The sequence below is a fragment of the Micromonospora halophytica genome (assembly GCF_900090245.1).
Lineage (GTDB): Bacteria > Actinomycetota > Actinomycetes > Mycobacteriales > Micromonosporaceae > Micromonospora > Micromonospora halophytica.
Window position 1 is genome coordinate 1 of sequence record NZ_FMDN01000011.1, and the last position, 57099, is coordinate 57099.

At 73.7% G+C, this 57099-nt stretch carries 48 protein-coding genes (1 of these 48 only partly in view); 34 read left to right on the forward strand and 14 right to left on the reverse strand.

The window, feature by feature from the left end:
• Positions 1 to 323, forward strand: a 323-nt coding sequence (locus GA0070560_RS16195) for a transposase (protein ID WP_139131454.1), incomplete at its 5' end; no start/stop codon positions are given.
• Between the two features lie 22 nt (positions 324 to 345).
• Positions 346 to 750, forward strand: a complete 405-nt coding sequence (locus GA0070560_RS16200; protein WP_091297729.1) for a nuclear transport factor 2 family protein — start codon at positions 346 to 348, stop codon at positions 748 to 750.
• On the opposite strand, the gene GA0070560_RS16205 is transcribed toward GA0070560_RS16200, so the two are convergent.
• Entirely contained in the window at positions 696 to 1244 is a 549-nt protein-coding gene (locus GA0070560_RS16205) for a DUF6232 family protein (protein WP_091297731.1), read from the reverse strand. The two genes, GA0070560_RS16200 and GA0070560_RS16205, sit on opposite strands and share 55 nt — an antisense overlap.
• A gap of 99 nt (positions 1245 to 1343) precedes the next feature.
• Here GA0070560_RS16205 and GA0070560_RS16210 point away from each other — a divergent pair, with 99 nt between their 5' ends.
• The 4 genes from GA0070560_RS16210 (at position 1344) to GA0070560_RS16225 (ending at position 5809) form a co-directional block, all read left to right on the forward strand.
• A complete protein-coding gene (locus tag GA0070560_RS16210; RefSeq protein ID WP_088977771.1) occupies positions 1344 to 2117 on the forward strand; it encodes an enoyl-CoA hydratase-related protein in 774 nt (257 codons plus the stop codon).
• Between the two features lie 118 nt (positions 2118 to 2235).
• Positions 2236 to 3858, forward strand: a complete 1623-nt coding sequence (locus GA0070560_RS16215) for an acetolactate synthase (protein WP_091297733.1) — start codon at positions 2236 to 2238, stop codon at positions 3856 to 3858.
• A gap of 167 nt (positions 3859 to 4025) precedes the next feature.
• Complete coding sequence (locus GA0070560_RS16220; protein WP_091297736.1) at positions 4026 to 4997, forward strand: ATP-binding cassette domain-containing protein; 972 nt, start codon at positions 4026 to 4028, stop codon at positions 4995 to 4997.
• Positions 4994 to 5809, forward strand: a complete 816-nt coding sequence (locus GA0070560_RS16225) for an ABC transporter permease (RefSeq protein ID WP_091297738.1) — start codon at positions 4994 to 4996, stop codon at positions 5807 to 5809. The genes GA0070560_RS16220 and GA0070560_RS16225 overlap by 4 nt, the downstream gene beginning before the upstream one ends.
• A gap of 45 nt (positions 5810 to 5854) precedes the next feature.
• Here GA0070560_RS16225 and GA0070560_RS16230 read toward each other — a convergent pair whose 3' ends face one another.
• The 3 genes from GA0070560_RS16230 to GA0070560_RS16240 are packed head-to-tail and all read right to left on the reverse strand — an operon-like array spanning position 5855 to position 6988.
• Entirely contained in the window at positions 5855 to 6265 is a 411-nt protein-coding gene (locus GA0070560_RS16230) for a PLD nuclease N-terminal domain-containing protein (RefSeq protein ID WP_091297740.1), read from the reverse strand.
• Positions 6266 to 6293: 28 nt separating this feature from the next.
• Positions 6294 to 6596, reverse strand: a complete 303-nt coding sequence (locus tag GA0070560_RS16235; protein WP_091297742.1) for a DUF202 domain-containing protein — start codon at positions 6594 to 6596, stop codon at positions 6294 to 6296.
• Positions 6593 to 6988, reverse strand: coding sequence for a YidH family protein (locus GA0070560_RS16240; RefSeq protein ID WP_425412658.1), 396 nt, complete (start codon positions 6986 to 6988; stop codon positions 6593 to 6595). The genes GA0070560_RS16235 and GA0070560_RS16240 overlap by 4 nt, the downstream gene beginning before the upstream one ends.
• Positions 6989 to 7023: 35 nt before the next feature.
• Here GA0070560_RS16240 and GA0070560_RS16245 point away from each other — a divergent pair, with 35 nt between their 5' ends.
• Together GA0070560_RS16245 and GA0070560_RS16250 are read left to right on the forward strand one after the other, a co-directional pair.
• Positions 7024 to 7821: a GNAT family N-acetyltransferase gene (locus GA0070560_RS16245; RefSeq protein WP_091297743.1), complete on the forward strand. Its 798-nt coding sequence runs from the start codon at positions 7024 to 7026 to the stop codon at positions 7819 to 7821.
• 2 nt (positions 7822 to 7823) lie between these two features.
• Complete coding sequence (locus GA0070560_RS16250; protein ID WP_091297744.1) at positions 7824 to 8231, forward strand: hypothetical protein; 408 nt, start codon at positions 7824 to 7826, stop codon at positions 8229 to 8231.
• A gap of 144 nt (positions 8232 to 8375) precedes the next feature.
• Here GA0070560_RS16250 and GA0070560_RS16255 read toward each other — a convergent pair whose 3' ends face one another.
• Positions 8376 to 8579: a hypothetical protein gene (locus GA0070560_RS16255; RefSeq protein ID WP_091297745.1), complete on the reverse strand. Its 204-nt coding sequence runs from the start codon at positions 8577 to 8579 to the stop codon at positions 8376 to 8378.
• Positions 8580 to 8798: 219 nt separating this feature from the next.
• On the opposite strand from GA0070560_RS16255, the gene GA0070560_RS16260 reads away from it, so the two are divergent.
• The 3 genes from GA0070560_RS16260 to GA0070560_RS16270 all read left to right on the forward strand — a co-directional run bounded on the left by GA0070560_RS16260 (position 8799) and on the right by GA0070560_RS16270 (position 13420).
• On the forward strand, positions 8799 to 9578 hold the full coding sequence (locus GA0070560_RS16260) for an electron transfer flavoprotein subunit beta/FixA family protein (RefSeq protein WP_091297749.1): 780 nt from the start codon (positions 8799 to 8801) through the stop codon (positions 9576 to 9578).
• A gap of 11 nt (positions 9579 to 9589) precedes the next feature.
• Positions 9590 to 10549, forward strand: coding sequence for an electron transfer flavoprotein subunit alpha/FixB family protein (locus tag GA0070560_RS16265; protein WP_091297752.1), 960 nt, complete (start codon positions 9590 to 9592; stop codon positions 10547 to 10549).
• A 162-nt stretch (positions 10550 to 10711) separates the two neighbouring features.
• The gene (locus GA0070560_RS16270; RefSeq protein WP_091297755.1) at positions 10712 to 13420 is read left to right on the forward strand and encodes an HAD-IC family P-type ATPase; all 2709 of its coding nucleotides are present in this window, start codon (positions 10712 to 10714) and stop codon (positions 13418 to 13420) included.
• 65 nt (positions 13421 to 13485) lie between these two features.
• Here the strand turns inward: GA0070560_RS16270 and GA0070560_RS16275 are convergent, their stop codons facing one another.
• Together GA0070560_RS16275 and GA0070560_RS16280 are read right to left on the reverse strand one after the other, a co-directional pair.
• A complete protein-coding gene (locus tag GA0070560_RS16275; protein ID WP_091297759.1) occupies positions 13486 to 14271 on the reverse strand; it encodes an anti-sigma factor in 786 nt (261 codons plus the stop codon).
• Entirely contained in the window at positions 14225 to 14830 is a 606-nt protein-coding gene (locus GA0070560_RS16280) for an RNA polymerase sigma factor (protein ID WP_091297762.1), read from the reverse strand. The genes GA0070560_RS16275 and GA0070560_RS16280 overlap by 47 nt, the downstream gene beginning before the upstream one ends.
• A gap of 241 nt (positions 14831 to 15071) precedes the next feature.
• On the opposite strand from GA0070560_RS16280, the gene GA0070560_RS16285 reads away from it, so the two are divergent.
• The 7 genes from GA0070560_RS16285 (at position 15072) to GA0070560_RS16315 (ending at position 21686) form a co-directional block, all read left to right on the forward strand.
• On the forward strand, positions 15072 to 15902 hold the full coding sequence (locus tag GA0070560_RS16285) for a DUF4397 domain-containing protein (RefSeq protein ID WP_091297765.1): 831 nt from the start codon (positions 15072 to 15074) through the stop codon (positions 15900 to 15902).
• Positions 15899 to 16555, forward strand: a complete 657-nt coding sequence (locus GA0070560_RS16290) for a class F sortase (protein WP_091297767.1) — start codon at positions 15899 to 15901, stop codon at positions 16553 to 16555. Before GA0070560_RS16285 ends, GA0070560_RS16290 begins: the two co-directional genes overlap by 4 nt.
• Before the next feature lie 68 nt (positions 16556 to 16623).
• Positions 16624 to 17799 carry a cysteine desulfurase family protein gene (locus tag GA0070560_RS16295; RefSeq protein WP_091297770.1) on the forward strand — a complete coding sequence of 392 codons (1176 nt, stop codon included), beginning with the start codon at positions 16624 to 16626 and terminating at the stop codon, positions 17797 to 17799.
• An 80-nt stretch (positions 17800 to 17879) separates the two neighbouring features.
• Positions 17880 to 18953, forward strand: a complete 1074-nt coding sequence (gene mnmA / locus GA0070560_RS16300; RefSeq protein ID WP_211565877.1) for a tRNA 2-thiouridine(34) synthase MnmA — start codon at positions 17880 to 17882, stop codon at positions 18951 to 18953.
• A gap of 284 nt (positions 18954 to 19237) precedes the next feature.
• Positions 19238 to 20242 carry a methionine synthase gene (locus tag GA0070560_RS16305; RefSeq protein WP_091297777.1) on the forward strand — a complete coding sequence of 335 codons (1005 nt, stop codon included), beginning with the start codon at positions 19238 to 19240 and terminating at the stop codon, positions 20240 to 20242.
• A gap of 36 nt (positions 20243 to 20278) precedes the next feature.
• Complete coding sequence (locus GA0070560_RS16310; protein WP_170839438.1) at positions 20279 to 20647, forward strand: VOC family protein; 369 nt, start codon at positions 20279 to 20281, stop codon at positions 20645 to 20647.
• A 25-nt stretch (positions 20648 to 20672) separates the two neighbouring features.
• Positions 20673 to 21686, forward strand: coding sequence for an ADP-ribosylglycohydrolase family protein (locus GA0070560_RS16315; RefSeq protein WP_091297783.1), 1014 nt, complete (start codon positions 20673 to 20675; stop codon positions 21684 to 21686).
• 111 nt (positions 21687 to 21797) lie between these two features.
• Here GA0070560_RS16315 and GA0070560_RS16320 read toward each other — a convergent pair whose 3' ends face one another.
• On the reverse strand, positions 21798 to 22313 hold the full coding sequence (locus GA0070560_RS16320) for a type II toxin-antitoxin system PemK/MazF family toxin (protein WP_091297786.1): 516 nt from the start codon (positions 22311 to 22313) through the stop codon (positions 21798 to 21800).
• A gap of 182 nt (positions 22314 to 22495) precedes the next feature.
• Here GA0070560_RS16320 and ligA point away from each other — a divergent pair, with 182 nt between their 5' ends.
• The 6 genes from ligA (at position 22496) to GA0070560_RS16350 (ending at position 33176) form a co-directional block, all read left to right on the forward strand.
• Entirely contained in the window at positions 22496 to 24631 is a 2136-nt protein-coding gene (gene ligA / locus GA0070560_RS16325) for an NAD-dependent DNA ligase LigA (protein ID WP_091297789.1), read from the forward strand.
• Between the two features lie 158 nt (positions 24632 to 24789).
• On the forward strand, positions 24790 to 27144 hold the full coding sequence (locus tag GA0070560_RS16330; RefSeq protein ID WP_091297793.1) for a putative bifunctional diguanylate cyclase/phosphodiesterase: 2355 nt from the start codon (positions 24790 to 24792) through the stop codon (positions 27142 to 27144).
• A 186-nt stretch (positions 27145 to 27330) separates the two neighbouring features.
• Complete coding sequence (gatC, locus tag GA0070560_RS16335) at positions 27331 to 27636, forward strand: Asp-tRNA(Asn)/Glu-tRNA(Gln) amidotransferase subunit GatC (protein WP_088977795.1); 306 nt, start codon at positions 27331 to 27333, stop codon at positions 27634 to 27636.
• A 76-nt stretch (positions 27637 to 27712) separates the two neighbouring features.
• Positions 27713 to 29188: an Asp-tRNA(Asn)/Glu-tRNA(Gln) amidotransferase subunit GatA gene (gene gatA / locus GA0070560_RS16340; RefSeq protein WP_091297797.1), complete on the forward strand. Its 1476-nt coding sequence runs from the start codon at positions 27713 to 27715 to the stop codon at positions 29186 to 29188.
• 13 nt (positions 29189 to 29201) lie between these two features.
• Complete coding sequence (gatB, locus tag GA0070560_RS16345) at positions 29202 to 30701, forward strand: Asp-tRNA(Asn)/Glu-tRNA(Gln) amidotransferase subunit GatB (protein ID WP_091297800.1); 1500 nt, start codon at positions 29202 to 29204, stop codon at positions 30699 to 30701.
• A 117-nt stretch (positions 30702 to 30818) separates the two neighbouring features.
• On the forward strand, positions 30819 to 33176 hold the full coding sequence (locus GA0070560_RS16350) for a transketolase-like TK C-terminal-containing protein (protein ID WP_091297804.1): 2358 nt from the start codon (positions 30819 to 30821) through the stop codon (positions 33174 to 33176).
• Between the two features lie 445 nt (positions 33177 to 33621).
• Here the strand turns inward: GA0070560_RS16350 and GA0070560_RS16355 are convergent, their stop codons facing one another.
• The 3 genes from GA0070560_RS16355 to GA0070560_RS16365 all read right to left on the reverse strand — a co-directional run bounded on the left by GA0070560_RS16355 (position 33622) and on the right by GA0070560_RS16365 (position 38424).
• Positions 33622 to 35259, reverse strand: coding sequence for a metallophosphoesterase family protein (locus GA0070560_RS16355; protein ID WP_091297807.1), 1638 nt, complete (start codon positions 35257 to 35259; stop codon positions 33622 to 33624).
• A 102-nt stretch (positions 35260 to 35361) separates the two neighbouring features.
• Complete coding sequence (locus GA0070560_RS16360; protein WP_091297810.1) at positions 35362 to 36537, reverse strand: PQQ-dependent sugar dehydrogenase; 1176 nt, start codon at positions 36535 to 36537, stop codon at positions 35362 to 35364.
• Between the two features lie 69 nt (positions 36538 to 36606).
• Complete coding sequence (locus GA0070560_RS16365; protein WP_091297814.1) at positions 36607 to 38424, reverse strand: SpoIIE family protein phosphatase; 1818 nt, start codon at positions 38422 to 38424, stop codon at positions 36607 to 36609.
• Positions 38425 to 38571: 147 nt separating this feature from the next.
• On the opposite strand from GA0070560_RS16365, the gene GA0070560_RS16370 reads away from it, so the two are divergent.
• On the forward strand, positions 38572 to 39498 hold the full coding sequence (locus tag GA0070560_RS16370; protein ID WP_091297818.1) for a 2-hydroxyacid dehydrogenase: 927 nt from the start codon (positions 38572 to 38574) through the stop codon (positions 39496 to 39498).
• A gap of 9 nt (positions 39499 to 39507) precedes the next feature.
• On the opposite strand, the gene GA0070560_RS16375 is transcribed toward GA0070560_RS16370, so the two are convergent.
• Positions 39508 to 39882, reverse strand: coding sequence for a PH domain-containing protein (locus GA0070560_RS16375; protein ID WP_091297822.1), 375 nt, complete (start codon positions 39880 to 39882; stop codon positions 39508 to 39510).
• A 205-nt stretch (positions 39883 to 40087) separates the two neighbouring features.
• On the opposite strand from GA0070560_RS16375, the gene GA0070560_RS16380 reads away from it, so the two are divergent.
• Positions 40088 to 42673, forward strand: a complete 2586-nt coding sequence (locus tag GA0070560_RS16380; protein WP_245675550.1) for a putative bifunctional diguanylate cyclase/phosphodiesterase — start codon at positions 40088 to 40090, stop codon at positions 42671 to 42673.
• Between the two features lie 32 nt (positions 42674 to 42705).
• Here the strand turns inward: GA0070560_RS16380 and GA0070560_RS16385 are convergent, their stop codons facing one another.
• A complete protein-coding gene (locus tag GA0070560_RS16385; RefSeq protein ID WP_091297828.1) occupies positions 42706 to 43725 on the reverse strand; it encodes a LacI family DNA-binding transcriptional regulator in 1020 nt (339 codons plus the stop codon).
• Positions 43726 to 44105: 380 nt separating this feature from the next.
• Here GA0070560_RS16385 and GA0070560_RS16390 point away from each other — a divergent pair, with 380 nt between their 5' ends.
• The 6 genes from GA0070560_RS16390 (at position 44106) to GA0070560_RS16415 (ending at position 52144) form a co-directional block, all read left to right on the forward strand.
• Positions 44106 to 45383, forward strand: coding sequence for an ABC transporter substrate-binding protein (locus tag GA0070560_RS16390; RefSeq protein WP_091297832.1), 1278 nt, complete (start codon positions 44106 to 44108; stop codon positions 45381 to 45383).
• 119 nt (positions 45384 to 45502) lie between these two features.
• The gene (locus tag GA0070560_RS16395) at positions 45503 to 46516 is read left to right on the forward strand and encodes a carbohydrate ABC transporter permease (RefSeq protein ID WP_091297836.1); all 1014 of its coding nucleotides are present in this window, start codon (positions 45503 to 45505) and stop codon (positions 46514 to 46516) included.
• A gap of 53 nt (positions 46517 to 46569) precedes the next feature.
• Positions 46570 to 47412: a carbohydrate ABC transporter permease gene (locus GA0070560_RS16400; protein WP_170839441.1), complete on the forward strand. Its 843-nt coding sequence runs from the start codon at positions 46570 to 46572 to the stop codon at positions 47410 to 47412.
• Entirely contained in the window at positions 47409 to 49874 is a 2466-nt protein-coding gene (locus GA0070560_RS16405) for a glycoside hydrolase family 2 protein (protein ID WP_091297844.1), read from the forward strand. Before GA0070560_RS16400 ends, GA0070560_RS16405 begins: the two co-directional genes overlap by 4 nt.
• Positions 49875 to 50144: 270 nt before the next feature.
• A complete protein-coding gene (locus GA0070560_RS16410; RefSeq protein WP_091298225.1) occupies positions 50145 to 50483 on the forward strand; it encodes an ArsR/SmtB family transcription factor in 339 nt (112 codons plus the stop codon).
• Positions 50480 to 52144 carry a SulP family inorganic anion transporter gene (locus tag GA0070560_RS16415; protein ID WP_091297848.1) on the forward strand — a complete coding sequence of 555 codons (1665 nt, stop codon included), beginning with the start codon at positions 50480 to 50482 and terminating at the stop codon, positions 52142 to 52144. Before GA0070560_RS16410 ends, GA0070560_RS16415 begins: the two co-directional genes overlap by 4 nt.
• Before the next feature lie 73 nt (positions 52145 to 52217).
• On the opposite strand, the gene ilvD is transcribed toward GA0070560_RS16415, so the two are convergent.
• Positions 52218 to 54065: a dihydroxy-acid dehydratase gene (gene ilvD / locus GA0070560_RS16420; protein ID WP_091298228.1), complete on the reverse strand. Its 1848-nt coding sequence runs from the start codon at positions 54063 to 54065 to the stop codon at positions 52218 to 52220.
• A 128-nt stretch (positions 54066 to 54193) separates the two neighbouring features.
• Between ilvD and GA0070560_RS16425 the strand changes: the two genes are divergently transcribed.
• Both GA0070560_RS16425 and GA0070560_RS16430 read left to right on the forward strand, forming a co-directional pair.
• On the forward strand, positions 54194 to 56575 hold the full coding sequence (locus tag GA0070560_RS16425) for a putative bifunctional diguanylate cyclase/phosphodiesterase (RefSeq protein ID WP_425412661.1): 2382 nt from the start codon (positions 54194 to 54196) through the stop codon (positions 56573 to 56575).
• A 237-nt stretch (positions 56576 to 56812) separates the two neighbouring features.
• Positions 56813 to 57099, forward strand: the 5' portion of a protein-coding gene (locus tag GA0070560_RS16430) for an acetolactate synthase large subunit (RefSeq protein WP_091297855.1). It continues 1630 nt past the right edge of the window; 287 of the gene's 1917 nt are visible here — the first part of the coding sequence; the start codon lies at positions 56813 to 56815; the stop codon falls past the right edge of the window.

Genomic DNA, 57099 nt, shown 5'->3' on the forward strand with positions numbered 1-57099 from the left:
GGCCCCGCACCCGACCCGATCGGGTCCTGGCTGACAAGGCGTACAGCTCGAAGGCCAACCGTGACCACGTGCGTCGGCGCGGTATCAAGGCCACCATCCCGATCAAGGCCGACCAGGCCGCCAACCGGCGCAAGAAGGGGTCGAAGGGCGGCCGACCACCCACGTTCGACCCCGTCGCCTACAAGCAGCGTCACGCCGTGGAATGCGGCATCAACCGGCTCAAACGCAACCGCGCCCTGGCGACCCGCTACGACAAACTCGCTGTCCGCTATGAAGCCACCGTGCACATCTCCATGATCAACGAGTGGCTACCCCGCTTATGAAACGCGGCCTAGCATCGGCGGCATGGACGGCGAGCGGGAGCGCAACGTCGAGACGGTCCGGCGGTACCTGCGGACCTTCGTCACCAAGGACCTGGCCGAGTTGGCCGAGGTGGTCGCTGAGGACGTCGAGATCTACGGCTCGGGTACGGCGGTCCGGGGCCGGCAGTTCGTCGAGCGGGCGGTCTCCTCGCCCGGGCTGACCGTGCTCGACCAGGAGATCGTCGAACTCTTCGCGGCCGGTGACCGGGTGGTGGTGTCGTTCGCGCAGACCTATCGGTACGACGCCAACGGCGCGACCACGGTGCAGAGCGGCTGCAAGATGTACCGGCTGGCCGGTGGCCGGATCGTCCAGTTCTGGGGCGAGCAGGACACCTACGGCCTGCTGCGCGGGCTGGGGCTGCTGCCCGACGAGCCGATCCCCTTCTGAGGGGACGGCGGCCGGGACGCCGAGGCGGGCGCCGGCACCGGGCGGCGGTTCTCCACGGCCCGCTGCACCGCCCGGTAGATCTGCCCGAAGCGCAGCGCGTCCCCGGTGCGCAGCAGCAGGACGGGCCGTCCGCGCCAGCGGGCCCACATCTCCCACTCTCGGCTGCCCCGCGCGTACGACCGGTCGAGGAACTCGAAGAGGAAGTCGGCGAGCGGGCCGACGGCGAGCCCGACCAGCACCGAGGCGCCCACGATGGCGAGGGTGACGGTGGGGCTGCGGTGCAACCAGACGGCGAGCCCGATGCCGAGCGTGGCGGCGACCAGCGGCCCGGCCAGCGCCACGCCGAGCGCGCCGCGACCGGCGAGCACCCGCCAGTAGCGGCCGCCCCGGCGGTGCCACACCATGCCGATCTCGGCCAGCGGCACGCTGCGCCCGTCGACCCGGATGACGGTGGAGGTGACCTGCACCGACCTGTCGTCGTAGTACGTGATCATCTCTGGACTCCCGGCGGCGGGGTGGACACCTCGACTATGTACCCCAACGAGCCCGCCCGTAAGGTTGGCACGCGACTTCGACGAGGAAGTGAGGGCAGCGTGAGCGAGTTCGTGCGGCTGGAGACCAGGGACGGCATCGGCACCATCCGGCTGGAGCGGCCACCGATGAACGCCCTCAACACCCAGGTGCAGGAGGAGTTGCGCGCCGCCGCGGCGGCGGCCACGGCCGACCCGGGCGTCCGCGCCGTGATCGTGTACGGCGGCGAGAAGGTCTTCGCGGCCGGCGCGGACATCAAGGAGATGGCCGACATGTCCTATGTGGACATGGCGGAGCGGGCCGCCGACCTGTCCAGCGCGCTCGGCGCGATCGCCCGTATCCCCAAGCCGGTCGTGGCGGCGATCACCGGGTACGCCCTCGGCGGCGGCTGCGAGCTGGCCCTCGCCTGCGACTGGCGGATCGTGGCCGAGGACGCCAAGCTCGGCCAGCCGGAGATCAAGCTGGGCATCATCCCCGGTGCCGGCGGCACCCAGCGGCTGGCCCGTCTGGTCGGCCCGGCCCGCGCCAAGGATCTGATCATGTCGGGGCGGATGGTCGACGCGCAGGAGGCGCTGCGGATCGGCCTGGCCGACCGGGTGGTCCCGGCGGCCGAGGTCTACGCCGCCGCGGTCGAGCTGGTGACGCCGTTCCTGACCGGCCCGGTGCAGGCGCTGCGCGCGGCCAAGCTGGCGGTCGACGGCGGCCTGGACATGGACCTCAACTCCGGCCTGGCCTGGGAGAGTCAGCTCTTCGCGGCGCTCTTCGCCACCGACGACCGGCGCGAGGGCATGGCCGCGTTCGTGGCGAAGCGCAAGCCGGACTTCACCGGCCGCTGACCTCGGCGGGGCCGGTGACCTCCGGGGTCACCGGCCATCCGGTCGAGCCGAGAAGTGTTCACATCCCGCGTACCGGCCAGTAGCGTGTGACTCCGCATCTGTGACGAGGGGAGCGGCGATGACGGAACGGGTCGAGGGTCACGGCGGAGAGCTGGCGCTGGCGGCGCTGCGCGCGCACGGCGTACGGGAGATGTTCACCCTCTCCGGCGGGCACGTCTTCCCGCTCTACGACGCCGCCCACCGCAACGACTTCCCGATCTACGACGTCCGGCACGAGCAGTCGGCGGTCTTCGCCGCCGAGGCGGTCGCCAAGCTCCAGCGTCGACCCGGCCTCGCCGTACTCACCGCCGGGCCCGGCGTGACCAACGGGATCTCCGGCCTGACCAGCGCGTACTTCAACGCCTCTCCGGTGCTGGTCATGGGGGGCAGGGCGCCGCAGTTCCGCTGGGGCTCGGGCAGCCTGCAGGAGATGGACCACCTGCCGCTGGTCGCCCCGGTGACCAAGCACGCGGAGACGGTGTTCAGCGCCGACGACATCCCGCGCGCGGTCACCGCCGCCCTGACCGCCGCGCTGACCCCGCACCGTGGCCCGGTCTTCCTCGACTTCCCGCTGGAGGCGGTCTTCTCCGTCGGCGACGCCGACCTGCCGCCGGTCGCCCCGGTCGCCCCGCTCGAGCCCGACCCGGACGAGGTAGCCCGGGCCGCCGCCCTGATCGCCGGGGCGAGCCGCCCGGTCGTCATCGCCGGCTCGGACGTGTACGCCGGCGCCGCCGTCGACGCGCTGCGCGCCGCCGCCGAGTCCCTGCAGGTGCCGGTCTTCACCAATGGCATGGGCCGCGGCGCGCTGCCGCCCGAGCACCCGCTCGCCTTCGCCAAGGCCCGTCGGGTCGCCCTGCGGGGCGCTGACGTGGTCGTGGTGGTGGGCACCCCGCTGGACTTCCGGCTCAGCTTCGGCGACTTCGGCGACGCCAAGGTCGTGCACGTCGTAGACGCCCCCGGCCAGCGCGCCGGGCACGTCCAGCCGGCCGTCAGCCCCGCCGGTGACCTGCGGCTGATCCTGACCGCCTTCGCCGAGTACGGCGGCGACCGGGCCGACCACGCCGACTGGGTCGCCGAGCTGCGTACCGCCGAGGACGCCGCGAAGGTCCGCGACGCGGCCGAGATGGCCGCAGAGACCGACCCGATCCGGCCGGCCCGGGTCTACGGCGAACTGCGCCGGGTGCTGGCCGCCGACGCGATCACCATCGGCGACGGCGGTGACTTCGTCTCGTACGCCGGGAAGTACCTGGAGCCGGCGCAGCCCGGCACCTGGCTGGACCCGGGCCCGTACGGCTGCCTCGGCACCGGCATGGGCTACGCGATGGGGGCCCGCGTCACCCACCCGGACCGGCAGATCTGCGTGCTGATGGGCGACGGTGCGGCCGGCTTCTCGCTGATGGACGTGGAGTCCCTGGTCCGGCAGAAGCTGCCGGTCGTCATCGTGGTCGGCAACAACGGCATCTGGGGCCTGGAGAAGCACCCGATGCGGGCCATGTACGGCTACGACGTCGCCGCCGACCTCCAGCCGGAGCTGCGCTACGACAAGGTGGTCGAGGCGCTCGGGGGCGCCGGCGAGACGGTGGCGAAGGCCGCCGACCTCGGCCCGGCCCTGGCCCGCGCCTTCGACGCCGGGGTGCCGTACCTGGTCAACGTGCTGACCGACCCGACGGACGCGTACCCCCGCTCGTCGAACCTGGCCTGAGTCGCACGGCCGTGCCGCCGTCGTCGGGGTGACCGGCGACGGCCTTCGGCCCGTGGCATAAATCAGCGGAATCCTGGCGTCGGCCGTCGTAACGTCAGCCGAGTGCCCACGGAGTGTCACACCCGTCGGGCACGGTGAGACCGACCAGCGACGACAGGAGTCTCCGCATGACGTACGCGATCCGTGCCGAAGGGCTGGTGCGCCGGTTCGGCGACACCACCGCCCTGGCCGGGGTCGACCTGGCGGTCCCCACCGGGACGGTCTTCGGCCTGCTCGGGCCGAACGGCGCCGGCAAGACCACCACGGTACGGGTGCTCGCCACCCTGCTCACCGCCGACGAGGGGCACGCCACCGTCGGCGGGTACGACGTGCGCCGCGACCCGCACCGGGTGCGCCAGCTCATCGGCCTCACCGGTCAGTACGCCTCGGTCGACGAGACCCTCACCGGCACGGAGAACCTGCTGCTCATCGGCCGCCTGCTCGGGCTGGGCCGGGCCGAGGCGCGGGCCCGCGCCGCCGAGCTGCTCACCGACTTCCATCTCGACGACGCGGCCGGCCGGGCGGCCAAGACCTACTCCGGCGGGATGCGCCGCCGCCTCGACCTGGCGGCCAGCCTGGTGGGGCGGCCGCAGGTGCTCTTCCTCGACGAGCCGACCACCGGCCTCGACCCGCGCAGCCGCAACGAGCTGTGGGACATCGTGCGCAACCTGGTCGCCGACGGGGTGACCGTGCTGCTCACCACCCAGTACCTGGAGGAGGCCGACCAGCTCGCCGGCGAGATCGCGGTGGTCGACCACGGCCGGGTGATCGCCCAGGGCACCCCGGAGGAGCTGAAGGCGAAGACCGGCGGGCAGGTGCTCGCCGTCCGGCCGGTCGACCCGGCCGACGTGTCGACCGTGGTGGCCGTCGCCGGGGAGGTCGCCGGCACCGTCCCCGAGGTCGCCCAGAGCACCGTCACCGTGCCGGTGAACGACCCGGGGGCGCTGCCTGCCGTGGTCCGCCGGCTCGACGACGCCGGTGTCGCCGTGGCCGAGTTGGCGCTGCGCGGCTCCAGCCTGGACGAGGTCTTCCTCTCCCTCACCGGCCACCGGGCCGAGGAGGACACCCCCGTCAACGCGCTCGAGAGGACCCCGGCATGACCGCCGCGACCGCCACCGCGACCGCCCCGCTCGCCCCGGCCCGCCGGCTCGGCGTCGTCGCCGGCCTGCGACACACCCTGACCCTGGCCTGGCGCAGCCTGGTGCAGATCAAGCACAACCCGATGGAGCTGCTCGACCTGAGCATCCAGCCGGTGATGTTCGTCCTGCTCTTCACGTACGTCTTCGGCACCGCGATCTCCGGCTCGCCGGGGGAGTACCTCACCTTCGCGCTGCCCGGGATCATCGTGCAGAACGCCTTCTTCGCCACGATGACCACCGGCTTCGGGCTCAACAACGACCTGACCAAGGGCGTCTTCGACCGGCTGCGGGCCCTGCCGATCGCCCGTTGGGCGCCGCTGGCCGGGCGGATCCTCGCCGACACGGTCAAGCAGGCCTGGTCGGTGTCGCTGCTGGTCTCCGTCGGCGCGATCCTCGGCTTCCGGCTGGGCAACGGGCTGGCGGGGCTGCTCGGCGCGTTCGCGCTGCTGCTGGCCTTCTCCCTGGCCGCGGCCTGGATCTCGGTGCTGGTCGGGGTGCTGGTGGACGAGCCGGACAAGGTGCAGATCTTCGGCTTCATGGTGATCTTCCCGCTCACCTTCACCAGCAATGTCTTCGTGCCGACCGACCGGATGCCGGGCTGGCTGCAGAACTGGGTGGAGATCAACCCGGTCACCATCCTGGCCGACGCGCTGCGTGGCCTGCTGGTCGGCGGCCCGGTCGCCGGGCCCGCCCTCCAGTCGGTGCTCTGGGCGGTCGGGATCGCGGCGGTGTTCGCCCCGCTGGCGGTGCGGGCGCTGCGGCGACGGGTGTGAACCGGACGGCTGGGGTGGTGCGCCGGTCACCCCAGCCTCCGCGTCCTAGGTCTCGGGGCGGTCGTCCTCGTGGGGTTGCTCGTCCTCGCGGCGGCGCAGGTCGCCCTCGCGGCGGCGCAGGTCCTCCTCCCAGCGGCGGAACAGGTCCGCGTCCTCGCGGCGGGACTGTTCGGCGATGGACTTGAGGAACTCCGGGTCGTCGTCCGGCGCGACGGGACGCTTGACCCGCCCGCCCCCGCCCCGGGCCGAGGCCGGACCGGCGGGGGCCGCGGGTGCCGGGCGGCCGGCGAGGAACCAGGCGATCGACCCGATCAGCGGGAAGACCAGGATGATCAGCACCCAGGCGAAGCGGGGCAGCGCCCGGATCCGCTCCTCCTCGGCGGAGAGGCAGCTGATCAGCGCGATGACCGCGAGGACGATCTGGATCAGGAAGAGCAGGATGGACAGCCGGGCCATGCCCCCATGATGGCGCACCCGGGCCCGATCACCACATCGCGCGCAGTACCAGCGGCACGGAGAGCAGCGCCAGCCCGGCGGTGGCCAGGGCGACCAGCGGCAGGGCCCGCGGGCCGACCGGGGTCGGCCCGCTGCCGGTGGCCCGGTCCCAGCAGGCGGCGAGCGCGCCCGCCCAGAGCAGCACCACCGCCGCCGCGAGCAGCGCGCTGGCGACGTCGCCGGTCAGGGCGAGCCGGACCGCCAGCACGGTCACCACGGTGAGCGCCAGGGCGGTCCGCCGCCAGGCCAGCCGGGTGCGCTCCGGCTGCAGCCCCGGGTCCCGGGTCGTCACCCGCCGAGCCCCTTCACCAGCACCGCCGCCACCAGCAGCAGCGCCCCGAGCCCCACGAGCAGGGCGAGCACGGCCGGGAAGCGGGACACCGGCAGCTCCTCGCCGAGCCGGATGGCCCGCTCGGTACGCGCCCAGTGGTCCACCGCCCGGACCGCGACGGTGCCGCCGAGCAGCAGCAACGCCACGGCGATCGCCTCGCGCAGGTGCCGCAGCGGTAGCGGTGGCAGGAACTGGGCGGCGGCCAATCCGCCCGCGATCAGCGCCAGCCCGGTCCGCAGCCAGGCCAGGAAGGTCCGTTCGTTGGCCAGGGAGAAGCGGTAGTCGGGGGTGGTGCCCACACTCCTGAGTTCCGACGGGTCGAACCACCGCCTGATCGCCTGCCACACGGGCATGATTATCCGCTTTGTTCCCGGCATAGCCTGGACGGATGACGGATCTTGACGCGCGGACCCTGCGCGACGCCTACGACGCCCAGCTCCGTCCGGACATCCCGGACCCGCTGCCCGCCGGAGTGACCGTGGAGTCCGACGGCCCGTTGGTGCGGGTCCTCGGCCTCGACCAGCGGGGCTTCCTCACCTACCGGACCCTGGACGGCCTGGCCGGCGCGGACCTGGACGCGCTGATCGCCCGGCAGGTGGAGTTCTTCCGTGGGCGCGGCGAGGCGGTGGAGTGGAAGCTCGTCGCCCACGACGAGCCGGCCGACCTGGCCGAGCGACTGCGTGTCGCCGGGTTCGTGCCGGAGGACCAGGAGACCGTCGTGGTGGGTCCGGTGGTGGCGCTGGCCGGCGCCGTCCCGGTCCTCCCCGACGGAGTACGCCTGCGGGAGGTCACCTCCCGCGCGGACCTGGAGCGGATCGCCGCGATGGAGGAGGAGGTCTGGGGTTCCGGCCGCAGTCACCTGGTCACCGGCCTGGAGAAGGAGATCGCGGCCGACCCGCAGTCGATCGCGGTCGTGGTGGCCGAGGCGGGGGAGACGGTGGTCAGCGCCGGCTGGATCCGTTACCCGGCCGGCACCGGCTTCGGCACCCTCTGGGGCGGCTCGACCCTGCCCGCCTGGCGACGCCGGGGGATCTACCGGGCGCTGGTGGCGTACCGGGCGCGGCTGGCCGAGCAGCGTGGCCGGACGCTGCTGCAGGTGGACTGCTCGCCGGACAGTAGGCCGATCCTGGAGCGGCTCGGACTCGTCGCGGTCACCACGACCACGCCGTACGTCTACACTCCGTGAGGATGGAGCAGCGGTTGACGGACGAGGAGCGGTTGACCCTCAAGACGGGCGCCTTCGGCGCGGTCTTTCTGGTGTCGAACGCCGAGCCGGGCATGTTCGCCATGATCAAGGAGAGTGTCGCGGCCTCCGGGGCGTTGAACGACGCCAGCGGGGTGGTGAAGGAGGCGCTGACCAGCGGTCCGCTGCCTCAGTTGCCCCGCGACTCGGCGCTGGAGGTCGAGTCGGTGGTGCTCCCCGCGCTCGCGCGGGCGGTCGACATCCTGCGGGCGAAGTCCCCGGGTGACCTGGCGGTGTACCGGCAGGTGGTGTTGGCCGCCGCCGATCGGGTGGCCGAGGCGCACCGGGGGGTCGTGCCGGCCGAGGCGGCCGTCATCGAGCGGATCAGGGGGGCGCTGGCGGAGCCGGCCTGAGTCCGTCGTGGGCGCCCGCAGGGGCCGGGCCCGACGCGCGTCCCGGGGGCGTGCCCGGGCCCCCTCGCCGGTCCGTGCCGTGGTGATCGTCGCCGCGCCGAGCGTCCACGCGACGGCCTCGGGGCCTGCCCTGCACTCCGGCGGTCAGGTGTCGGTCGGCAGCGGCCCGGTCGGCTCCTCGCACGGCCCGGTCCAGACGGCGTGGACGGTGTCGCGGACGCAGTGGTCGCGCAGCCGGCCGCAGGCGCAGCGGTGCGGCTCGGCCGTTTCCGTCCGCCCGCAGCGGGCCGGGACGGCACCGGTGGTGCCGGCCGCCCCGACGGGCAGCGGGTTGGTCTGTCCCGACATGTTCGGACACCCCCCTTATGAGAATTTAACCAGGCGCGCGAGGCTCGGTGAGCTGTGTCACTCTGAGTGCCCGGGGAGCCGATGCTACTGGCAGGTAACATTGCGTCGTGGGCAACTGCACAGCAGTCCGTTGTTGACCGACCGTTAAGTCACGCGGGAGGCTGCGCCCGAGACCGGGCGAGTGATCGCTACACCAAACAGGAGGGTCGTCGAAACGCGATGAACATCGTCGTACTCGTCAAGCAGGTGCCCGATTCGGGCGCGGACCGCAACCTGCGTACTGACGACAACACCGTCGACCGCGGTTCGGCGAACAACGTCATCAACGAGATGGACGAGTACGCCATCGAAGAGGCCTTGAAGATCAAGGAGGCGCACGGCGGCGAGGTCACCATCCTGACCATGGGTCCGGACCGGGCGACCGAGTCGATCCGCAAGGCGCTCTCCATGGGCCCGGACAAGGCCGTGCACGTGGTGGACGACGCCCTGCACGGGTCCTGCGCCGTGGCCACCTCGAAGGTGCTCGCCGCCGCCCTCGGTCAGCTCAACGCGGACCTGGTGATCTGCGGCGCGGAGTCGACCGACGGTCGGGTCCAGGTCATGCCACACATGATCGCCGAGCGGCTGGGCGTGGCCGCGCTGACCGGCGCGCGCAAGCTCACCGTCGACGGTGCCACGCTGACCGTCGAGCGGCAGACCGAGGAGGGCTACGAGGTGGTCACCGCCTCGACCCCGGCCGTGGTCTCCGTCTGGGACACCATCAACGAGCCGCGCTACCCGTCCTTCAAGGGCATCATGGCCGCCAAGAAGAAGCCGGTGCAGACGCTCTCCCTGGGTGACCTCGGCGTCGCCCCGAGCGAGGTGGGCTTCAACGGCGCGACCAGCGCCGTGCTGGAGCACACCAAGCGCCCGCCGCGCTCCGGCGGCGCGAAGATCACCGACGAGGGCGAGGGCGGCGTCAAGCTGGTCGAGTTCCTCGCCACCGAGAAGTTCGTGTGAGAGGTCTGGACATGTCTGAGGTTCTCGTCGTCGTCGAAGCCACCCGGGAATTCGGCGTCAAGAAGGTCACCCTGGAGATGCTCACCCTCGCCCGCGAGCTGGGCACCCCGAGCGCGGTGGTGCTCGGTGGCGCCGGCGCGGCCGAGGCGCTGAGCGCCAAGCTGAGCGAGTACGGCGCGCAGAAGATCTACGCCGCCGAGAGCGAGGAGATCGACGGCTACCTGGTGGCCCCGAAGGCCACCGTGCTGGCCGAGCTGGTCACCCGGGTGCAGCCGGCGGCCGTGCTGCTGGCGTCCGCGCAGGAGGGCAAGGAGATCGCCGCCCGCCTGGCCGTCAAGCTGGACAACGGCATCCTGACCGACGTGGTCGGCCTGGCCGCCGACGGCACCGCGACCCAGGTCGCCTTCGCCGGTTCCACCATCGTCAAGTCCAAGGTCACCAAGGGCCTGCCGCTGGTCACCGTGCGGCCGAACTCGGTCAACCCGACCCCGGCCCCGGCCACCCCGGCCGTGGAGCAGCTCACCGTGTCGGTCACCGACACCGACAAGCTGGCCAAGGTCGTCGACCGGGTCGCCGAGCAGAAGGGCTCCCGCCCCGAGCTCACCGAGGCCGGCGTGGTCGTCTCCGGTGGTCGCGGTGTCGGCAACGCCGACAACTTCAAGCTGGTCGAGGAGCTGGCCGACCTGCTCGGCGGCGCCGTCGGCGCGTCCCGGGCGGCCGTCGACTCCGGCTACTACCCGCACCAGTTCCAGGTGGGTCAGACCGGCAAGACCGTCTCCCCGCAGCTCTACGTCGCGCTGGGCATCTCCGGCGCGATCCAGCACCGGGCCGGCATGCAGACCTCGAAGACGATCGTCGCCGTGAACAAGGACGGCGAGGCCCCGATCTTCGAACTGGCCGACTTCGGCGTGGTGGGCGACCTGTTCAAGGTCGTACCGCAGGCCGCGGAGGAGATCCGCAAGCGCAAGTGAGCTGAGCACCAGTCGCGGCGAGGGCCGGGAACCGTCAGTCGGTTCCCGGCCCTCGACCGTTGTCGGCGATCACCGCCGGAACGGCCCACGACGGCCCCGGAAACTGCGACGATGACCGGGTCCCCCGTGCACCCCTGCCCGAACCGTGACGAGGAGTGCGCCATGCCGGCCAGGACGCCCGGAGGCGGTCACCACGCGTTGGCCGTGCACGAGGTCGTGCTGCTGCTGGAGACCGACACCGACCGGGGGCTGAGCGACGACGAGTCCGCCGCCCGCCTGGCCCGGTACGGTCCGAACGTGCTGCCCGCGACCGCCCGCGGCGGCACGCTGCGCCGGCTGCTCCGACAGTTCCAGAACCCGCTGGTGTACGTGCTGCTCGTCGCCGGTGTGGTGACCCTCCTGCTCGCCGAGTACGTCGACTCCGCGGTGATCTTCGGGGTGGTGGTGGTCAACGCCGTCATCGGCTTCCTGCAGGAGTCGAAGGCCGAGTCGGCGCTGGACGCGTTGCGGGCGATGGTGCGTACCGAGGCGCGGGTGGTCCGCGGCGGACGACACCTGCGGGTGCCCTCGGAGCAGGTCGTCCCCGGCGACCTGGTGCTGGTCGAGGCGGGCGAGAAGGTCCCCGCCGACCTGCGGCTGGCCCGCGCCGACGAACTGCGCGCCGACGAGTCGGCACTGACCGGCGAGTCCCTGCCGGTACGCAAGGACGAGGTCGCCGTGCCCGACGAGACGCCGGTGGCCGACCGCCGCAACGTGCTCTACTCCGGCACCCTGCTCACCGGCGGGTCCGGCGCCGGCATCGTGGTGGCGACCGGGGCGGAGACCGAACTGGGCCGGATCCATCGCCTGGTCGGCGCCGCGCAGGTCCTCGACACCCCGCTGACGTCGAAGCTGGCCCGGTTCAGCCGGATCCTCACCCTGGCGATCCTGGTGCTCGCGGGAGTCACCTTCGCCGTTGGTCTGGCCCGTGGGGAGGCGGCGGGAGAGACCTTCACCGCCGCGGTGGCGTTGGCGGTGGGGGCCATCCCCGAGGGCCTGCCGGCCGCGGTGACCATCACGCTGGCGATCGGGGTGGCGCGGATGGCCCGCCGCCGGGCGGTGATCCGGCGGCTGCCGGCCGTCGAGACCCTCGGCAGCACGACGGTGATCTGCACCGACAAGACCGGCACCCTCACCGAGAACCAGATGACCGTGCAGGCCCTCTGGACCGTCGGCGGTCGGTACGAGGTCAGCGGCGGCGGTTACACCCCCCTCGGGGAGATCCGCGACCCGGAGGGTGGCCCGGCCCCCACCGGGGAGGGTGCGCTGCGCTGGTCGCTGCTGGCCGGCGTCGCCTGCAACGACGCGCGTCTCGACGAGCGTGCGGGACGGTGGACGGTGCTCGGCGACCCCACCGAGGGAGCGATGCTCGTGGTGGGCGCCAAGGTGGGGCTGCGGGCCGAGGAGATCGCCGCCGAACTGCCCCGGGTGGCGGCGATCCCGTTCACCTCCGAACGGCAGTTCATGGCGACCCTGCACGACCAGCGTGACGGCGCCCGGGTGGTGCTGGTCAAGGGTGCGGTGGAGCGGATCGTCCAGTGGTCCACGGCGGCGATCGGCCCCGACGGCGCGACCGTCGCGCTGGACCGCTCCGCCGTGCTGGCCGCAGCCGGGGAGCTGGCCGGCGAGGGCCTGCGGGTGCTCGCCACCGCTCTGTGCCGGGTCGACGGCGACGGCGGGCTGGTGGAGGAGGAGCTGCCCGGCCAGCTGATCTTCACCGGGTTGCAGGCGATGCTCGACCCGCCCCGCGAGGCCGCGGCCGCCGCGGTCGCCTCGTGCCGACGGGCCGGGATCGCGGTGAAGATGATCACCGGCGACCACCGGGTCACCGCGAGCGCCATCGCCGTACGCCTGGGTCTGCTGGCCGGCGAGCCGGGGCCGGGAGAGGTGCTCAGCGGCGCGGACCTGGCCAGGCTCTCCGACGCGGACCGGCCGGAGGCGGTACGCCGGGCGGCGGTGTTCGCCCGGGTGTCCCCCGAGCAGAAACTGCGGCTGGTGGAGGCGTTGCAGGCCGAGGGCCAGGTGGTGGCGATGACCGGCGACGGCGTCAACGACGCCCCCGCGCTGCGTCAGGCGGACATCGGGGTGGCGATGGGGCGCAGCGGCACCGAGGTGGCCAAGGAGGCCGCCGACATCGTGCTCACCGACGACGACTTCGCCACCATCGAGTCGGCCGTGGAGGAGGGCCGCGGCGTCTTCGCCAACCTGACCAAGTTCATCACCTGGACGCTGCCCACGAACACGGGTGAGGGACTGGTCATCCTCGTCGCGATCGTGCTCGGCACGGCGCTGCCGATCCTGCCCAGCCAGATCCTCTGGATCAACATGACCACCGCGGTGGCGCTCGGCCTGACGCTCGCCTTCGAGCCGAAGGAGCCGGGGATCATGGACCGCCCACCGCGCGACCCCGGGCAGCCGCTGCTCACCGCCGCCCTGGTGGTCCGGATCCTGCTGGTCTCCGCCCTGCTCGTCGCAGGCGCCTGGTGGCTGTTCGAGTGGGAACTGGGCAGCGGGGCGGAGCTGGCGGAGGCGCGTACGGCGGCGGTGAACCTCTTCGTCACGGTGCAGGCCTTCTACCTGTTCAGCTGCCGCTCGCTGACCCGCTCACCGTGGCGGCTGGGGCTGTTCGGCAACCGCTGGCTCATCGGTGGCGTGCTGGTCCAGGCCCTCGGCCAGGTGGCGCTGACCTACCTGCCGGTGATGAACACGTTGTTCCGGACGGCACCCATCGACGTCGACGCGTGGTTGCGCATCCTCGGCATCGCCCTGGTGGTCTCCGCAGTGGTGGCGCTGGACAAGCGGTTCGGCTGGTTCGGTCGCCGGCTCGGGTGACGAGCCGGCGACCGCCGGTGCAAGGGAGCTGATCGGCGGGCCGGGGAGCTGAGCCGGCCCGCCGATCAGCCCGTCAGGGTGCCCCTCAGCAGGCTGTCGCCGGAGTGGGCGGGCTTGTTGTCGTACTGCTCGGCGGAGACGTCGACAACCGAGTATGCCTCAAGATCGACGTTCGGTGGCAACGGGAGCAGCGCATCGCCCGACCTGTCGCGCAGCACACCGACCGAGAACATCTCCATGTTCCTCGGGTTGATCAGCCAGACCTCGTAATACCCCGGAACGTCCGGGAGATTCGCCACGTGCAGGTGCAGTCGTCCGTCGACGAACACCCGCGCGTCGCCGTTGGCGTCCTTCGGCGTCTGCCCGTACGCGGTCAGCGGCGCGCTGGCCAGCACGATCTGCTGCGGCGCCGGGTCCGGCTCCCGCCGACCGACGTCGAGCACGGCGAGCGTGCCGACGACGCCGAGCGCGGCGGCGGCCGTGGCGGTCACCACGGTGGTGGCCCAGCGGGGCCAGCGACGGCGGCGACGGGAGTCGTCGGCCGGCGGCGGGGCGGCCGGGCTGTCGGTGGCCGGCTCCGTGGGCGCGGACCGCTGACGGCGTGCCCCGGTCAGCGAGGGCAGCTCCTCGGCGGCGTTGATCTCCGCGTCGATGCCCTGCCAGATGTGCTCGGGCGGGTCCGGCAGGTCACGCAGGGTCTGGGTGGCCGCGCCGAGGCCGGCGACGTGCTGGAGGTTCTCCAGCTCGCCCCGGCAGGTGGCGCAGGCGCCGAGGTGGTCGGTCTCGCCGTGGTCCGCCTCGCTCTCACCGAGTGCCAGAAAGACCAGCCGGTCGTGGTCCAGGTGCTGCACCGTCCACCTCCCATCTGCGCTTCAAGCTCGCCATGCCGCGTCGGATGTGACTCTTGACCGTGCCCAGCGGCACTCCGGTCACCGTCGAGATCTGCTGGTGTGTCAGGTCGTCGTAGAAGGCCAGCTCCAGCATCCTGCGCTGATCGTCCGGGAGGCGGGCCAGCTCGTCGGCGACCACCAGCCGGTCGACCACCGTGTCCGGGTCGGGGCCGGTGGCGACCGGATCGGGCAGCTGCCGGACCGTCTCCACCACCCGGGTCTCCCGGGCCGAGGCGCGCAGCCGGTCGATGACCTTGCGCCGGCCGATGCCGAGCAGCCAGCCGATCAGCGATCCCTTGGCCGGGTCGAAGGTCTCCCGCCCCAGCCAGGCCGCCACGAAGGTGGCCTGGGTGACGTCCTCCGCGTCGCTGCGGTTGGCCAGCGTGCTGGTGGCCAGGTGCAGCACGGCCCGGCCGTACCGGTCGTACGCCTCCCGCAGGGCGGTCTCGTCGCCCGCACGGAACCGTTGCGCCAGATCGTCCCGGGGTGGGGGATCCGGCTCCTGTCGCACCGCCGTCACCGAGCGGCTCGCCTTCCGTGGGGCATGCCCGACTGTAGCTCCCACAGTCCCCGCCCCACTTTCTCGGTCAGGTGTCCTTGCACTCCTGTCACCTGCTCTTCGTCGTCGGGGACGGTTCCGGATGCGATCCGGGCGAGGAAAAAAAGAATCCCGTCCGGCTGCATCCGGCGGTGCGACAGGCGGCGTAACCCGTTCTGCAAGCCCGGCCTGACGAATCAGTACCAATCACCAGGAGGCAGACATGCAGCTCTCGAACTTCCGTCGGGTCGCCGCGGGTGGCGCGGTCGCCGCCCTGACGTTCGCCGGCGTCGGGGCCCTCACCGCCACGCCCGCCTTCGCCGCCTCGTCGAAGGTCTCCGTCGTGCACGGCATCCCGGACACCCCGGTCGACGTGTACGTCAACGGCGAGAAGACGCTGGACAACTTCAAGCCCGGCGACGTGGCCGGCCCGCTGACGCTGGAGGAGGGCGCGTACGACATCGCCCTGACCAAGCCGGGCGAGGCGCTCGACAAGGCGATCCTCACGGTCGACGACGCCGCGGTGCCGGGCGGGGCGAACATCAGCATCGCGGCGCACCTCGACGCGTCCGGCCAGCCGAAGATCACGCCGTTCGCCAACGACGTCGCCAAGGTCGACGCCGGCAAGGCCCGGTTGATCGTCCGGCACACCGCTGCGGCCCCGGCCGTGGACGTACGGGCCGGCGGCACCCCGGTCTTCGAGGACCTGACCAACCCGAACGAGGCGAAGGCCGACGTCGACGCCGGCACCGTCAAGGCCGACGTGGTGCTGGCCGGCACCGACACCGTGGCGATCGGCCCGGCGGACCTGACCCTCGAGGAGGGCACCGCGACGATCGTCTACGCCATCGGCTCCGCCGAGGGCAAGAACCTCGACCTGGTCGCCCAGACCGTGACCGGGCTGCACTCGGCGCCGGGCGGTGTGCCCAGCGGCAGCGGCGGTCAGGCCGGCACCGGCGTGGACACCTGGTGGTACGTGCTGGCCGGCGCCGGCGCGCTGCTCCTGGTCGGCGGCGGGGCGCGGGTGGCGACCGCCCGGGTCGGTCGCCGGTGACGGTGCGACACCGCGGGGCGCTGGCGGCGGTGGCCGCCGGCGTCGCCGCGCTCACCGTCGCCGCGGTGGTGGCCTGCGGGTCGCAGCCCGCCGAGGACGTCGGCGCCGAGGAGGCCGCCGCCCTGGCCGTCCCCACCACCCCGGCCCCGGCGGGCACCTCCTCGGTACCGGTCACCTCCGGTGAACTGCCGGCGGGGGAGGAGACCGTGCCGCCGGTGAAACTCGTCATCCCGGCGATCGACGTCACGGCCACCGTCAACCCGGTCGGCGTCAACCGGCGTACCGACGAGTTCGAGGTCCCGCCGAGCGTCGACCGGATCGGCTGGTACCGGTACGGCCCCGGGCTGGAGGCGACGGCCGGGTCGGTGGTGATCGCCGGACACGTCGACAGTGCCGACCAGGGCAGGGGGGCCTTCTTCCGACTGCGCGAGCTGGACCGCGACGACACCCTCACCGCCACCGGCACGGACGGCAGGCAGCGGGCGTACCGGGTGGTGGCCCGGGAGGAGTACGACAAGTCGAGGATCCCGCTCGAGCGGTACTTCGCGCGCGACGGCAAACCCCGGTTGACCCTGATCACCTGCGGTGGGCCGTTCGACGCGAGGACCCGCTCGTACCGGGACAACATCGTCGTCACGGCGGTGCCCGCCTGAACCGCCGCCGGACCTGACGGTGGTCCGGCGTCCGGCCGGCCGCCTGCCGGTAGTTAGGCTGAGCAGTGATGGCATACCTGGATCACGCGGCGACGACCCCGATGCTCGACGAGGCGTTGGAGGCGTACGTCGCCACCGCCCGCGAGGTCGGCAACGCGTCGTCGCTGCACGCCGCCGGCCGGCGTGCCCGACGTCGGGTCGAGGAGTCGCGCGAGCGGGTCGCCGCCGCGCTCGGCGCCCGCCCGTCCGAGGTCGTCTTCACCGGCGGCGGCACGGAGAGCGACAACCTCGCGGTCAAGGGCGTCTTCTGGGCCCGGCGCGGGGTGGTGCCGGCGCGGGCGCGGGTGGTGTCCAGCGCGGTCGAGCACCACGCGGTGCTCGACGCGGTGGACTGGCTCGCCGCCCACGAGGGCGCTGAGGTGGGCTGGCTGCCGGTCGACGCGGCCGGCCGGCTGGATCCGGAGCGGCTGCGCGCCGAACTGGCCGCGCACGCCGACCGGGTCGCCCTGGTGACCGCCATGTGGGCCAACAACGAGGTGGGTACCGTCCAGCCGGTGGCCGAACTGGCCGCGGTGGCCGCCGGGCACGGAGTGCCGTTCCACACCGACGCGATCCAGGCGGTCGGCCAGGTGCCGGTCGACTTCGCCGCCAGTGGCGTCTCCGCCCTCACCGTCACCGGCCACAAGCTGGGCGGCCCGGCCGGGGTCGGCGCGCTGCTGCTGGCCCGCGACGTCGCGGCCACCCCGCTGCTGCACGGCGGCGGGCAGGAGCGCGACGTCCGCTCCGGCACCCTGGACACCGCCGGCGTCGTCGCCTTCGCGGTCGCCGTCGAGGCGGCGGTCAAGGGTCAGCAGGAGTACGCGGCGCGGGTGTCCGCGCTCCGCGACGACCTGGTCCGGCGGGTCCGCGAGGCGGTGCCCGAGGTCATCTTCAACGGCGACCCGACCGACCGGCTGCCGGGCAACGCGCACTTCTCCTTCCCCGGTTGCGAGGGGGACGCGCTGCTGCTCCTGCTCGACGCCCAGGGCATCGCCTGCTCCACCGGTTCGGCCTGCTCGGCCGGGGTGGCGCAGCCCTCGCACGTGCTCCTCGCGATGGGCGCCGACCACGACCGGGCCCGTTCGTCGCTGCGCTTCACCCTCGGTCACACCAGCACCCCCGCCGACGTGGACGCCCTCATCGCGGCGCTGCCGGCCGCCGTCGAACGCGCCCGCCGCGCCGCCTCGCTGCGCAGCCCACGCTGACCCGTGTCGCAGTCGGGCGGTGGGGGAGCGGATCGCGCGGCGCAGGCGGATAGGCTCGGTGGGGTGAAGGGGGTACGGCGGTGAGGGTTCTGGCGGCCATGTCGGGCGGGGTGGACTCCGCCGTCGCGGCGGCGCGCGCGGTGGCGGCCGGGCACGACGTGACCGGTGTCCACCTGGCGCTGGCCCGCAACCCGCAGACCTACCGCACCGGGGCGCGCGGCTGTTGCACCCTGGAGGACTCCCGGGACGCCCGCCGCGCCGCCGACGTGATCGGCATCCCGTTCTACGTCTGGGACATGGCCGAGCGTTTCCACTCCGACGTGGTGGACGACTTCGTCGCCGAGTACGCGGCCGGCCGTACCCCGAATCCCTGCCTGCGCTGCAACGAGAAGATCAAGTTCGCCGCGGTGCTGGACCGGGCGGTGGCCCTGGGTTTCGACGCCGTGGTCACCGGCCACCACGCCCGACTCGGCCCCGACGGCCTGCTGCGCCGCAGCGTCGACCACGCCAAGGACCAGTCGTACGTGCTGGCGGTGCTGACCCGCGCGCAGCTCGACCGGTCGATCTTCCCGCTCGGCGACGCGACCAAGGCCGAGGTACGCGAGGAGGCCGCCCGGCGCGGGCTGGCCGTGGCGGACAAGCCCGACTCGCACGACATCTGCTTCATCGCCGACGGCGACACCCGCGGCTTCCTCGCCGGGCGGCTGGGTGAGGCTCCCGGCGACGTCGTCGACGCGTCGACCGGCGCGGTCGTCGGCAGCCACACCGGCGCCTACCAGTACACCGTCGGGCAGCGGCGCGGCCTGCACCTGGACCGGCCCGCCCCGGACGGCCGCCCCCGCTACGTGCTCTCCATCACCCCCAGGACCAACACGGTGACCGTCGGCCCCGCCGAGGCGCTGGAGGTCTCGCAGGTGCGGGCCGCCCGCCCGGTCTGGACCGGCGGCGAGCGGCCCACCGCGCCGATCGAGTGCGAGGTGCAGTTGCGCGCGCACGGCGACGTGGTCCCGGCCACCGTGACGCTGGACGGCGACACCCTCCACGCCGAGCTGCGCCGACCGGTACGCGGGGTCGCCGCCGGGCAGGCGATCGTGGCGTACCGGTCGGACCCGGCGGGCGACGTGGTGCTCGGCTCCGCCACCATCACCGGCTGACTCCGGCAGCGTTCGATCCGCGCCCGGCCCGGCCATGCCCGGGGCCGGCCGGGCCGGGGTGGTTGTGTGCCGCGGGCGTCGTGCGGTGCGGCTGCGCCGGTGGTGCCACTGGGTGGTGAAGTGCGCGCGCCGCAGGGGACGCAGTGTGGCGAGCCGGACTGCGGATGGCGTCTCCCGGTAGCGGTGGCCGCGGTCGCCGCCACCCTCGCCCTCGTCTCCAGGACCCCTCGGGGCAGCCGCAGTTCGGCACCAGGGTCAGCGGCGGAACGGGATACCCTTCCGCCGTGACTGAACAGTCCTGGCCATGGCCCCCGGGGGCCGCCACCGGCATCGGCTCGCTACCCGGCACCGACGTCGCCGAGGCGCAGCGGATCGTCCTCGGCGAGCTGCCCGCCCTTCCCCACCTGCCCGAACTGCCGGCGCGCGGTCCCGGCGCCGACCTGATCGGGCGGACCGGTGGGCTGCTGGTGGAGCTGCCGGTCGAGCTGTACGCGGCACGCTGGCGGATCGCGCCGCGCCCCGGGCGGGACCTGCGCCGGGCCCGTGACCTCATGGAACGCGACCTGGACCAGCTCGCCGAGCAGGCCGAGACGTACGCCGGGCCGGTGAAGATCCAGGCCGGCGGGCCGTTCACCCTGGCCGCGGCGCTGGAGCTGCCGATCGGCGGGCGGATGCTGCGCGACCCGGGCGCGGTGCGGGACCTGGCCGGCTCGCTGGCCGACGGGCTGCGGGCGCACGTCGCGGCGGTGAGCCGGCGGCTGCCCCGGGCCTCGGTGCTGCTCCAACTGGACGAGCCGTCCCTGCCGGCGGTGCTCGCCGGCCGGGTGCCCACCGAGAGTGGCTTCGGCACCCACCGGGCGGTGGAGCCCGAGGTCGCCCGGACCCTGCTGCGCCAGGTGATCGACGCGGCCGAGGTGCCGACCGTGGTGCACTGCTGCGCCCCGGACGTGCCGCTGGAGCTGATCCGCTCCGCCGGAGCGGTCGGGGTGGCGCTGGACCTCACCCTGGTCAAGGAGCTGGACCCGCTCGGCGAGGCGATCGACGCCGGGCTGGGGCTGCTGGCCGGCGCCGTGCCCACGCTGCCCCCGCCGGCCGGTCGCGCGCCGACCTCGGCCCAGGTCGCCGACCGGGTACGCACCCTCTGGGATCGCCTCGGCTTCCCCCACCGTCGGCTCGCCGAGCAGGTGGTGGTCACCCCGGCCTGCGGCCTCGCCGGAGCCACCCCGGCGTACGCGCGAGCGGTCCTCGCCGCCTGCCGGGACGCCGGCCGGCGGTTGTCGGAGGACTGAGGCTTTCCGTCGTACCCGCGAGGCAGGATGACGGGCATGATCGGACGTTTGCGCTCGACGGTGATCGACTGCCCGGATCCTCGCGCCCTGGCCGCCTACTACGCCGAACTGCTCGGGCTGCCGCTGGTCGAGGAGCAGTCCGACGGCGACGATTGGGTGGTGCTCGGCGGCCCGCCCGGCCACCAGCCGCGGGTCGCCTTCCAGAAGGCCCTCGACCTGCGACCGCCGGCCTGGCCCGATCCGGAGCGGCCGCAGCAGTTCCACCTCGACGTCACCGTCGACGACATCGACGTCGCGGAACGTGCCGCGCTCGCCCTGGGCGCTCGCCGACTGCCCGGCGAGGGGGAGGGCTTCCGGGTGTACGCCGACCCGGCCGGTCACCCGTTCTGCCTCTGCTGGGACTGACCCGCCGGGGTTGCGGACGACCGGCATGATCACGGGCGTGATCGACTCCTCGCTCCGCCGCGCCTCCGGCTCGCTCTTCGGCCTCGCCTACGGTGACGCCCTCGGCAAGCCGACCGAGTTCCTGACCGTCGCCGAGATCCACCGCCGGTACGGCCCGACCGGCCCGCGCGAGCTGGAAGGCGACCCGGCGCTGGTCACCGACGACACCCAGATGGCCCTGGCGGTGGCGTGGGCGCTGCACGACGCGGGCGCCCACACACCGGAGACGGTCGAGCCGCTGCTGCGGCGGCGCTTCCTCGACTGGGTGGTCAGCCCGGACAACAACCGGGCCCCGGGGACGACCTGCCTGCGCGCCTGCGCCGAGTTGGGCCGAGGGCTGCCCTGGCAGCAGGCCACCGTCGCCGGCTCGAAGGGCTGCGGCGCGAACATGCGGGTCACCCCGGTCGGGCTGCTCGACGTCGACCTGGACACCCTGGCGGGGCTGGCGCAGCTCCAGGCCGGCCTGACCCACGGCCACCCCACCGGGCTGGCGGCCAGCGAGCTGACCGCGTACGCGGTGCGCCTGCTGCGCGACGGTGCGGGCCTGGCGGAGCTGCCCGCACTGCTCACCGCGCGGGCCCGGGAGCAGCGCCGGGTCTACCGGGGTGACTGGCTCGGTGACCTGTGGCAGCGCCCCGGGGTGGACTCCCCGGCGGAGTTCATCGCCCGGGGCTGGGACGAGTGCCTGCACGCGCTGCACCGGCTCGACCTCGCGCTCGGCCGGCCCGACGACGGCGACGATCCCTGCCGGCACACCGGTGAGGGCTGGATCGCCGAGGAGGCGCTGGCCACGGCGCTGCTCTGCGCCCTGCGGCATCCGGACGACCCGGTCGTCGCGATCGCCCGGGGCGCCACCACCGCCGGCGACTCCGACTCGATCGCCGCCCTGGCCGGCGCCTTCGTCGGCGCCGCCCACGGCACGGCCGCCTGGCCGACCGACTGGCTCACCCGCATCGAGTACGCCGACCAGCTCACCGCCCTCGGCGCGGCCTGGGACTGAGCCCGGCCGAGGCCGTGCGGGTGCCGGCCGGTCGGCGCAGCTCGGTGGTGTCGGCGGTGCTCACCCCACCGGGACGGTCGGATCCGGGTGACGGCGGCAGGCCCGGCCCGGTCAGGCCGGGCTCCGCCGGCCGTGCAGTCGCCGCACCTGCCGCCACAGTTCCGGGTCGCAGCTGCCGGCGCGGCGGGAGAAGCCGCCGGCCGGCACGGGCAGGGGCTCGGCGAGGTCGAGCCAGCTGTCGTGGTCGGCGTCCGGGTCCCAGTCGCCGGTGGGGATGCGGACGTGGTCGTCCCGGCCGCTCTTGTCCTGACTGGTGATCTTGAGCACCTCGGCGCCCCGGTCGTCGGCCCGCAGCACCAGGCAGGGGCGGACCTTCGAGCCGCTGCCGTCGGCGTACGGGACGTCGGCCCACCAGATCTCGCCCGGCCGGGGCGTACCGGTGGGGGTGCGCGGTCGGGGCGGCGCGGTCGGTCGGGCCCGGTCGCGGGGTGGGGTTCCCCGCTCCGGCCTGGCCCGGTCGCCGCCACCGTCGGACGGCCGGCCACCCCGGCGTCGCCACTCGTTCCAGGCCCACCCCGCGACCACGGCCAGGACCACCAGCAGCGACCACCACACCCACTCGGGCATCCGTACCCCTGCCTCTCCCCGGGCGGCGCCCCACGCCGCCGACGTGCGGCGATCGTCGCACGGACGGTGGGCACCCGCCCGTCGGGCGCGGCGGGGGAGGCACGGGATTGTCCGACCGGCCCGTTACCGTGCTCCGGTAGCGTGATCACGGGGAGGTTCCAGCGGTGTCCGGAGGCGGCAGGGTGTCGGAAGAAGAGATCTCCCAGCAGGTCAGCGCCGCGCAGGAGGCGGCGGCCGGTGGCGAGCCCACCCCCGAGGTGCGGGAGCGGCACGCCACGCTGAGCCAGGAACTCACCGAGCACCAGTACCGCTACTACGTCCTCGACTCGCCGACCATCTCCGACGCCGAGTTCGACCGGCAGTTGCGCGAGCTGGAGGCGCTGGAGGCGGAGTACCCGGCGCTGCGCACCCCCGACTCGCCGACCCAGCGGGTCGGTGGCACCTTCTCCACCGACTTCACCCCGGTGGCCCACGCCGAGCGGATGCTCTCGCTGGACAACGCCTTCGCCGACGAGGAGCTGGCGGCCTGGGCCGAGCGGGTCGAGCGGGACGCCGGCGGCCCGGTGCCCTACCTCTGTGAGCTCAAGGTCGACGGGCTCGCCATCAACCTGACCTACGAAAAGGGGCGGCTGGTCCGCGCAGCCACCCGGGGCGACGGGCGCACCGGCGAGGACGTCACCGCCAACGTCCGCGCCATCCGGGACGTGCCCGCCCGGCTGACCCCGTCGGCCGAGTTCGGCGCGCTGCCCGAGCTGCTGGAGGTACGCGGCGAGATCTACTTCCCGGTGGCCGGCTTCGCCGACCTCAACGCCGGCCTGGTCGAGCAGGGCAAGGCGCCGTTCGCCAACCCGCGCAACGCCGCCGCCGGCAGCCTGCGTCAGAAGGACCCGCGGATCACCGCGTCCCGGCCGCTGCGCCTGGTGGTGCACGGCATCGGCGCCCGCCAGGGCTTCCGGCCGACGGCGCAGTCCGAGTCGTACGCGGCGCTGAAGGCGTGGGGACTGCCCACCAGTGACCGGTGGCGGGTGGTGCCCGACCTGGCCGGCGTCGCCGAGTACATCGCCCACTACGCCCGGCACCGGCACGACGTCGAGCACGAGATCGACGGCGTGGTGGTCAAGGTCGACCCGGTCTCCATCCAGGGCCGGCTCGGCTCCACCAGCCGGGCGCCCCGCTGGGCGATCGCCTTCAAGTACCCGCCGGAGGAGGTCAACACCACCCTGCTCGACATCGAGGTCGAGGTGGGGCGGACCGGTCGGGTCACGCCGCGCGCCGTGCTCCAGCCGGTGAAGGTGGCCGGCTCCACCGTCGCGTACGCCACCCTGCACAACGCCCGCGAGGTGGAGCGCAAGGGGGTGCTGATCGGCGACACGGTGGTGCTGCGCAAGGCCGGCGACGTGATTCCCGAGGTGCTCGGCCCGGTGGTCGAGCTGCGGCCCGCCGACGCCCGCCCGTTCGTCATGCCGACCACCTGCCCGTCCTGCGGTACGCCGCTCGCCCCGGCCAAGGAGAGCGACGTCGACATCCGCTGCCCCAACACCCGCAGCTGCCCGGCGCAGCTGCGCGAGCGGGTCTTCCACCTGGCCGGCCGGGGCGCCTTCGACATCGAGGTGCTCGGCTACAAGGGCGCGGCGGCGCTGCTCGACGCGCAGGTCATCGCCGACGAGGGCGACCTGTTCCACCTCGACGCCGAGCAGCTCGCCCGCTCGCCGTTCTTCGTCAACAAGGACGGCAGCCTGGGCAGCAACGCCACCAAGCTGCTGGACAACCTCGCCGTGGCGAAGGAGCGCGACCTGTGGCGGGTGCTCGTCGCTCTGTCCATCCGGCACGTCGGCCCGACCGCAGCCCAGGCCCTGGCCCGGCACTTCCGTTCGATCGAGGTGATCGACCAGGCGTCCGAGGAGGAGCTGTCCTCGGTGGACGGGGTCGGCCCGACCATCGCCGCCAGCATCAAGGAGTGGTTCGCCGTCGACTGGCACCGCGAGGTGGTCCGCAAGTGGGCCGAGGCGGGCGTACGGATGGCGGAGGAGGCGGTCGACGAGGGCCCGCGTCCGCTGGAGGGGGTGACGGTGGTGGTGACCGGCACCCTGGCCGGGTTCAGCCGGGACCAGGCCGCCGAGGCGATCCAGAGCCGGGGCGGCAAGGTCAGCGGCTCGGTCTCGAAGAAGACCGCCTTCGTGGTGGTCGGCGACAACCCGGGTTCGAAGGCCGACAAGGCCGCCTCGCTCAAGGTGCCGGTCCTCGACGAGGACGGCTTCCGGGTGCTGCTCGACCGGGGCCCCGACGCGGCCCGGGAGGCGGCCCGGATCGAGGAGTGACCGTCCCGGACAGAATCGGATCTTGAGGTCGTATACCAACTTAATTACGACTACGACCGATTCGTGGCTGTCGCCTGGGGAATTGCGTCGCTCAGGGCGTTTGATGGGGGCACGGTGTGCGACCGGCGCACACCTCGGCCGTACGCCCGGGAGGTGCGATGGAGACCGCCGACCCCCGCAACTCCGTCCCGCCCGGACACCAGGCGTTCGGCGGGCTCGTCGCCGCGGTGACCGCGATGGCGGTGCTGGTCGCCGTTCCGGCACTGGTGGGCCTGCCGGACCGGCTGCCCACCCTGCCGGCCGCGTTCTGGACGATGGCGGTGCTCGCGGTGGCCTGCGACGCGCGTCCGTTCGTCCCGCCCGGCCGGCGGCAGACCTCGGCGATCTTCCCGTCCACCTGCTTCACCTTCGCGATCCTGCTCGGCTGGGGGCTGGGCCCGGCGGTGGCGGTGCAGGCCGTCGCGGTCGCCGTCTCCGGCTGGCGGATGCGGCACGCGCTCTGGCGGACCGCCTTCAACACCGCCCAGTACGCCTGCGCCCTCGGCGCCGCGTACCTGGTGCTCCGGCTCGGGCCGGGTGGGCTGGCCACCGACGGGCGACTGCGCTGGACGGACGTCGCCGTCGTCGGCGTGGCCACGGCCACCTGGTTCGCCGTCAACTACGGCCTGGTCAGCACCGCGCTGCGACTGCGCTTCGGTGGCCGCTGGTGGCCGAGCGTCCGGCAGGCGCTGCCGTTCGAGCTGCTCTCCACCGGGTCGCTGCTGCTGCTCGCCCCCGTGCTGGTCGCCGCCGCGCGGGCCAGCGCCGTGCTGATCCCGCTGGTGCTGGTGCCGCTCTTCGCCGTCTACCGGATGTCCCGGCTCTCCGCCGAGCAGGAGCAGCTCGCCGCGCTCGACCCGCTCACCGGCCTGCCCAACCGCAAGGCGCTGCTGGCCGAGGTGGCCGAGCAGGTGCACCTGCACGCCGAGCGGGTCGCCCGGGGCGGCCCCGACGCCCACCTCGCCCTGCTCCTGATCGACCTGGACCGGTTCAAGAACGTCAACGACGCGCTCGGGCACGCGGTGGGGGACCGCCTGCTGGTGGAGGTCAGCGCCCGGCTGGTCGACGTCGTCGGCGGGCGGGACATGCTGGCCCGTCTCGGCGGGGACGAGTTCGCCATCGTCGCCACCCGGCTGGCCGGCGTCGACGAGGCCCGCGAGCTGGCCGACCGGGTGGTCGCGGCGCTCGCCGAGCCGGTGCCGCTGGACGGGCTGCCGCTGGACGTGGGCGCCTCCATCGGCGTCGCGCTCTTCCCCGAGCACGGCGAGGACTACGCCACCCTGATGCGCCACGCCGACGTGGCGATGTACGACGCGAAACACCGCAACGACACCGTCGCCGTGTACGCCGCCGAGTCCGACCACAACTCCGCCGAGCGGTTGGGCCTGCTGGCCGACCTGCGCCGGGTCCTGGAGGCGGGGCCGCCCGTGGCGCGGACGGTGCGCGGCGGCGACGGGGCCACGCTGCCGTCCCGGCTGGCCACCGATCCGGGCCCGCGGGCCGGGCAGAGCCGGTGGTGGCCGCGCCGCCGCCGGCCGCGCACCGGCCCGGAGCACCCGGACGAGCTGCTCAACCGGATCCTGACCGGGGCGGACCCGACCCGCCCGCGGGTCATCCGCCCAGGGCCCGACGTGCCGCCACCGGCCGAGGCGCCGGCCGGGCCCGCCCCGGCCCGGGACGACGCGGCGGACGACGTCGGCGCCATCACGATGTACTACCAACCGCAGATCGCCATCGCCACCGGCGAGGTGGTCGGCGTGGAGGCGCTGCTGCGGTGGCGGCACCCGCGCCGGGGCATGGTCGACCCGGGTGAGCTGATCCGCCTCGCCGAGCAGAGCGCGGTGATGCGGCTGCTCACCCGGCGGGTGGTCGACGACGTGATCGAGCAGTTGGCGAAGTGGTCGGCGGCCGGGATCACCCTGCGGGCCTCGCTCAACGTCAGCGTCCGGGACCTGCACACCAATGAGATCGCCGACCGGATCGCCGAGCAGCTCACCCGCTTCGGGGTACGCCCCGAACGCCTGCAACTGGAGATCACCGAGGGCGCGCTGATGGCCGACCCCCGGCGGGTGCTCGCCACCATCACCCGGCTGCACCGGCTCGGGGTGGCGATCTCACTGGACGACTTCGGCACCGGCTACTCGTCGTTGCAGCACCTGCGGCGGTTGCCGCTGGCTGAGGTGAAGGTGGACCGGTCGTTCGTGCTGGGGATGGCCGACGACGCCGATGACGCGGCGGTGGTCCGGTCGATGATCGAGCTGGCGGGCGCGCTCGGGCTGCGGGTGGTCGCCGAGGGGGTGGAGGACGAGCGCACCTGGCGGCTGCTGCACACGGCCGGCTGCGACGTGGCCCAGGGCTGGTTCCACGCCCGGCCGATGCCGGCGGAGGAGCTGGCCACCTGGCTGTCCCGGTACCGGCCGGTGCACCCGACGGTGGCCGCCGAGACGGACGGGCCGCGCCGCGCCGGCCGGTGACGCGGCCGGCCGGCGAGGTGACCCGCGCCCGGGTGCCGGCCAGCATCCTGCGGACAGCGGGGGGAGTCGGAGGCGTCGCCGCGTCCGCAGGACAATAGACTCGCTCCGGTCACCGCGCGTCATCTGCACCGCGACCGCGCGGCGGCACACGCAGACGCAGTCAGGACAGCCACGAAGGGGGCACTGATGGCCGCCATCTCCCGCGAGGAGGTCGCGCACCTCGCGCGACTGTCGCGGCTCGCCGTCACCGAGGAGGAGCTGGACACCTTCGCCGGCCAGCTCGACGTCATCCTCCAGTCGGTCGCCCAGGTCGGCGAGGTCGCCGCGGCGGACATCCCGCCGACCTCCCACTCGGTGCCGCTGACCAACGTCCTCCGCGAGGACGTGGTGGTGCCGGGGCTGACCCCGCAGGAGGCGCTGTCGGGTGCGCCCGACGCCGACCAGCAGCGGTTCCGCGTCCCGCGGATCCTGGACGAGGATGTGGCCTCATGAGCGAGCGCAGCGAGCGAATCATCGGGCTCAGTGTGATGGTGCCTCATGACGGCACGGAGCGAAGCGGAGTGCCGGCATGAGCGACCTGACCAGACTGACCGCGACGGAGATCGCCGGCCTGGTGGCGACGGGCGAGACCTCCGCCGTCGAGGTGACCCGGGCCCACCTGGACCGGATCGCCGCCGTCGACGACCGGGTCCACGCGTTCCTGCACGTCGACACCGACGGCGCCCTGGCCGCCGCCCGGGCCGTGGACGAGCGCCGGGCCGCCGGCGAGGAGTTGGGCCCTCTCGCGGGCGTGCCGGTCGCGGTCAAGGACGTGCTCACCACCAAGGGTGTGCCGACCACCGTCGGCTCGAAGATCCTCGAGGGCTGGCGCCCGCCGTACGACGCGACGATCGTGCAGCGGCTGCGCGAGGCCGGCACGGTGATGCTCGGCAAGACCAACATGGACGAGTTCGCGATGGGCTCCTCCACGGAGTACTCCGCGTACGGCCCGACCCGCAACCCGTGGGACACCGACCGCATCCCGGGCGGCTCCGGTGGTGGCAGCGCCGCCGCCCTCGCCGCGTACGAGGCCCCGCTGTCGATCGGCTCGGACACCGGCGGCTCGATCCGCCAGCCGGGCGCGGTCACCGGCACGGTCGGCGCGAAGCCCACCTACGGCGGCACCTCCCGCTACGGCCTGGTGGCCTTCTCCTCCTCGCTGGACACCCCCGGCCCGTGCGCCCGCACGGTGCTCGACGCCGCGTTGCTGCACCAGGTCATCGGCGGGCACGACCCGCGTGACTCGACCTCGATCCCGGCCCCGGTGCCGGACGTGGTGGCCGCCGCGAAGCTCGGCGCGACCGGCGACCTGACCGGCGTGAAGCTCGGCATCGTCTCCGAGTTCACCGGTGAGGGCGCCGAGCCGGGCGTGCTGGCCGCCTTCCGCGAATCGGTCGACACCCTGGCCAAGCTGGGCGCCGAGATCGTCGAGGTGTCCTGCCCGCACTTCAGGTACGCGCTGCCGGCGTACTACCTGATCGCGCCGAGTGAGTGCTCCTCCAACCTGGCCCGGTTCGACGGCGTCCGGTTCGGCCTGCGGGTCGGCGACGACGGCAACCGGTCGCTGGAGGAGGTCATGTCGTTGACCCGCGAGGCCGGTTTCGGCGCCGAGGTCAAGCGGCGCATCATGATCGGCACGTACGCGCTCTCCTCGGGCTACTACGACGCCTACTACGGCCAGGCGCAGAAGGTCCGCACCCTGATCACCCGCGACTTCACCGCGGCGTTCGAGCGGGTGGACGCGCTGATCTCGCCGACCACCCCGTTCGTGGCCTTCCCGCTCGGCGCGCGCACCTCGGACCCCTACCAGATGTACCTGGCCGATCTGTTCACCATCCCGACCAACCTGTACGGCGGTCCGGGCATCTCGGTGCCGTGCGGGCTCTCCGACGGGCTCCCCGTCGGCCTTCAGGTGATGGCCCCGACGATGGCGGACGACCGGATGTACCGGGTCGCCGCCGCGCTGGAGTCCGTGGTCGGCACGTTCACCCCACCGGCGCTGTGAGGCAGGAGCTCAGATGACCACGACACTGCCCGCGTACGACGACGTCGTCGCGCGCTACGAACCGGTGATCGGCCTGGAGACCCACGTCGAGCTGGGCACGAACACCAAGATGTTCTGCGGCTGCCCGACCGACTTCGGCGGCGAGCCGAACACCCGGGTCTGCCCGGTCTGCCTGGGCCTGCCCGGCTCGCTGCCGGTGGCCAACAAGGCGGCCATCGAGGCGACCATCCGGATCGGCCTCGCGCTGAACTGCTCGATCGCCGAGTGGTGCCGGTTCGCCCGGAAGAACTACTTCTACCCGGACATGCCGAAGGACTTCCAGATCAGCCAGTACGACGAGCCGCTCTGCTTCGACGGCTACCTGGACGTCGAGGTCGACGGCGAGCTGGTGCGGATCGGCATCGAGCGGGTGCACCTGGAGGAGGACACCGGCAAGACGCTGCACGTGGGCGGGGCCACCGGCCGCATCCACGGCGCGACCGAGTCGCTGGTCGACTACAACCGGGCCGGCATCCCGCTGGTGGAGATCGTCACCAAGCCGGTCCCCGGCACCGGCGCGCTGGCTCCGGAGGTGGCCCGGGCGTACGTCACCGAGCTGCGCGACGTGCTCCGTTCGCTGGGCGTCTCCGACGTGCGGATGGAGGAGGGGTCGCTGCGCTGCGACGTCAACACCTCCCTGAACCTGCCGGGCGAGGAGTGGGGCACCCGCACCGAGACGAAGAACGTCAACTCGCTGCGGTCGGTCGAGCGGGCGGTCCGCTCGGAGATGCTGCGCCAGGCGGCGGTGCTCGACGCCGGCGGGAAGATCACCCAGGAGACCCGGCACTTCCACGAGGACACCGGCGACACCACCCCGGGCCGGTCCAAGGAGACCGCCACCGACTACCGGTACTTCCCGGAGCCCGACCTGGTGCCGCTGGCGCCGGACGCCGCCTGGGTGGCCGAGCTGAAGGCCGCGCTGCCGGAGCTGCCCCGGCTGCACCGACGCCGGCTCCAGGAGCAGTGGGGCCTGTCGGACCTGGACATGCAGTCGGTGCTCAACGCCGGCGCGGTCGAGCTGATCGAGCAGACCGTCGCCGCCGGAGCCACCCCGGCCGCGGCCCGCAAGTGGTGGCTGGGGGAGCTGTCCCGCCGGGCCAACGAGGCGGGCATCGAGCTGGCCGACGTCGGGGCGACCCCGGCGCAGGTGGCCGAGCTGCAGGGTCTGGTCGACGCCGGCAAGCTCAACGACAAGCTGGCCCGCAGCGTCCTGGAGGGCGTGGTGGCCGGTGAGGGCTCGCCGACCGAGATCATGACCGACCGGGGCCTGGAGGTCGTCTCCGACACCGGCGCGCTCACCGCCGCCGTGGACGAGGCGATCGCCGCCAACCCGGGCATCGCCGACAAGATCCGCAGCGGCAAGGTCGCCGCGGCCGGCGCGCTGGTCGGCGCGGTCATGAAGACCACCCGCGGCCAGGCCGACGCCAAGACCGTCCGTGAGCTGATCCTGGAGCGCCTCGGCGTCCAGGGCTGAGTCCCACCGCCGAAGGTCGCCGTCCGACCGGCGGCGGCCTTCGGCCCTTTCTTCGGGTACGCGGGCACCCCGCACCCCTCGTGAGGGCGTCAACGGCGACGCCCGGATGGAGTCACCGTGAACCAGCACGACCTCGACGTCCTCGACGAGATCCAGCGGCGGGTGCTCTGGCTCGCTACCCGCATCGTCGACGCGGCCAACCACGACCGGGACACCGGTGACGGGGTGAAGGTCGGCGGGCACCAGGCGTCCAGCGCCTCGCTGGTCACCGCGATGACCGCGCTCTGGTTCGCCCACCTGGACGCCGAGGACCGGGTGGCGGTCAAGCCGCACGCCTCGCCGGTCTTCCACGCCGTGCAGTACCTGCTGGGCAACCTGGACCGGTCGTACCTGACGAAGCTGCGGGCGCGCGGTGGGCTCCAGTCGTACCCGTCGCGGACCAAGGACCCCGACGAGGTCGACTTCTCCACCGGCTCGGTCGGGCTCGGCGCGGCCGCGCCGCTCTTCGCCGCGGTCACCCGCCGCTACGTCGACGCCCACTTCGGGGCCCGCCCGCACTCCCGGTTCATCGCGCTGATCGGTGACGCCGAACTGGACGAGGGCAACATCTGGGAGGCGGTCGCCGACCCGGCCACCACCGGACTGGGCAACGTGATGTGGCTGGTCGACTTCAACCGTCAGTCGCTGGACCGGGTCGTTCCCGGCATCCGGATCAACCAGTGGCGCGGCCAGTTCGAGGCCGCCGGCTGGCACGTCGTCGAAGTCAAGTACGGCCGCAAGCTCGCCGAGGCGTATGCCCGGCCGGGCGGCGAGGCGCTGCGCGACTGGATCGACCGGATGCCGAACGAGCAGTACCAGTCGCTGTTCGGGCTGGCCGGGCCGGCGCTGCGCAAGCAGTTCCTCGACGGCGCTCCGGCCGAGGTGTCCGCCTTCGTCGCCGACATCGCCGACGACGAGCTGGGCCCGCTCGTCACCGACCTGGGCGGGCACGACATGGCGGCGATGCTCGACGCGTACGCGCAGTGCGACGCGGTCACCGACCGGCCCAGTGTGGTCTTCGCGTACACGGTGAAGGGCTGGGGGCTGCCGATCGCCGGCAACCCGCGCAACCACTCGGCGTTGCTCAGCACCGAGCAGGTCGACGCCCTGCGTGCCGCGCACGGGCTGACCGTCGAGACCGAGTGGGACCGCCTCGACCCGGCGTCGGCGGCCGGCATCCGGGCCGGCGAGCGTCGGGAGGCGCTGTCCCGCGCGCCGCGCGAGCGGACGCTGGGGGTCACCGTCCCGGAGACCACGAAGGTACGCGCCACCAAGCCCGTCTCCACCCAGGAGGTCTTCGGTCGGGTCCTGGTCGACCTGGCCCGGGATCCGCAGGTCGCGCCCTATCTGGTGACCACCGCCCCGGACGTGGCGACCTCCACCAACCTCGCCGGGTTCATCAACAAGACCGGCGTCTTCGCCCCCACCGAGCAGCGTTCCTGGACCGAGGACCGGATGCTGCGCTGGACGGAGAGCCCCGCCGGGCAGCACATCGAGCTGGGTATCTCGGAGATGAACCTGTTCCTGCTGCTCGGTCAGCTCGGCCTGTCGTGGGACCTGTCCGGGCAGCCGCTGCTGCCGGTTGGCACGGTCTACGACCCGTTCGTGCTGCGCGGCCTGGACGCGTTCCTCTACGGCACCTACTCCGGCTCCCGGTTCGTGGTCGCGGGCACCCCGTCGGGCATAACCCTCGCCCCGGAGGGCGGCGCCCACCAGTCGACCATCACCGCCTCGGTCGGCCTGGAACTGCCCGGCGTCACCTTCATCGAGCCGGCGTACGCGGCCAGCCTGGACTGGCTGCTCTGCGACGCGCTCGGCCAGATCGCGCACGGGTCCGTCCCGGCCGCCACCGCCGCGCCGGCCGAGGACGGGGCGTACTACTTCCGGCTCAGCACCCGCCCGCTCGACCAGGCGCCGTTCGAGGCGGCCCGGGCCCGGATCTCCGACGCCGTGCTGCGCCGCCAGGTGGTCGCCGGGGCGTACCGGCTGGTGGATGCGCACCAGGCGTACCCGCACCTGGCCGACGCCCCGGTGGTCACCCTGGCCGGTTCCGGCGCGGTGCTGCCGGAGGTGCTCGCCGCGGCCGCGGAGCTGGCCGAGGAGGGCATCGCCGCGCACGTGGTGGACGTGACCTCGCTGGACCGGCTCTACCGGGCCTGGCAGCGGACGCTGCGCCAGGGCGTGCGTACGGCGACCGTGCCGAGCGTGCCCGGCGCGCTGCGGGCCGCCTTCGGCGACCGCGCCCCGGTGGTGACCGTGCACGATGCCGCCTCGCACGCCATGGCCTGGCTCGGCTCGGCGCTGGGTGTGCCGGCGGTGCCGCTGGGCGTGGACGAGTTCGGTCAGTCCGGCAGCGTCCGTGAGCTGTACGAGCTGCACGACCTGCTGCCCGGCAGCATCGTCAACGCCGCCCTGGCCGCGCTCTCGCTGCGCTGACGGCCCTCGGCGGGCCACTCCCGGTGCGCTCCCGGTGCGCTCCCGGTGGGTGACCGTCCGAGTCGGGCATCACCGTCCGTGTTTCTCCGTGCCGGTTACGGTGAGTGGTCTCCGCTGCGGGGCCCGGCTGGATGCACCGCGTCCTTTGCTCTGCACCCGCCGACGCGCCAGCGGTGTGAGCAGGACATATGGCGGTGATGCTAGTCGTCAATGATGGACGACAGGCCACGCAGCGTGATTGGTGCGTCCGTGGGTGCAGAGCAAAGGGGTCGGCACAGTGAGGTGCTTGTCGGAGGAGGGTCACCCCAGGTAACGAGGCATCGGCCGGTCGGGACCTCGACGCATCGACGGCCGGGCCATGACATCGACGGGCAGGGACCGGACCCGGGGCGTCGACCGGCCGCCGCTCACCACCCCGGCCGGGCGCCGGCGCGTCGACGTCCGGTCAGCGGGTCGGGCTGGGTGACGGGGACTCCGAACCGCTGCGGGTCGGGCCGGGCGACGGTGACTCCGGCCCACCCCGGGTCGGAGTGGGGGTGACCGGGACGTCGGCGCCCTTCGCCGGATCGCGGATCACGTGCCGTTCCAGGTTGACCTGGGCCTGCCCGGTGCCGCCGACGGTGATGTCGTCGTACGCCTGCAACTGCTTCTGCTGGTCGAGATAGAGCACGCTCATCGACAGCGGAGTCGGCTTCTCGCCCTCCAGGCCACGCAGCCCGGCGCCGCCGGTGGAGCCCTCCACCATCAGCAGGGTGGGCTGCTGGCCGGGCACCTGCGGCAGCTTCGACACCTGACGGTCGTGGGTGTGCCCGGCGAGCACCAGCGGGCAGCTGCCCGACAGCGGCCCGGACGAGGCCGGGTCGTGCACCAGCGCGATGTTCACCGGCCGGGGCGAGCTGCGTACCGTGGCGGCGAGCTGCTCGCCGGTCCCGATGACCTGGTCGGCGACCTGCCTGGTCAGGCCGCTGCCGGCCGGTGAGGTCTCCTTGTCCGGGGTGAACCTGGGGTCGCCGATCCCGGCGATGGTCAGTCCCGCCACCGTGGTGGTGGAGTTGCTGAGCACGATCGCGTTGGGCTGGCGGGCCACCGCCGCCGCCGTCCGTGCCGAGTCGTGGTTGCCCCGGATGTAGACGTACGGCTTCTTCAGCAGCCCGATCGAGCCGACGAAGGACGCCTCCGGCTCACTGCCCCAGTCGGTGATGTCCCCGGTGTCGATCACCACGTCGATGTTGAACTGCTCCACCACCGTGCGGATCAGCTGCCAACCGGTCGGGTTCAGGTGCATGTCGGAGACGTGCAGCACCCGGGTGGTCCCGGGCGCGGGCTCGTAGACCGGCAGCGCCGAGACCGTGGTGTAGAGCTTGCTGACGTTGCCCACCACGCGCTGGAGCTGCTCGGCGTACTTGGTGTAGTCGTCGGCGATCCGCCGGGCGTCACCGACGATCGCCGGCGCGTTGACCAGCAACCCCTCGTACCGGGGCTCCTCGATCGCCTCCGGGCGCATGGTGCCCGCGGCCAGCCCCAGGCTGCCGGCGGTGACCGCCAGCGCGAGCCCCGCCGACCAGGCGGTGCGGCGGGTGTCCCGGAAGACCAGCACGCCCAGCACGAGGGTGACCAGCACGACCGCGCCGAGGGTACGCAGCGCGAGCCGGATGACGCCGTCACGGACGTCCTGGACGGCGGACTGGCTGGCCCGGCTGATGCTCGCCGGGTCGCCGATCAGCGCCTCGGTCCGGCGCTGGTCGAGCGCGCCGAGGCCGACGGTGAGGTGGGTCGGCCCGTCGTGGCTGTCCAGGTGCAGGGCGCCCAGCGGGGGGACGTCGACGGTGGTGCCGCCCTGCACCGCCGGAACGAGGGTCAGGTCGGCCCGGAAGGGTCCGATGTCGGTGTTGACCCGGCCGCCGGCCAGCACCCCGATCACCGCACCGGCGAGGGCGACCAGGACCACCGCGGCGACCACTCCGACCCGGCGGACCGGGCCCGACCGGCCGGCCTGTCGCGTCCAGGGCCACCGGCGACGCTCACGCCGGGCCGGGGTCTCGTCGTCCCCGGGCCCGCGCTGCTCGTTCTCCTGACCGTCCATGCTGAGATTCTGACCTGCCCAATGGAGGATCTTGGCAAACCCGGCCGACGGCGGCCCGATCCGGCAGGCTCACCGGCGTGTCGGATCGGACCGACCCGAGGGCTAGCTCCGCCCGGCGCCGCCGTCGGCGAAGACCAGCCGCAGCAGCCGGTCGTCCTCCGGCACCGGCCGGCCCCGCCCGTCGTGGTTGGAGGTGGACACCCAGACCGAGCCGTCCGGGGCGGCGGCGACCGCCCGCAACCGGCCGTACTTGCCGGTCAGCAGCTCGCGGGGCTGCCCCAGCACGGTGCCGGTGTCGGTCAGCTCGACCACCCACAGTCGCTGCCCGCGCAGGCAGGCCGCGACGAGCAGCCGGTCCACCGTGGTCAGCCCGGAGCAGGACGCCTCCGAGGTCCGCCACTGCACGATCGGGTCCACGTACCGTTTGTCGCCGGCCTGCCCCTCGGCGGTCGGCCAGCCGTAGTTGCCACCGGCGTTGATCCGGTTGATCTCGTCCCAGGTGTTCTGGCCGAACTCGGTGGCGTACATCCGCTTGCCGGCGTCCCAGGCCATGCCCTGCACGTTGCGGTGACCCAGCGACCAGACCGGCGAGCCGGGAAACGGGTTGCCGGGGGCCGGCTTGCCGTCCGGGGTGATCCGCAGGATCTTGCCGCCGAGGTTCTTGCGGTCCTGGGCGGCGTCCCGGTCGCCGGCGTCGCCGGTGCTGACGTAGAGCTGCCCGTCCGGGCCGAAGGCGAGCCCGCCGCCGTCGTGGTTGCCGGCCTTCGGGATGCCGGTGAGGATCGGCGTCGGCGTCGCGCCCAGCTTCAACCGGGCGACCCGGTTGTCCCGCTCGGTGGTGTAGTAGACGAAGACCGTCTCGTCCTTGGCGTACGCGGGGGAGACCGCGATGCCGAGCAGCCCCGCCTCACCGCCGGCGGCCACGTCGGGGACCTTCTGCACCGGAGCGACCCGCAGCCCGTCCGGTCCGGACTCCGGGCCGACCTTGAGGATCCGCCCGCTGTCCCGCTCGGTGACCAGCGCCCCGCCGTCGGGGAGGAAGGCGATGCCCCACGGCACCCGCAACCCCTTGGCCAGGACGGTGGCGACCACCTGCTGCCCGGCGCCGCCCGGGCTGGCCGTCCTCGACGGGGTCGGCAGGTTCGGCGGTTCGCCGGCCGGGTCGGGCTCCGGCGGGCCGAAGCTGCATCCGGAGACGGCCAGCAGCAGCGCCGCGCTGGACGCCGCCAGCGCCACACGGTGGCGGCCGGTGCGGGGGTACGGGGGACGGGCGCTCACCCGGCCCAGCCTAGCCCGGGAAACCGGACTTCCCGCCCCGCTGACGCCTCCCGGGTGGGACCGTCCCGCTCAGCGGGCCCGGACGGCGAGCAGCGCGACGTCGTCCTCCCGCCGCTGAGGGCTGCCGAGCAGCAGGTCGCAGAGCTCGGCGAGCGGGAGCCGGGCGGTGTCGGCGAGCAGGTCCACCAGTTCGGCCAGCGTCTCGTCGATCGGCCGGTCCCGGCGTTCCACCAGCCCGTCGGTGTAGAGCAGCAGGGTGTCCCCGACCGCCAGAGACGACTGGCGGCTGGTACGCGGGGAGGGCCGGCTCAGACCGAGCAACGGCTCGCGGGGGCCGCCCAGGGTGCGTACGGCGCCGCCGGCGGTCACCACCAGCGGCGGCGGGTGCCCGGCGTTGCACCAGCTCACCGCCAGGCCGTCGGCGGTGGGGCCGAGCCGGGCCAGGGTCGCGGTGACGGCGGCCGGGATACGCAGCCCGGAGATCGCCGCGTCCAGCCGGCTCATCTGCTCGTGCACCGGGTCGGTCCGGCCGAAGGCGTCACCGCGGACCAGGTTGCGCACCTGGCCCATGGTCGCGGCGGCCTCGATGTCGTGGCCGGCGACGTCCCCGATCGCCACCATCAGGTCCCCGTCGGGCTGCACGAAGGCGTCGTACCAGTCGCCGCCCACCTCGACCCGGTCGGCCACCGGCTGGTAGCGGGCGGCCAGCTCGACCATCGGGCTCTCGGGCAGCGAGGGCAGCATGCTGTGCTGCAGCACCTCGGCGACGTGGCGCTGCTCGCCGTACATCCAGCTGTTGCCGACCGCCTGCCCGGCGCGGCGGCCGATCTCCACCGCGGTGCGCAGGTCGCTGTCGTCGAAGGGCCGCCGGCCGGTCCCGTTGATCAGCGTGATGCTTCCCATGACGCCCGCGCCGCCGGGCGCCGGCACCGGCACCGTCAGATGGGAGGCGAAACCCAGCCGTTCGGCGAGCGCGACCATCTCCGGGTCGTCGGTGGCCCGCTTCAGGTCCGCCACGGTGGCCGCGCCGCCGAGGACGGGCTGCCCGGTGCGCAACACCGTCCGGGTGACCGAGTGGGGGCCGAGCCGCGTGGTCATCAGTTCGGCGAACCGGACCACCCCGGCGGCGTGGGTCGGGTCGCGGTGCACCCCGGTGGCCCGGCGCGGCTGCCGGGCCCGGTCGACCAGGGTCACCAGCGCCCAGTCGGCCAGCAGCGGCACCATCGCGTCGGCCAGCCGGCTGACCGCCGTGTCGACGTCCAGCGTGCGGCTGAGGGTCTCGCTCAACCCGGCCAGCAGTTCGAGCCGGTCGTGCGCCTCCTCGGCGCGCCGTCTGGCCTCCTCGGCGCCGTCCAGCGCGATCCGCAGCCGCAGCTCCGACGAGCAGGCGGCGGCCAGGTCGGCGAGGGTCCGCAGCTGGGCGGCGGTCCATGCCCGGGGCTTGCTGTCGACGGCGCACAGCGAGCCGAGCACCCGGCCGTCGAGGTCGGTCAGCGGGATGCCCGCGTACGCGATGACGCCCAGTTCGGCGATGGCGAGGTTCTGCCGTACCCGCGGATGGAGCCGGGCGTCGGGCAGCACCATCGGGGTCTCGAGGTCGACCACGTGCTGGCAGAACGAGTGGGTCAGCGGGGTCTCCCGGCGTCCCGCCCAGGGCTCGGGCAGGCCGACCGCGCCGGGGAAGAACTGCCGGGTGTCGGTGACCAGGGAGACCAGCGCGACCGGCACGTCGAGCAGGTCGCCGACCAGCCGGGCGAAGCGTTCGAAGGCCTCGTCGGGGGCAGCGTCCAGGCCGGTGTCGGCCAGCGACCGGAGCCGGCCCGGGTCGTCGAGCGCGGGAATGGCGGTCGCGGGCGGCCGGTCGGCTCCCGGGGGGCGCTCGCTCATCGGCCTCCTGTCCACGGTCGTACGGGACGCCGCTCGACGCTCCGGAGACCGCTTATACCCATGTCGGGGGCCGCGCCACCACGGATGTCGAAGGTCGGCGCCCGGCGGCCGCGCCAGGGGCCGCGACGGCCGCTATCGTCGGCGGGCGTGAAGGTATGGATCCCGCACCCGGCCGGAGTCGGACTGCTCGGCGAGGTGCCCCCGGGCGTCACCGTCGAGCCCTGGACGGAGCCGGCGGCGCCGCCGTCGGACCCGGCGGGGGTGCGGTTCTGGGTGCCGCCGTTCCTGGCCGGCGGGGACGTCACCGCGATGCTGGCGCGGCTGCCCGACCTGGCGGTGGTGCAGCTGCTCTCCGCCGGCGCGGACGCCTGGGCCGGGCGCGTCCCGGACGGCGTGACGCTCTGCGACGCGCGGGGCGTGCACGACGCCGGCACCGCCGAGTGGGTGGTCACCGCGATCCTGGCCCAGCTGCGGAACTTCCCCGCGATGGCGCGCGCCCAGGCCCGCCGCGAGTGGGCGTACGCCGACGTCACCCCGACCGACGAGCTGACCGGCAAGCGGGTGCTGATCGTCGGCGCGGGTTCGATCGGCGCGGCGGTGCAGGCCCGGCTGGCCCCGTTCGACGTCGAGTTCACCCTGGTCGCCCGCACCGCCCGCCCCGTCGACGGGGTGCACGGGACCGACGAGCTGCCCCGGCTGCTCCCGAAGGCCGACGTGGTGGTCCTGCTGGTGCCGCTGACCGAGGCCACCCGGGGGATGGTGGACGAGAAGTTCCTCGCCGCGATGCCGGACGGGGCGCTGCTGGTCAACGCCGCCCGGGGGCCGGTGGCGCGGACGGCGGCGCTGGTCGCCGAGTTGGCGAGCGGCCGGCTGCGTGCCGCGCTGGACGTGACCGACCCGGAGCCGCTGCCGGTGGAGCACCCGCTCTGGGAGCTGCCGAACGTGCTGCTGACCCCGCACGTCGCGGGCTCGGTACGCGGCCTGCTGCCCCGGGCGTACCGGCTGGTCGGCGCGCAGGTCCGCCGGTTCGCGGCAGGAGAGCCGCTGGTCAACACGGTGGTGGACGGCTACTGAGCGGTGTGTTCAGCGGGTGCCGGGCAGGCTCTGGCCGGTGGCCTGGACGAGCCGGGGGAGGTCGGTGCCGCGTACCGCCGGCAGGAGGACCTCCTGCCCGTCGTCGAGGCGGGCGACCGCCCGGCCGCGCGGGTCGGTGGCCAGCTCGACGACCTGCTCCCAGGGGATCCGCCGGCCACCGGCGAGCGCGGTCAGCCGCAGCTCGCGGGCGTCGGCGTCGGTGCCGGACCGCCACGCCCAGAAGGCGACGGCGAGTGGTACCAGCAGCACCGGCAGCAGGTACCACTCGGCGGTGGCCAGCGGCAGCGACCCGATCAGGGCGACGATTGCCGCGACCAGGATGGCCTGGTGGTGCCGGAAGCGGATGGTGTCGGTGCGACTCACCCTCCGATGATCCCACCCTGGGGCCGGGCCAGGGTCCACCGGGCGTCCGGACGGTGACAGTCACCATGCTTTAGTGACGCGGGTCACTTCCGGGCGGCGTAACCGGCATGACGACCGGTCGTTTGCGGGGATGGCGTGTGTCGGATATCCGTCCGCGCCGAGCACCGTCGCACCGCCCCGTGTCCCCCTCACGAAGGCGACCGCCGTGCCATACGCGTACCTCGTCCGTCGCCTGCCGCCCGCGGTGGCCGCCCTGCTGGCGGTGACCGCGTCGCTGGTGGGAGCCGCCCTGGCCGGCGTTCTCCCGTCGCTGGCCGCCACGACGCTGGCCGGCGCGGCCGGCTGCGTCCTGGCCGGTGTCCGGCTCGCCCGGTCGGCCGCCGTCCGGGGTCGTGTCCGGGCGGTCCGGCGCCGTCGCCGGGCCGCCGTGCTGCTCGACGCCGCCGTGCTGGTCGTCGGCCTGACCGTGGCCGTCCTGCCGCTGGCCGCCCCGCCGCAGCGCCCCGACGTGGTGGCAGCGGGCCTGCTCGCCGCGACCGGGCTGTACGGCGCCGGTCTGCTCACGCTGCCCGGTCACTCCCGGCTGACGCCCCGGGTCCGGCTGCGCCGGACCGTCGACACCGTCGGCCTCGGCGCCGCCCTGGTCTTCGCCGGCTGGGTGCTGCTCCCGCCCGGCGAGGTGCCGCCGGTGGTCCGGGTGGTGACCGTGGTCGGCGCGGCCGGGCTGGCCGGGCTGCTGGTGAGCGCGCTCGCCGAGCACCGCCGTCGACCCGGGGCGGCGCTCTGCCGGGCCGGCGCGGCCGCCACCCTGTTCGGGCTGGCCGACCTGGTGGTGCTGCTGGCCTACCGGGCGCCGCAGCAGGCGACGCTGACCGCGGTGCCGCTCCTTGTGGCCGGCGCGCTGCTCACCGCGGCCGGGATGGCCCGGGTCGCGGCCGGCGAGCCGCCGCTCGGCGGTGGACCGGCGGCGACCTGGCCACGGGTGACCGTGCCGGCCGCGGTGGCCACCCTGGCGGCCGGGCACCACCTCTGGGCCGTGGGCAGCTTCACCCCGGCCGCCGTCCTGCTCGGGCTGGCGGTGATCCCGCCGCTGATCGCCCGGGAACTGATCACCGCGGCGGACAACCGGGACCAGGCGCGGCGGCTGGCGGCCCGGGAGGCGCACTTCCGGGCGCTGGTCTCCGGCGGCCGGGACCTGATCCTGATCCTCGACGACGAGCTGCGGGTGCGCTGGCTCTCCGCGGCCGGCGCACGGTGGTTCGGGCTGCGTGACGACGAGGTGCGTGGCCGTCGTCTCGCCGACCTGCTGCACCCCGACGACGCCCCCGGCGCGCTGGCCCGCCTCGCAGCCGACCCGGCCGGGGCGCAGCCGCCCCTGCTGGTGGCCCGGATGGCCACCGGCGACGGCGGCTGGCGGGAGACCGAGGCGACCGTGAGCGACCAGCGCGGGGTGCCCGAGGTCGGCGCGGTGGTGCTGCACGTACGCGACATCGGCGAGCGCCGCCGGCTGGAGCGGGAGGTACGTCGGCTCGCCGCCACCGACCTGCTCACCGGCCTGGCCAACCGGAGCGAACTGCTGCGTTCGCTGGGCGCGCGACGGGGGCAGCCGGGCGGCGCGCTGCTCCTGGTGGAGCTGCACGGCCTCGGCGGGCTCTCCGACGGGGCGGGGCCGGCGGTGGGCGAGGCCCTGCTGGTCACCGCCGCCCGCCGGCTGCGCGACGTGGCGGGCCCTCGCGACCTGGTGGCCCGGGTCGGCGCGGAGGAGTTCGCCGTGCTCACCGATGCCGGCCCGGTCCCGGCGTACGCGTTGGGCAGCCGGCTGGTGGCCGCGCTGGCGGAGCCCTGCCCGGTGCCCGGGGAACTGGTCCGGCTGCGGGTGAGCGTCGGTCTGGCGGAGCTGGCCGGGGCCGGTGCGGAGGACGCCCTGCGCCAGGCGGACCTCGCCCGGCGGCGGGCCGCGCAGCTCGGCCGCAACCGTGTCGAGTGGTACGACGCCTACCTGGAGGAGCAGCTGGTCCGCCGGCTGGACCTGGAGCGGGAGCTGCCGGGCGCGGTCGCCCGGGGCGAGTTGGACCTGGTCTACCAGCCGGTGCTGGGCCTGGCCGACCGGCTGCCGGTGGGGACGGAGGCGTTGCTGCGCTGGCGCAGCCCGGTGCTGGGCACGGTGCTCCCGGCCGAGCTGCTGCCGGTCGCCGAGGACCTGGGCCTCGTCGGGGACCTGGGGTGGTGGGTGCTGCACCAGGCCTGCCGACAGCTCGCCGGCTGGTCGGCCGAGGGCCGCGACCTCTGGATGGCGGTCAACGTGACCCCCCGCGAGCTGCTGGCGCCGGACTTCCTGCCCCGGGTGGCGTCGATCCTGGCCGGGCACGGCGTGCCGGCCGACCGGCTGGTGATCGAGGTGGCCGAGCCCCGCCTCGGCGCCGAGCTGCCGACCGTGGTGGCCCGGCTGGCCGGGCTGCGCTCGCTGGGCGTCCGGACGGCGCTGGACGACTTCCGGGCCGAGCAGGCGTCCCTGGCGCAGCTCCGCCGCCTCCCGATCGACCTGCTCAAGATCCGGCCGCAGCCGGCGGAGACGCCGGACGGGCCGCAGTGGCCGCTGATCGACGTGGTGGTCAGCCTCGGCGAGCGGCTCGGGCTCTCGGTGGTGGTGGAGGAGCTGGAGTCCGACTCCGACGTCGACCGGGCCTGCCGGGCCGGCTGCCGGTACGGCCAGGGGTTCGCGCTGGCCCGTCCGGCCACCGCCGAGCGGGTGGAGGCGCTCTTCGAGGAGTTCCCGTCGGCGTCTCGCTGACCCGCCTGGCGTTCAGTGCCCGCTGAACCGGTTCACCCCCGTCGGGGCGGGGCGGTGCTGCCCCGGGGTGTGAGGTGGGCGGTCTCGTCCTGCAGACCGGTCACCGGCTCGCCCGCGATGACCGCGAGCAGCTGCCGGGCGGCGTGCGCGCCGTACGCGGGGATGTCCCGCCCGAGCGCGGTCAGCGGCGGGTGCACCAGCTGGCAGAGCGGGGAGTCGTCCCAGGCCACGATGGACAGGTCGCCCGGGACGGCGAGCCCCATCTCCTGGGCGACCGAGAGCCCGGCGATCGCCATCACGTCGTTGTCGTAGATGACCGCGGTGGGCCGGTTGGCGGAGCTGAGCAGGCGGCGGGTGGCCCGGGCGCCCTCCTCGCCGGTGTAGTCCGACCAGACGGTGGCCGCCTCGTCGAGCCCGAGCCGCCGGCACACCTCGCCGAAGGCGTCGGTGCGGATCTCGGTGTGCAGCAGCGAGGGCAGGCCGCCGACCCGGGCGATCCGCCGGTGCCCGAGCGCCACCAGGTATTCCACCGTCTCCACCAGCGCCGCCGCGTCGTCGGACCAGACGCTGGTCAGGCTGCCCGTGTGCCCCGGCCCGCCGATCACCACCGCCGGTAGTTGCAGCTCCTCCAGGGCGGGGATCCGCCGGTCGTCGGTGCGCAGGTCGCAGACGAACACCCCGTCTACCCGGCGTTCGGCCCACCAGCGCCGGTAGACCGCGATCTCCGCCTCCTGGTCGGCCACCACCTGGAGGGTCAGCGCGTACGACCGGGCGGAGAGTTCCGCCTCGACGCCGCTGATCAGCTCCATGAAGAACGGCTCGATGCCCAGTATCCGGGCCGGTCGGCACAGGGCCAGGCCGACGGCGTTGGCGGTGGCCCCGGAGAGCGCGCGGGCGGCGCTGCTCGGGCTGAAGCCGATCTCGGCGGCGATGGCCAGGATCCGTTGGCGGGTGGCCTCCGATACTCCGGGCTGTCCGTTGAGCGCGTACGACACCGCGCCCTTGGACACCCCGGCGCGTCGGGCGACGTCGGCGATGGTCGGCCGCTTCACCGGCGTGCTCCTCAATCCTCACGGCCCCACGGGCCGGTCCACGGCGCCGGGATCACCGGCGGCCCTCACGCTATCGCGACCCCGCCGGGCGGTGCCCTGGGCGGGGTCGCGCTGATCCGTCGTACGGAGCGGTTTCTTGCGCGGTTAAGCCTACGGCCTCTCTCGCGCGGCAATGCCACCCCCGTTGCGTGGTGAATTGCGCGGAAGAGCGCTTCACCACGCATGGTCGCGCTCCCAAGGTTCCCGCTGGTTACGGGACGACTACGGCGTTCATCGCCCGTTGACAGGCCCATGGTCGGCCCGTACGGTGGCCTCACTTATCCGGTTCAGTCAACGTTTCTCGATCTTCGGGAGCGTTCCCATTTTGCGCGGAGGATGACATGAAACGGTCCTGGACCCACTGGGCCCGCGCGGCGGCGGCAGGTGCCGTCAGCCTGCTCATGGTCGCGGCGTGCAGTGGCAGGAGCACCACCGACGACGCCTCCGGCGGCGTCGTCACCCTGAAAATCAACTTCTGGGGCGACTTCGGCCTGCAGGAGCTGAAGACCAGGTACGAGGCCGCCAACCCGAACATCCGGATCCAGCTCAACTCGGGCGAGTACAACGCCCAGCACGAGGACCTGCAGAAGAAGCTGGTGGCCGGCTCGGGCGCCGCGGACATCGCGGCCGTCGACGAGGGCTTCATGGTCCAGTTCCGCGGCCAGTCCGACAAGTTCGTCAACCTCCTCGACAAGGGCGCCGGCTCGTACGAGAGCAAGTACCTGCCCTGGAAGTGGAAGCAGTCGCTGTCGGCCGACGGCAAGACCCAGATCGGCCTCGGCACCGACGTCGGCGGCCTCGCCATGTGTTACCGGACCGACCTGTTCAAGGCCGCCGGGCTGCCCACCGAGCGGGACCAGGTCTCCGCCCTCTGGCCCACCTGGGACAAGTTCATCGAGGTCGGCCAGCAGTACACCGCCAAGACCGACAAGAAGTTCATCGACGCGGGCACCAACCTGTTCAACCCGATCCTGGGCCAGCAGCCGGTCGGCTTCTACAACGACCAGGAACAGCTCCAGATGGAGCAGGGGCCGAAGGTCGCCTTCGACTACACCGTCAAGGCCGTCCAGGCCGGCCTCTCGGCCAACCTGGTCAGCTTCCAGGCCGACTGGGACAAGGGCTTCACCAGCGGCGCCTTCGCCGTCCTCGCCTGCCCGGCGTGGATGCTCGGCCACATCAAGGACACCGCCCCCGGCACCGAGGGCAAGTGGGACATCGCCGCGGTGCCCGGTGGCGGCGGCAACTGGGGCGGCTCGTTCCTGACCATCCCCAAGCAGGGCAAGCACGTCGACGAGGCGTACGAGCTGCTGGAGTGGCTGGTCCAGCCGGAGCAGCAGATCGAGATCTTCAAGAAGGTCGGCAACCTGCCGTCGCAGCCGGCCCTCTACGCCGACCCGGCGATCGCCGAGTTCAAGAACCCGTTCTTCAACGACGCCCCGGTCGGGCAGATCTTCCCGAAGATGGCGCAGGGCCTGACCCCGCAGTACCTGGGCAGGAAGAACGGCCCGACCCGGGTCGCGGTGGAGAACGTCATCCGCCGGGTGGAGAACAAGACCCTGAAGCCGGACGCCGCCTGGGCGGAGGCGGTCAAGGAGGCCGAGAAGGCCGGCAAGTCCTGACGCTCCGGTGACCGGTGGCGGAGCGGGCCCGACCGCTCCGCCACCCCGGGCCGCCGCCCGGTCGAGGCCACCCCGCACCGCCCGTACCCCGTCACCTCTTCGGCCCTGGAGTGTGTCCCATGTCCACCACCCGTGCCGCGCCCGCGCAGTCGCGCCGCCGAGCCGCGCCAGGGCGCGGCGGCTCCGGACCCGACGAGCGAAGGCTCAACTGGCGCAACCGGCTGTACCGCTTCGACATGCGCTACATGCCGTACCTGATGATCGCGCCGTTCTTCCTGCTCTTCATCGTCTTCGGGCTCTTCCCGCTGGTCTTCAACGGCGTGGTGTCGCTGCGCAACTACCGGCTGGACGACCCGACGCTGCCGTACTGGGCCGGGTTCGAGAACTTCACCCGGCTCGCCGGCGACGAGGATTTCTGGAACGCGCTCTACAACACCTTCGGCATCTTCCTGCTCTCCTCGGTGCCGCAACTGCTGCTGGCGCTGGTGGTGGCCTCGCTGCTCAACCGCAAGCTGCGCGCGCAGACCTGGTGGCGGGTCGGCATCCTGCTGCCGTACGTGACCCCGATCGTCGCCTCGTCGATGGTGTTCAGCGTCTTCTTCTCCCGCGACTTCGGCATGGCCAACTGGGTGCTCGGCCTGTTCGGCTACGGCAGCCCGGAGGCCCCGATCGACTGGCGGGCCGACAAGCCGCACTCCTGGACCGCCATCGCCACGATGGTCAACTGGAAGTGGATCGGCTACAACGCGCTGCTCTACCTGGCCGCCATGCAGTCCATCCCGCGCGACGTGTACGAGGCGGCGGCGATCGACGGCGCCGGGCCGTGGAAGCAGCTGTGGAAGATCACCGTGCCGATGATCCAGCCGGTCATCGTCTTCACCGTGGTCCTCTCCACCATCGGCGGCCTCCAACTCTTCACCGAGCCGATGCTGTTCGACCCGAACGCGCAGGCCGCCACCGGCGGGCCGAACGGCGAGTGGCAGACCATCGCCCAGCTCATCTACAAGGTCGGCTGGAAGGACCTCAACCTCGGCTACGCCGCCGCCATGTCCTGGGCGCTGTTCCTGATCATCCTGGTCGTCGCCGGCGTCAACACGCTGCTGACGAACCGTCTCTCGGGAGGTCGCAAATGACTGTCGCCCCGCCGCGTCCCACCGCGGGGGTGCGGCGCAACAGGCCGGCGCTGATGGGCCGGGCGCCGCAGGACACCCCGGCCGGCCTCGGGACGTACCTGCTGCTGGCCGTCACCATGCTCTTCGCGGCGTTCCCGCTGTACTGGATGTTCGTCATCGCCACCAGCAACGACGAGGCGCTGGCGAAGCTGCCGCCGGCCGTCGTGCCCGGTGACCGGTTCATGACCAACGTCGACGAGGTCTTCTCCCTCCAGGACGTCTACTTCGCCGCCAGCCTGGTCAACAGCCTCATCGTCTCCAGCGTGGTGACCGCCTCGGTGCTCTTCTTCTGCTCGCTGGCCGGGTTCGCCTTCGCCAAGCTGCGCTTCGCCGGCCGCAACGCGCTGATGCTCTTCGTGATCCTCACCCTGACCGTGCCCAACCAGCTCGGCATCGTGGCGCTCTACATCGTGATGGGCAGGCTCGGCTGGAACGGCACCCTGCTCGCGGTCATCGCGCCCGGCCTGGTCACCGCGTTCGGGGTGTTCTACATGCGCCAGTTCATCGTCAACACGGTCCCCGACGAGCTGGTCGAGTCGGCCCGGGTCGACGGCGCCACCACCATGCGCGTCTACGGGAACATCGTGCTGCCGGCGATCCGCCCGGCCCTGGCCGTGCTCGGCCTGCTGACCTTCGTCGCCACCTGGAACGACTTCCAGTGGCCGCTGATCACGCTGAGCGGCACCGACTACCCGACCTCGATGGTGGCCATCTCCGACCTGGCCAGTGGCAACTACGTCATCTACCGGCGGGTGCTGGCCGGCGCGTTCATCGCCACGGTGCCGCTGCTGGTCATGCTCTTCATCGGCGGCCGGCAGATCGTCCGCGGAATCATGGAAGGTGCGGTGAAGTCGTGACCCGACAGACGGTGCACGAGGGCTGGACGCTGCGGGCCGTACCGGGGGAGCAGGTGCCGGCGCACATCGCCGGCCGGGCCGTGCCGGCCACCGTGCCCGGCTGCGTGCACACCGACCTGCTCGCCGCCGGCCTGATCCCCGAGCCGTTCCTCGACGCCAACGAGACGGAGCTGACCTGGATCGGGCGCACCGACTGGGTCTACGAGACCAGCTTCGAACACCGGCCCGGTGACGACGACCGGGTCGACCTGGTCTGCGCCGGCCTGGACACGGTCGCCACCGTCACCCTCAACGACGTCGAGGTGGGCCGGACCGAGAACATGCACCGCGGCCACCGCTTCGACGTCACATCGCTGCTGCGGCCGGGGACGAACACCCTCGCCGTCCGGTTCGACTCGGCCTACCGCTACGCCGAGGCGCACCGGGACCGGCTCGGCGACCGGCCGAACGCCTACCCCGAGCCGTTCCAGTTCATCCGCAAGATGGCCTGCAACTTCGGCTGGGACTGGGGTCCGACGCTGGTCACCGCCGGCATCTGGCAGGAGATCGGGCTGCACGCCTGGTCCACCGCCCGGCTCGCCACGGTCCGTCCCCTGGTCACCGTCGCCGACGACGTGGGCCGAATCCAGCTGCACGTCGAGGTCGAGCGGGCGGCCGACGTCCCGGTCACCGTCCGGGCCGCCGTCGCCGGCGCCACCGCCGAGGTGGTCGTCGCGGCGGGGGAGCGCACGGCGGTGGCGACGATCGAGGTCCGCGACCCCGAGCTGTGGTGGCCCCGGGGGTACGGCGCGCAGGCGCTGCACCGCCTCGACGTGACCCTCTGCGCACCCGACGGCCGGGAGCTGGACGGCTGGTCCCGGCGCGTCGGCTTCCGCTCGGTACGCCTGGACACCACCCCGGACGCGCACGGCACCCCCTTCGTCCTGCACGTCAACGACGTCCCGGTCTTCGTCCGCGGCGTCAACTGGATCCCCGACGACCCGTTCCCGAGCCGGATCACCCGCCGGCGGCTGGCGCACCGGTTCGACCAGGCGGCCGACGCCGGAATCAACCTGCTGCGGGTCTGGGGCGGCGGCCGGTACGAGTCGGCGGACTTCTACGAGCTGGCCGACGAGCGGGGCCTGCTGGTCCAGCAGGACTTCCTCTTCGCCTGCGCCGCGTACCCGGAGGAGGAGCCGTTCGCCACCGAGGTGGCCGCCGAGGCGACCGAGGCGGTGACCCGGCTGGCCGGGCACCCGTCGCTGGTGCTCTGGACCGGCAACAACGAGAACATCTGGGGCTGGCACGACTGGGGCTGGCAGGAGGAACTGGCCGGTCGCACCTGGGGTCGGGGCTACTACCTGGACCTGCTGCCCCGGATCGTCGCTGAGCTGGACCCGACCCGCCCGTACTGGCCGGGCAGCCCCTGGTCGGGCAGCGACGAGATCCACCCCAACGACCCGGCGCACGGCACCATGCACATCTGGGACGTGTGGAACACCGACGACTATACGAAGTACCGGGAGTACGTCCCGCGTTTCGTCGCCGAGTTCGGCTACCAGGCGCCCCCGGCGTACGCGACGCTGCGCCGGGCGCTGTCCGACGAGCCGCTGGCGCACGACTCGCCCGGCATGGCGCACCACCAGAAGGCCGCCGACGGCGACGCGAAGCTGCAGCGCGGCCTCGACGCGCACCTGCCCGTCCCGGCGGACTTCGACGACTGGCACTACCTCACCCAGCTCAACCAGGCCCGGGCGATCCAGCTCGGGGTGGAACACTTCCGTTCGCACCGGGACGTCTGCGCCGGCACCATCGTCTGGCAGCTCAACGACTGCTGGCCGGTCACCTCGTGGGCGGCGATCGACGGCGACGGGCGGCGCAAGCCGCTCTGGTACGCGCTGCGCCGGGCGTACGCCGACCGGCTGCTCACCGTCCAGCCCCGTGACGGCGGCCTGGCCCTGGTGGCGGTCAACGAGACCGGCCGGCCGTGGCGGGCGCCGGCGACGGTGACCCGGCTGACCCTGGCCGGCGAACCACGGGCGAAGACCGGGTACGAGCTGGACGTGCCGGCGTACGCGGCGGTGGCGTTGCCGCTGCCGACGGACCTGGCCGGGCCGGAGGAGGCCGCCCGGGAACTGCTGGTGGCCGAGGCCGGCGACGAGGTGGAGCGGGCCCTCTGGTTCTTCGCCGAGGACCGGGACGCCCGCTGGCCGGCGGCCCGCTTCGACGCGACGGTCGAGCCGGTCGACGGCGGGCAGCGGGTCCGGGTGACCGCCCGGACGGTGCTGCGCGACCTGACCCTCTTCCCGGACCGGCTCGACCCGTCCGCCGAGGTGGACCGGGCGCTGGTCACCCTGCTGCCCGGGGAGTCGACCACCTTCACCGTGGCGGCCGACGTGCCCCTGGACCCGGCGGCGTTGACCGCCCGGCCGGTGCTGCGTTGCGTCAACGACATCGACCTGGACAACCTGCGCGCCGAGTGAGCGTGTGACGGCCGGCCGGTGGGTGGTTCCACCGGCCGGCCCCGCACGTCGTCTCCCCCCCCCGGCTTCCTTCTGCTGTCCGGCGGGGCCGGGCGCGATCCATCCGTGCGATCAGGTCCGTAGCGTGCGCGTCGGCCCTCTGCGGGTCGGAACCGCGCCCGCACCCCACGGCCCTGCCGCCTCCCCGCTCCGCCGTCGACTTGAAGAATTGTGCAAGTGCTAAAGTCGTCATGGTGCGGCGTCGGCCGCGCGGTGAAGGAGGCGACGGACGTGTCGGTGCCGCTGTACCAGGCGAAGGCGGAGCTGTTCCGCACCCTCGGGCACCCGGCGCGGATCCGGGTGCTCGAACTGCTCCAGGACGGCCCGAAGCCCGTCCGCGACCTGCTCGCCGCGATCGACGTCGAAGCGTCCAACCTCTCCCAGCAGCTCGCCGTGCTGCGCCGCGCCGGCATGGTCACCACCTGGCGCGACGGCCCGCTCGTGATGTACGCGCTCAGCACCCCCGACGTGGCCGACCTGCTGGCCGCCGGACGGCGCATCCTCGGCGCGGTCCTCACCGACCGGGACGGCCTCCTCGACGAACTGCGCGCCTCGGGAGAGGGCCGGTGAGCAGCGCCGCCGGACTCCTCCGCGACCGCGTTGTCGGCCTGCTCCCCGGCCGCGCCGACTGGGCGGCGGTGCACCGCTCGCCCCGCCGGGACCTGCTCGCCGGCCTGACCGTGGCGGTGGTGGCGCTGCCGCTGGCCCTGGCCTTCGGCGTCACCTCCGGGCTCGGCGCACAGGCCGGCCTGGTCACCGCCGTGGTCGCCGGCGCCGTGGCCGCGATCTTCGGCGGCTCCAACCTCCAGGTGTCCGGCCCCACCGGGGCGATGACCGTCGTACTGGTGCCGGTGGTGCAGCAGTTCGGCCCGACCGGAGTGCTGATGGTCGGTGCGCTGGCCGGGCTGATCCTCGTCGCCCTGGCGCTGGCCCGCCTCGGCCGGTACGTCCGCTACCTGCCCACCCCGGTGATCGAGGGCTTCACCGCCGGCATCGCCGTGGTCATCGCCCTGCAACAGGTGCCCGCCGCGCTCGGCGTCACCGACGCCCACGGCGAGCGGGTCTGGGCGGTGGCGGCCGACGCGGTCGCCCGGTTCGTCGTACACCCCCGGCCGGCGGCCGTCGCGGTGGCCCTCGGCGTCGCGGCGCTGATGCTGCTCGGCGCCCGCTGGCGGCCCGGCCTGCCGTTCTCCCTGCTCGGGGTCGCCGCCGCGACGGTGCTCGCCGAGACCACCCCGGTCGACCTGGTCCGCATCGGTGCGCTGCCGCAGGGCCTGCCCGCGCCGTCGCTCGGCTTCCTCGACCCCGGCGCGCTCGGCGTGCTGCTGCCCTCCGCGCTCGCGGTGGCCGCCCTCGCCGCCCTGGAGAGCCTGCTGTCGGCCACCGTCGCGGACGCCATGACGGTCGGCGAGCGACACGATCCGGAACGGGAACTCTTCGGCCAGGGCCTGGCCAACCTCGCCTCCCCGGTCTTCGGCGGCATCCCGGCCACCGCGGCCATCGCCCGCACCGCCGTCAACGTCCGCGCCGGGGCGTCGTCGAAGCTCGCCGCCCTCACCCACGCGGTCGCCCTGGCCGGGATCGTGCTGGCCGCCGCGCCGCTGGTCGGCCGGATCCCGCTCGCCGCCCTGGCCGGCGTGCTGCTCGCCACCACCGTCCGGATGGTCGAGGCCGGCTCGCTGTGGGCGCTGGCCCGCGCCACCCGGGGCGACGCGCTGGTGCTGGTGCTCACCTTCGCCGTCACCGTCATCTGGGACCTGGTCACCGCCGTCGCGGTCGGCGTCGGCGTCGCGGTGGTGATCGCGCTGCGCGCCGTGGCCCGCAGCGCCAAGCTGGAACAGGTCCCCCTCGACCAGGGCGAACACAGCGCCGAGGAGCACGCGCTGCTCGCCGAGCACATCGTCGCCTACCGGCTCGACGGGCCGCTCTTCTTCGCCGCCGCGCACACCTTCCTGCTGGAACTCTCCGAGGTCGCCGACGTGCGGGTGGTGATCCTGCGGATGTCCCGGGTCACCACCGTCGACGCCACCGGCGCGCAGGTCCTCGGCGACGCGATCCGGCGGCTGCGGGGGCGCGGAATCACCGTGCTGCTCTCCGGCATCACCCCGGGGCACGACCAGGTGCTCACCACCCTCGGGGTGGCCGAGGAGCTACGCCGTGAGGGGTTGGTCTTCCCGGACACCCCGTCGGCCATCCGACACGCCCGCACCCTGGCCCTCACGTCCGCCTGACGGGCCGCCGCTCCGGCGGCTGGTCAGGCGGGTGTGAAGGAGTCGGCCTTCGAGCCGTCGGCCGGCGCCGCGCTCACTCCGGCACCCGGCGGTACGCGCCGTCGCTGGCCGAGGTCGCCATCGAGGCGTACGCGCGCAGCGCCGCCGACACCGGCCGCTGCCGGTCGACGGGCGTGTACGGACGGTCCCGCTTCTCCTGCGCGACCCGCCGGGCGTCCAGCACGTCGTCCGCCACGTTCAGCGAGATCGACCGCCCCGGGATGTCGATGACGATCTCGTCGCCCTCCTGGACGAGCGCGATCAGCCCCCCGGAGGCCGCCTCGGGGGAGACGTGCCCGATGGACAGCCCGGAGGTGCCGCCGGAGAACCGGCCGTCGGTGAGCAGCGCGCAGGCCCGGCCCAGCCCCCGGCCCTTGAGGAACGAGGTGGGGTAGAGCATCTCCTGCATGCCGGGGCCGCCCTTCGGGCCCTCGTACCGGATCACCACGACGTCGCCGGCGACGACCTGCTTGGCGAGGATGGCGGTGACGGCGTCGTCCTGCGACTCGTAGACCTTGGCCGGGCCGCGGAAGGTGAGGCACTCCTCGGGCACCCCGGCGGTCTTGACCACGCAGCCGTCGGGCGCGAGGTTGCCGTGCAGGATGGCCAGCCCACCGTCGGCGCTGTACGCGTGCTCACGGTCGCGGATGCAGCCGCCGGCGGCGTCGGTGTCCAGCGATGACCAGCGGTTGGTGGTGGAGAACGGCTCGGTGGTGCGCACCCCGCCCGGGGCGGCGTGGAACAGCTCGACGGCCGCCGGCTTCGGTGACCCGCCGCGCACGTCCCAGTCGGCGAGCCACTGCGACAGGCTCCGGGAGTGCACCGCGTGCACGTCCCGGTGGAGCAGCCCGGCCCGGTCCAGCTCGCCGAGGATGGCGGGGATGCCGCCGGCCCGGTGCACGTCCTCCATGTGGTACTGCGGCGAGTTCGGGGCGACCTTGGCCAGGCAGGGTACCCGGCGGGAGATCGCGTCGATGTCGGCCACGTCGAAGTCCAGCTCGGCCTCGCGGGCGGCGGCGAGCAGGTGCAGGATCGTGTTTGTCGATCCGCCCATCGCCACGTCGAGGGCGACCGCGTTCTCGATGGCGGCCCGGCTGGCGACGGCGCGGGGCAGCACCGAGGCGTCGTCGCCGTCGTACCACCGCTTGGCGATCTCCACGGCGGTGCGGCCGGCCTCGACGAAGAGCGACCGGCGCGCGGCGTGGGTGGCCAGCGTCGACCCGTTGCCCGGCAGGGCGAGGCCGATCGCCTCGGTCAGGCAGTTCATCGAGTTGGCGGTGAACATGCCGGAGCAGGAGCCGCAGGTCGGGCAGGCGGAGCGCTCGATCTCGCCGAGCTGGTCGTCGGTGACCGCCTCGTTCGAGGAGGCGATCATCGCGTCGATCAGGTCGATCTTGGAGTGCACGACGCCCTCGATCGCCACCGTCTTGCCGGCCTCCATCGGGCCGCCGGAGACGAAGACGGTCGGGATGTTCAGCCGCAGCGCGGCCAGCAGCATGCCCGGGGTGATCTTGTCGCAGTTGGAGATGCAGACCAGGGCGTCCGCGCAGTGCGCGTTGACCATGTACTCCACCGCGTCGGCGATCAGCTCCCGGCTGGGCAGCGAGTAGAGCATGCCGCCGTGGCCCATCGCGATGCCGTCGTCGACCGCGATGGTGTTGAACTCCCGGCCCACCCCGCCGGCCTCGGCCACCGCGTCGGCGACCAGGCCGCCCATGTCCTTGAGGTGTACGTGACCGGGCACGAACTGGGTGAAGCTGTTGGCGATGGCGACGATCGGCTTGCCGAAGTCGTCGTCGGTCATCCCGGTGGCCCGCCACAGGGCCCGGGCGCCGGCCATCGTCCGACCGTGGGTGGAGGTCCTCGACCGCAGCTCAGGCATGGACACCAGTGTGGCACCGCCGGCGCGGTGGCCCCGGCCGGTCCGGACGTGTCCCAACAGATGCGCACCCGGTGCCCCACGGGTCACGCTCATCCGGCACAGTTGAGGACGTGCGTTACACCCCGGGCATGGTCGCGGTCGCGGTCCTGAGCGCCCTGGTGGCCGCGACGGCGACCGCGCTGCTCGCCGGGTCTGCCCGGCGCCGCACCGGTCCGCAGCGCCGGGCGTACGTCCTGCTGGCCGTCGCCGGAGCGGCCGCCCTGGTCGCCCTGCTGGTCGGGGTGATCGTGGAACTCGGCCATTCGCACCAACCACCCCACCCGGCCCGGCTCACCGGCTGGCCCCTGGCGGTCTCCGTCGCCGCGACGCTGAGCGGTCTGGCCGCCGCCGCCGGGCTGCTGCGCCTGCCTGGTGTGGTGGTCAACCGGGCGGCCACGGCCCGGCTGCTGCTCGACGGGCTGATCATGGCGACCGCGCTCTGGTTCGTCGGCTGGGTGGTCTTCTCCGAGCCGACCCGGCTGCTCGGCGCGGCGACCCCGGTCGCCTGCCCGGCGATCCTGCTGGCCTCGGTCAACGCCGCGCTGACCGCCGGGCTGACGCTGATCGTGGTGCTCCGCGCCGCCCCACCCCGCTCGCCGTTCGCGCTGCTCGGCTCGGGCATCACCGCCAGCGCCTTCGGCGGTCTGGGCGTCGCCGCGGGGGTGTGCCAGGGCGGCCTGGGAATGACCCTGTCCGCCGCCGTGCTGCTCGCCCTGGGCCTGCTCGCCGTCGCGCTGGCGGTGTACCGGGGCGACCCGCCGGGGCAGGTCGACGTCGACCTGATCCGCCGCGACGGGGCGTACGCCTTCGTCCCGATGTTCGCGATGGCCGGCTCGGCGATGTACCACCTCGTGCAGGGCGGTCGCTTCGACGCGCTCGGCATCGTGGCCGGCAGCGTCGAGGGCTTCGCCCTGGTCGCCCGGCAGTACCTCACCCTCAACGACATGCGCGGGTACGCGGGCCGGCTGGCCGAGCGCGAGGCGCACTTCCGTGAGCTGGCCCACACCGACGCGCTGACCGGGTTGGCGAACCGCCGGGGCCTGCTGCGCGAGTTGCAGCGCTGCGCCGAGGAGGGGGTCGACTGCGTGCTGCTCGGCCTCGACCTGGACGGCTTCAAGAACGTCAACGACATGCGCGGGCACGACGTGGGTGACCTGGTGCTGGCCGAGGTGGGGCGGCGGCTGCGCGGCAACCTGCGCCCCGGCGACCTGGCCGCCCGGCTCGGCGGCGACGAGTTCGCGGTGCTCATGCGCGGCCGCCCGGCCGACGCCGACGCGGTCGCCCAGCGGCTGCTCGGGGTGCTCGGGCGGGCGTACGAGCAGCCGGACGGGCCGGTCTTCCTCTCGGTCAGCATCGGGGTGGCCGGGCAGGGCGGCGAGCCCGACCAGGCGGCTCTGCTGCGCCACGCCGACCTCGCGCTGCGCTACGCCAAGCAGCGGGGCAAGAACCGGATCGAGCGCTACGACGGCACCCACGACCAGGTGCTGCTGCGGCGTACCCGGGTGGAGCACGAGCTGCGTGGGGCGATCGAGCGCAACGAACTGCGGCTGGTGTTCCAGCCGGTCGCCTCGCTGCCCTCGGTGCGTCCGGTCGGCGCCGAGGCGCTGCTGCGCTGGCACCACCCGGAGCTGGGCAACGTCCGCCCGGACGAGTTCATCCCGCTCGCCGAGGAGTGCGGGATGATCGCGAAGCTGGGTGCCTGGGTGCTGCACCAGGCCTGCTGGCAGCTCTCCCGCTGGCTGGCCGACGGGCACGACGTCTGGGTGTCGGTCAACGTCTCCCCGCGCGAGCTGCACGCCCCGGAGTACGTGGTGCAGGTGGCCGAGGCGCTGCGGGCGCACCATGTGCCGCCGCAGCGGTTGGTGCTGGAGGTCACCGAGCACGCGGTCGCCACCGACCTGGACGAGCTGATCCGCCGGTTGACCGCGCTGCGGCACACCGGCGTCCGGATCGCCCTGGACGACTTCGGCGCCGGCTACTCCTCGCTCGGCCAGTTGCGCCGGCTGCCGATCGACATCCTCAAGATCGACCACAGTCTGGTGGCCGAGCACGAACCGGTCCGCCCGGTGGGACGGGACGGGCCGGCCTTCGCCCCGATGGTCGACATCGTGATGCGACTCGGGCACCAGCTCGGCATGGAGGTCATCGCCGAGGGGGTGACCTCCCCCACCGAACTGGCCGCGGTGGTCGCCGCCGGCTGCCGTTTCGGCCAGGGTGCGCTCTTCGGCTGGGGGGTGCCCGCCGAGCACCTGGAGGCGATGCTGGAGGCCGCCACCTCGCCGGGGGCGCGCCCCTCCCCGGCGCCGCCGCCCGGGCCGCGCCGGGCCGTGCCGTCGCCGTTGCTGCCCCGGTTACGGTCCGACCCGTCCGCGTCGCCGCCGGTGCCGGCGCCCCGTGTCGCACAGGATGGATCTGCGCAGGCCGGGCCGGTTGTCGGGCCTCCGAAGGGGGACGGTGTCCCCCGTTCGTGAACCAACATGTGGGATCAGTTGACTCAGCGCTTGAGATGCGTCAGGCTGGTCCACATGTCGTCGATCCGGTCGCTGCGAGTACTTACCTGAGCGCACTCTCCTCCTCGAGAGTGCGCTGGCCCCGTGCATCTGCACGAGGGCCGTTTTTATTGCCGTCGGACCCTGTCGGGGCGGGTGCCCGCCCCCGTAGCACGTGTCGTTGAGCTCCACCCACTCCAGCCGAAGGCCTGAACCGCCATGACGAGACCCACGCCAGAGACACTCGCCCACTCCGCCCGCCGGGCGCGCACGGTCGCCGAGTCGACCGGCGACGCCGAGCACGCCCCCGCGCCGCGACCCGGCGCCGTCCCGGCCGGTGCCGGCCGGGCCGTCCCCGCCGGGACCACCGCGGCCGCGCGGCAGCCGGTGCCGGCCCAGGTCTCCGGTGCCGGCTCACTCGTGCGGTCCCTGGAAGCCCTCGGTGTCGACGTGGTCTTCGGCATTCCCGGTGGGGCGATCCTGCCGGCCTACGACCCGCTGTACGA

Excerpts from the sequence above, each read along its gene's own strand:
- GA0070560_RS16200 (WP_091297729.1), top strand. The coding sequence starts at position 346 with ATGGACGGCGAGCGGGAGCGCAACGTCGAGACGGTCCGGCGGTACCTG.
- GA0070560_RS16205 (WP_091297731.1), bottom strand. The coding sequence starts at position 1,244 with ATGATCACGTACTACGACGACAGGTCGGTGCAGGTCACCTCCACCGTC.
- GA0070560_RS16215 (WP_091297733.1), top strand. The coding sequence starts at position 2,236 with ATGACGGAACGGGTCGAGGGTCACGGCGGAGAGCTGGCGCTGGCGGCG.
- GA0070560_RS16220 (WP_091297736.1), top strand. The coding sequence starts at position 4,026 with ATGACGTACGCGATCCGTGCCGAAGGGCTGGTGCGCCGGTTCGGCGAC.
- GA0070560_RS16225 (WP_091297738.1), top strand. The coding sequence starts at position 4,994 with ATGACCGCCGCGACCGCCACCGCGACCGCCCCGCTCGCCCCGGCCCGC.
- GA0070560_RS16230 (WP_091297740.1), bottom strand. The coding sequence starts at position 6,265 with ATGGCCCGGCTGTCCATCCTGCTCTTCCTGATCCAGATCGTCCTCGCG.
- GA0070560_RS16240 (WP_425412658.1), bottom strand. The coding sequence starts at position 6,988 with ATGCCCGTGTGGCAGGCGATCAGGCGGTGGTTCGACCCGTCGGAACTC.
- GA0070560_RS16245 (WP_091297743.1), top strand. The coding sequence starts at position 7,024 with ATGACGGATCTTGACGCGCGGACCCTGCGCGACGCCTACGACGCCCAG.
- GA0070560_RS16250 (WP_091297744.1), top strand. The coding sequence starts at position 7,824 with ATGGAGCAGCGGTTGACGGACGAGGAGCGGTTGACCCTCAAGACGGGC.
- GA0070560_RS16255 (WP_091297745.1), bottom strand. The coding sequence starts at position 8,579 with ATGTCGGGACAGACCAACCCGCTGCCCGTCGGGGCGGCCGGCACCACC.
- GA0070560_RS16260 (WP_091297749.1), top strand. The coding sequence starts at position 8,799 with ATGAACATCGTCGTACTCGTCAAGCAGGTGCCCGATTCGGGCGCGGAC.
- GA0070560_RS16265 (WP_091297752.1), top strand. The coding sequence starts at position 9,590 with ATGTCTGAGGTTCTCGTCGTCGTCGAAGCCACCCGGGAATTCGGCGTC.
- GA0070560_RS16270 (WP_091297755.1), top strand. The coding sequence starts at position 10,712 with ATGCCGGCCAGGACGCCCGGAGGCGGTCACCACGCGTTGGCCGTGCAC.
- GA0070560_RS16285 (WP_091297765.1), top strand. The coding sequence starts at position 15,072 with ATGCAGCTCTCGAACTTCCGTCGGGTCGCCGCGGGTGGCGCGGTCGCC.
- GA0070560_RS16295 (WP_091297770.1), top strand. The coding sequence starts at position 16,624 with ATGGCATACCTGGATCACGCGGCGACGACCCCGATGCTCGACGAGGCG.
- GA0070560_RS16310 (WP_170839438.1), top strand. The coding sequence starts at position 20,279 with ATGATCGGACGTTTGCGCTCGACGGTGATCGACTGCCCGGATCCTCGC.
- GA0070560_RS16315 (WP_091297783.1), top strand. The coding sequence starts at position 20,673 with ATGATCACGGGCGTGATCGACTCCTCGCTCCGCCGCGCCTCCGGCTCG.
- GA0070560_RS16320 (WP_091297786.1), bottom strand. The coding sequence starts at position 22,313 with ATGCCCGAGTGGGTGTGGTGGTCGCTGCTGGTGGTCCTGGCCGTGGTC.
- GA0070560_RS16330 (WP_091297793.1), top strand. The coding sequence starts at position 24,790 with ATGGAGACCGCCGACCCCCGCAACTCCGTCCCGCCCGGACACCAGGCG.
- gatC (WP_088977795.1), top strand. The coding sequence starts at position 27,331 with ATGGCCGCCATCTCCCGCGAGGAGGTCGCGCACCTCGCGCGACTGTCG.
- gatA (WP_091297797.1), top strand. The coding sequence starts at position 27,713 with ATGAGCGACCTGACCAGACTGACCGCGACGGAGATCGCCGGCCTGGTG.
- gatB (WP_091297800.1), top strand. The coding sequence starts at position 29,202 with ATGACCACGACACTGCCCGCGTACGACGACGTCGTCGCGCGCTACGAA.
- GA0070560_RS16355 (WP_091297807.1), bottom strand. The coding sequence starts at position 35,259 with ATGGACGGTCAGGAGAACGAGCAGCGCGGGCCCGGGGACGACGAGACC.
- GA0070560_RS16365 (WP_091297814.1), bottom strand. The coding sequence starts at position 38,424 with ATGAGCGAGCGCCCCCCGGGAGCCGACCGGCCGCCCGCGACCGCCATT.
- GA0070560_RS16390 (WP_091297832.1), top strand. The coding sequence starts at position 44,106 with ATGAAACGGTCCTGGACCCACTGGGCCCGCGCGGCGGCGGCAGGTGCC.
- GA0070560_RS16395 (WP_091297836.1), top strand. The coding sequence starts at position 45,503 with ATGTCCACCACCCGTGCCGCGCCCGCGCAGTCGCGCCGCCGAGCCGCG.
- GA0070560_RS16400 (WP_170839441.1), top strand. The coding sequence starts at position 46,570 with ATGGGCCGGGCGCCGCAGGACACCCCGGCCGGCCTCGGGACGTACCTG.
- ilvD (WP_091298228.1), bottom strand. The coding sequence starts at position 54,065 with ATGCCTGAGCTGCGGTCGAGGACCTCCACCCACGGTCGGACGATGGCC.
- GA0070560_RS16425 (WP_425412661.1), top strand. The coding sequence starts at position 54,194 with ATGGTCGCGGTCGCGGTCCTGAGCGCCCTGGTGGCCGCGACGGCGACC.